Annotated in this window: 47 protein-coding genes and 2 pseudogenes; 25 read left to right on the top strand and 24 right to left on the bottom strand. The window is 73.6% G+C overall.

Annotation, left to right across the window (positions count from 1 at the left end; translation table 11 throughout):
* The 3 genes from IE98_RS51495 to IE98_RS50310 form a co-directional block, all read left to right on the top strand.
* A partial coding sequence (locus IE98_RS51495; protein WP_234443838.1) for a hypothetical protein occupies nt 1-234 on the top strand: 234 nt, incomplete at its 5' end.
* 4 nt (nt 235-238) lie between these two features.
* On the top strand, nt 239-13,021 hold the full coding sequence (locus IE98_RS43725; protein WP_043176056.1) for a toxin glutamine deamidase domain-containing protein: 12,783 nt from the start codon (nt 239-241) through the stop codon (nt 13,019-13,021).
* A 159-nt stretch (nt 13,022-13,180) separates the two neighbouring features.
* Nucleotides 13,181-13,348 carry a hypothetical protein gene (locus tag IE98_RS50310; RefSeq protein WP_199923039.1) on the top strand — a complete coding sequence of 56 codons (168 nt, stop codon included), beginning with the start codon at nt 13,181-13,183 and terminating at the stop codon, nt 13,346-13,348.
* Nucleotides 13,349-13,448: 100 nt separating this feature from the next.
* Here the strand turns inward: IE98_RS50310 and IE98_RS0137750 are convergent, their stop codons facing one another.
* Both IE98_RS0137750 and IE98_RS0137745 read right to left on the bottom strand, forming a co-directional pair.
* On the bottom strand, nt 13,449-14,912 hold the full coding sequence (locus IE98_RS0137750; protein WP_420706261.1) for an alpha-amylase: 1,464 nt from the start codon (nt 14,910-14,912) through the stop codon (nt 13,449-13,451).
* A gap of 266 nt (nt 14,913-15,178) precedes the next feature.
* Entirely contained in the window at nt 15,179-15,766 is a 588-nt protein-coding gene (locus IE98_RS0137745; protein WP_030276737.1) for a hypothetical protein, read from the bottom strand.
* 283 nt (nt 15,767-16,049) lie between these two features.
* Between IE98_RS0137745 and IE98_RS0137740 the strand changes: the two genes are divergently transcribed.
* The 3 genes from IE98_RS0137740 to IE98_RS43715 all read left to right on the top strand — a co-directional run bounded on the left by IE98_RS0137740 (nt 16,050) and on the right by IE98_RS43715 (nt 19,419).
* Nucleotides 16,050-16,700, top strand: a complete 651-nt coding sequence (locus IE98_RS0137740; RefSeq protein WP_030276735.1) for an HAD family acid phosphatase — start codon at nt 16,050-16,052, stop codon at nt 16,698-16,700.
* Between the two features lie 93 nt (nt 16,701-16,793).
* The gene (locus tag IE98_RS0137735; protein ID WP_030276733.1) at nt 16,794-17,165 is read left to right on the top strand and encodes a hypothetical protein; all 372 of its coding nucleotides are present in this window, start codon (nt 16,794-16,796) and stop codon (nt 17,163-17,165) included.
* Between the two features lie 1,186 nt (nt 17,166-18,351).
* On the top strand, nt 18,352-19,419 hold the full coding sequence (locus IE98_RS43715; protein ID WP_234443837.1) for an ATP-binding protein: 1,068 nt from the start codon (nt 18,352-18,354) through the stop codon (nt 19,417-19,419).
* Nucleotides 19,420-19,564: 145 nt separating this feature from the next.
* Here the strand turns inward: IE98_RS43715 and IE98_RS0137720 are convergent, their stop codons facing one another.
* Nucleotides 19,565-20,008, bottom strand: coding sequence for a MarR family winged helix-turn-helix transcriptional regulator (locus IE98_RS0137720; RefSeq protein WP_030276727.1), 444 nt, complete (start codon nt 20,006-20,008; stop codon nt 19,565-19,567).
* A 106-nt stretch (nt 20,009-20,114) separates the two neighbouring features.
* Here IE98_RS0137720 and IE98_RS0137715 point away from each other — a divergent pair, with 106 nt between their 5' ends.
* A complete protein-coding gene (locus IE98_RS0137715; RefSeq protein WP_030276724.1) occupies nt 20,115-20,507 on the top strand; it encodes a nuclear transport factor 2 family protein in 393 nt (130 codons plus the stop codon).
* Nucleotides 20,508-20,856: 349 nt separating this feature from the next.
* Complete coding sequence (locus IE98_RS0137710) at nt 20,857-22,038, top strand: S1 family peptidase (protein WP_030276723.1); 1,182 nt, start codon at nt 20,857-20,859, stop codon at nt 22,036-22,038.
* 190 nt (nt 22,039-22,228) lie between these two features.
* Here IE98_RS0137710 and IE98_RS45460 read toward each other — a convergent pair whose 3' ends face one another.
* Complete coding sequence (locus IE98_RS45460) at nt 22,229-23,401, bottom strand: copper resistance D family protein (RefSeq protein WP_052391486.1); 1,173 nt, start codon at nt 23,399-23,401, stop codon at nt 22,229-22,231.
* Nucleotides 23,402-23,496: 95 nt separating this feature from the next.
* Nucleotides 23,497-24,252: an adenosylcobinamide amidohydrolase gene (locus IE98_RS0137700; protein WP_234443836.1), complete on the bottom strand. Its 756-nt coding sequence runs from the start codon at nt 24,250-24,252 to the stop codon at nt 23,497-23,499.
* A 187-nt stretch (nt 24,253-24,439) separates the two neighbouring features.
* Between IE98_RS0137700 and IE98_RS0137695 the strand changes: the two genes are divergently transcribed.
* Together IE98_RS0137695 and IE98_RS0137690 are read left to right on the top strand one after the other, a co-directional pair.
* The gene (locus IE98_RS0137695; protein ID WP_030276716.1) at nt 24,440-25,330 is read left to right on the top strand and encodes an SDR family NAD(P)-dependent oxidoreductase; all 891 of its coding nucleotides are present in this window, start codon (nt 24,440-24,442) and stop codon (nt 25,328-25,330) included.
* A 142-nt stretch (nt 25,331-25,472) separates the two neighbouring features.
* Nucleotides 25,473-26,054 (top strand): TetR/AcrR family transcriptional regulator, encoded by a 582-nt coding sequence (locus IE98_RS0137690; RefSeq protein ID WP_030276714.1) that lies wholly within the window; start codon nt 25,473-25,475, stop codon nt 26,052-26,054.
* A 7-nt stretch (nt 26,055-26,061) separates the two neighbouring features.
* Here the strand turns inward: IE98_RS0137690 and IE98_RS0137685 are convergent, their stop codons facing one another.
* Together IE98_RS0137685 and IE98_RS0137680 are read right to left on the bottom strand one after the other, a co-directional pair.
* Nucleotides 26,062-26,460, bottom strand: a complete 399-nt coding sequence (locus IE98_RS0137685) for a nuclear transport factor 2 family protein (protein ID WP_030276712.1) — start codon at nt 26,458-26,460, stop codon at nt 26,062-26,064.
* Between the two features lie 83 nt (nt 26,461-26,543).
* Nucleotides 26,544-27,107 (bottom strand): PadR family transcriptional regulator, encoded by a 564-nt coding sequence (locus tag IE98_RS0137680; RefSeq protein WP_030276711.1) that lies wholly within the window; start codon nt 27,105-27,107, stop codon nt 26,544-26,546.
* A gap of 107 nt (nt 27,108-27,214) precedes the next feature.
* Here IE98_RS0137680 and IE98_RS0137675 point away from each other — a divergent pair.
* Nucleotides 27,215-27,496 (top strand): annotated as a pseudogene (locus tag IE98_RS0137675) (nuclear transport factor 2 family protein); the annotation flags it as partial.
* 91 nt (nt 27,497-27,587) lie between these two features.
* Here the strand turns inward: IE98_RS0137675 and IE98_RS0137670 are convergent.
* Together IE98_RS0137670 and IE98_RS0137665 are read right to left on the bottom strand one after the other, a co-directional pair.
* A complete protein-coding gene (locus IE98_RS0137670; protein WP_199923038.1) occupies nt 27,588-27,974 on the bottom strand; it encodes a VOC family protein in 387 nt (128 codons plus the stop codon).
* A 46-nt stretch (nt 27,975-28,020) separates the two neighbouring features.
* Entirely contained in the window at nt 28,021-28,623 is a 603-nt protein-coding gene (locus tag IE98_RS0137665) for a TetR/AcrR family transcriptional regulator (RefSeq protein ID WP_078661620.1), read from the bottom strand.
* A 111-nt stretch (nt 28,624-28,734) separates the two neighbouring features.
* Between IE98_RS0137665 and IE98_RS0137660 the strand changes: the two genes are divergently transcribed.
* Complete coding sequence (locus tag IE98_RS0137660) at nt 28,735-29,541, top strand: class I SAM-dependent methyltransferase (RefSeq protein WP_030276702.1); 807 nt, start codon at nt 28,735-28,737, stop codon at nt 29,539-29,541.
* Between the two features lie 41 nt (nt 29,542-29,582).
* Here the strand turns inward: IE98_RS0137660 and IE98_RS43710 are convergent, their stop codons facing one another.
* The 7 genes from IE98_RS43710 to IE98_RS0137620 all read right to left on the bottom strand — a co-directional run bounded on the left by IE98_RS43710 (nt 29,583) and on the right by IE98_RS0137620 (nt 37,825).
* Entirely contained in the window at nt 29,583-30,818 is a 1,236-nt protein-coding gene (locus IE98_RS43710; RefSeq protein WP_234443835.1) for a ferritin-like domain-containing protein, read from the bottom strand.
* A gap of 239 nt (nt 30,819-31,057) precedes the next feature.
* Nucleotides 31,058-31,510: a DUF5990 family protein gene (locus IE98_RS0137650; RefSeq protein ID WP_030276699.1), complete on the bottom strand. Its 453-nt coding sequence runs from the start codon at nt 31,508-31,510 to the stop codon at nt 31,058-31,060.
* 100 nt (nt 31,511-31,610) lie between these two features.
* Nucleotides 31,611-32,411, bottom strand: coding sequence for a VOC family protein (locus IE98_RS0137645; RefSeq protein ID WP_030276697.1), 801 nt, complete (start codon nt 32,409-32,411; stop codon nt 31,611-31,613).
* A gap of 514 nt (nt 32,412-32,925) precedes the next feature.
* Complete coding sequence (locus IE98_RS0137635; RefSeq protein WP_030276685.1) at nt 32,926-34,419, bottom strand: NCS1 family nucleobase:cation symporter-1; 1,494 nt, start codon at nt 34,417-34,419, stop codon at nt 32,926-32,928.
* Nucleotides 34,420-34,544: 125 nt separating this feature from the next.
* Complete coding sequence (locus IE98_RS0137630) at nt 34,545-35,561, bottom strand: TIGR03842 family LLM class F420-dependent oxidoreductase (RefSeq protein WP_030276684.1); 1,017 nt, start codon at nt 35,559-35,561, stop codon at nt 34,545-34,547.
* A gap of 7 nt (nt 35,562-35,568) precedes the next feature.
* Complete coding sequence (hydA, locus tag IE98_RS0137625) at nt 35,569-36,969, bottom strand: dihydropyrimidinase (RefSeq protein ID WP_030276682.1); 1,401 nt, start codon at nt 36,967-36,969, stop codon at nt 35,569-35,571.
* Nucleotides 36,970-36,982: 13 nt separating this feature from the next.
* Nucleotides 36,983-37,825, bottom strand: a complete 843-nt coding sequence (locus tag IE98_RS0137620; RefSeq protein ID WP_030276681.1) for a nitrilase-related carbon-nitrogen hydrolase — start codon at nt 37,823-37,825, stop codon at nt 36,983-36,985.
* A 364-nt stretch (nt 37,826-38,189) separates the two neighbouring features.
* On the opposite strand from IE98_RS0137620, the gene IE98_RS0137615 reads away from it, so the two are divergent.
* Complete coding sequence (locus IE98_RS0137615; protein WP_030276674.1) at nt 38,190-40,688, top strand: DUF3516 domain-containing protein; 2,499 nt, start codon at nt 38,190-38,192, stop codon at nt 40,686-40,688.
* A gap of 215 nt (nt 40,689-40,903) precedes the next feature.
* Here IE98_RS0137615 and IE98_RS0137610 read toward each other — a convergent pair whose 3' ends face one another.
* On the bottom strand, nt 40,904-41,755 hold the full coding sequence (locus tag IE98_RS0137610) for a hypothetical protein (RefSeq protein ID WP_030276672.1): 852 nt from the start codon (nt 41,753-41,755) through the stop codon (nt 40,904-40,906).
* A gap of 199 nt (nt 41,756-41,954) precedes the next feature.
* Between IE98_RS0137610 and bioB the strand changes: the two genes are divergently transcribed.
* The 3 genes from bioB to bioD are packed head-to-tail and all read left to right on the top strand — an operon-like array spanning nt 41,955 to nt 45,237.
* Nucleotides 41,955-43,205 carry a biotin synthase BioB gene (gene bioB / locus IE98_RS0137605; RefSeq protein ID WP_030276670.1) on the top strand — a complete coding sequence of 417 codons (1,251 nt, stop codon included), beginning with the start codon at nt 41,955-41,957 and terminating at the stop codon, nt 43,203-43,205.
* Entirely contained in the window at nt 43,205-44,500 is a 1,296-nt protein-coding gene (locus IE98_RS0137600; RefSeq protein WP_030276669.1) for an adenosylmethionine--8-amino-7-oxononanoate transaminase, read from the top strand. The genes bioB and IE98_RS0137600 overlap by 1 nt, the downstream gene beginning before the upstream one ends.
* Nucleotides 44,497-45,237 (top strand): dethiobiotin synthase, encoded by a 741-nt coding sequence (gene bioD, locus IE98_RS0137595; RefSeq protein ID WP_030276666.1) that lies wholly within the window; start codon nt 44,497-44,499, stop codon nt 45,235-45,237. The genes IE98_RS0137600 and bioD overlap by 4 nt, the downstream gene beginning before the upstream one ends.
* A 139-nt stretch (nt 45,238-45,376) precedes the next feature.
* Here the strand turns inward: bioD and IE98_RS51490 are convergent, their stop codons facing one another.
* The 4 genes from IE98_RS51490 to IE98_RS0137575 all read right to left on the bottom strand — a co-directional run bounded on the left by IE98_RS51490 (nt 45,377) and on the right by IE98_RS0137575 (nt 47,368).
* Entirely contained in the window at nt 45,377-45,898 is a 522-nt protein-coding gene (locus tag IE98_RS51490) for an SRPBCC family protein (protein ID WP_030276665.1), read from the bottom strand.
* Nucleotides 45,895-46,215: an ArsR/SmtB family transcription factor gene (locus IE98_RS51485; protein WP_030276664.1), complete on the bottom strand. Its 321-nt coding sequence runs from the start codon at nt 46,213-46,215 to the stop codon at nt 45,895-45,897. Before IE98_RS51485 ends, IE98_RS51490 begins: the two co-directional genes overlap by 4 nt.
* 68 nt (nt 46,216-46,283) lie before the next feature.
* Nucleotides 46,284-46,592, bottom strand: a complete 309-nt coding sequence (locus tag IE98_RS0137580; protein ID WP_030276663.1) for an AzlD domain-containing protein — start codon at nt 46,590-46,592, stop codon at nt 46,284-46,286.
* Complete coding sequence (locus IE98_RS0137575) at nt 46,592-47,368, bottom strand: AzlC family ABC transporter permease (protein WP_063749075.1); 777 nt, start codon at nt 47,366-47,368, stop codon at nt 46,592-46,594. Before IE98_RS0137575 ends, IE98_RS0137580 begins: the two co-directional genes overlap by 1 nt.
* A gap of 205 nt (nt 47,369-47,573) precedes the next feature.
* Between IE98_RS0137575 and IE98_RS0137570 the strand changes: the two genes are divergently transcribed.
* Nucleotides 47,574-48,056, top strand: a complete 483-nt coding sequence (locus tag IE98_RS0137570; protein WP_234443839.1) for an XRE family transcriptional regulator — start codon at nt 47,574-47,576, stop codon at nt 48,054-48,056.
* Nucleotides 48,057-48,144: 88 nt separating this feature from the next.
* On the opposite strand, the gene IE98_RS0137565 is transcribed toward IE98_RS0137570, so the two are convergent.
* Entirely contained in the window at nt 48,145-48,570 is a 426-nt protein-coding gene (locus IE98_RS0137565) for a GNAT family N-acetyltransferase (RefSeq protein ID WP_030276657.1), read from the bottom strand.
* Between the two features lie 134 nt (nt 48,571-48,704).
* Here IE98_RS0137565 and IE98_RS0137560 point away from each other — a divergent pair, with 134 nt between their 5' ends.
* Nucleotides 48,705-49,499 (top strand): class I SAM-dependent methyltransferase, encoded by a 795-nt coding sequence (locus tag IE98_RS0137560; protein WP_078661617.1) that lies wholly within the window; start codon nt 48,705-48,707, stop codon nt 49,497-49,499.
* 279 nt (nt 49,500-49,778) lie between these two features.
* On the top strand, nt 49,779-50,939 hold the full coding sequence (locus IE98_RS0137555; RefSeq protein ID WP_030276653.1) for an ROK family protein: 1,161 nt from the start codon (nt 49,779-49,781) through the stop codon (nt 50,937-50,939).
* Between the two features lie 129 nt (nt 50,940-51,068).
* On the opposite strand, the gene IE98_RS0137550 is transcribed toward IE98_RS0137555, so the two are convergent.
* Nucleotides 51,069-51,845, bottom strand: coding sequence for a GntR family transcriptional regulator (locus IE98_RS0137550; RefSeq protein WP_030276651.1), 777 nt, complete (start codon nt 51,843-51,845; stop codon nt 51,069-51,071).
* A 255-nt stretch (nt 51,846-52,100) separates the two neighbouring features.
* Here IE98_RS0137550 and IE98_RS0137545 point away from each other — a divergent pair, with 255 nt between their 5' ends.
* The 3 genes and pseudogenes from IE98_RS0137545 (at nt 52,101) to IE98_RS0137540 (ending at nt 54,733) form a co-directional block, all read left to right on the top strand.
* On the top strand, nt 52,101-52,904 hold the full coding sequence (locus tag IE98_RS0137545; RefSeq protein WP_030276649.1) for an exodeoxyribonuclease III: 804 nt from the start codon (nt 52,101-52,103) through the stop codon (nt 52,902-52,904).
* A 702-nt stretch (nt 52,905-53,606) separates the two neighbouring features.
* Nucleotides 53,607-54,063, top strand: a pseudogene (locus tag IE98_RS51480) (SpoIIE family protein phosphatase); the annotation flags it as partial.
* Nucleotides 54,064-54,310: 247 nt separating this feature from the next.
* Nucleotides 54,311-54,733 carry a DUF5994 family protein gene (locus IE98_RS0137540; RefSeq protein WP_234443834.1) on the top strand — a complete coding sequence of 141 codons (423 nt, stop codon included), beginning with the start codon at nt 54,311-54,313 and terminating at the stop codon, nt 54,731-54,733.
* Nucleotides 54,734-54,973: 240 nt separating this feature from the next.
* Here IE98_RS0137540 and IE98_RS0137535 read toward each other — a convergent pair whose 3' ends face one another.
* On the bottom strand, nt 54,974-55,225 hold the full coding sequence (locus IE98_RS0137535; RefSeq protein ID WP_030276645.1) for a hypothetical protein: 252 nt from the start codon (nt 55,223-55,225) through the stop codon (nt 54,974-54,976).
* 198 nt (nt 55,226-55,423) lie between these two features.
* Between IE98_RS0137535 and IE98_RS0137530 the strand changes: the two genes are divergently transcribed.
* The 3 genes from IE98_RS0137530 (at nt 55,424) to IE98_RS0137515 (ending at nt 56,677) form a co-directional block, all read left to right on the top strand.
* Nucleotides 55,424-55,780 carry a PRC-barrel domain-containing protein gene (locus IE98_RS0137530; protein WP_030276643.1) on the top strand — a complete coding sequence of 119 codons (357 nt, stop codon included), beginning with the start codon at nt 55,424-55,426 and terminating at the stop codon, nt 55,778-55,780.
* A gap of 28 nt (nt 55,781-55,808) precedes the next feature.
* The gene (locus tag IE98_RS50300) at nt 55,809-55,976 is read left to right on the top strand and encodes a hypothetical protein (RefSeq protein ID WP_199923035.1); all 168 of its coding nucleotides are present in this window, start codon (nt 55,809-55,811) and stop codon (nt 55,974-55,976) included.
* A gap of 452 nt (nt 55,977-56,428) precedes the next feature.
* Nucleotides 56,429-56,677 (top strand): hypothetical protein, encoded by a 249-nt coding sequence (locus IE98_RS0137515; protein WP_159401182.1) that lies wholly within the window; start codon nt 56,429-56,431, stop codon nt 56,675-56,677.
* The last annotated feature ends 457 nt before the right edge of the window (nt 56,678-57,134 follow it).

Raw genomic sequence — 57,134 nt, 5'->3', positions numbered from 1 at the left:
CGGCTCCAGCGACACCCGGCCCCCTCGATCGACGAACAGGCCGATCATGGCAGCCAGGACCATCCGCCATCACCGGTTTGCGGATTTCCCAACGGAGTCTTCCAGGGCGGCGGTTCCGAGGACGTGTCCGTCCCCCAGAGCGGGTCGTTCAGCGCACCCGTCAACGTCACTTCGCCGGGCGCCACTCTGCGGAACATCGCGCAGGCCCACCCGTCCACCACCCGAAGGGCCTGATCCGATGGCGGTCGAACTCCCCGAGCCCCTGCAGTGGGTGCTCCTCCTGCTGGCGGGCACCCGCTGGCCGGAGGCCGACGAGGACATGCTCCGCGACATGGCGGAGCGCTGGCGTGACGGCGCCAAGACCCTGGAGGACGCCGGACGCTCCGCCGACTCCGCGGTGAAGCGCGCCCTCGACGGCCAGCGCGGCTCCGCCGCCGACGCCCTGGCCAAGCACTGGTCGCAGTTCACCACCGGCAAGGGCACCGAGGAGGACCCGGGCTACTTCCCCGGCCTCGTCCAGGCCTGCAACGGCATGGGCGACATGCTGGAGGCGATGGCCAACTCCGCGGAGACCGCGAAGATCCAGATCGTGGCCCAACTCGGCATCCTGGCCTTCGAGATCGCGACCGCGGAGGCGGAGGCCCCGTTCACCGCGGGCGTCTCGCTGGCCGAGATCCCGGTGTTCGTCGGCATCAGCCGCACCGCCGTCCAGCAGATCCTGAAGCAACTGCTGAAGGAGACACTGGAGTTCGCCGCGAAGCAGGCCGCACAGATGGCCGCGATCAACCTGATGGCCCAGGGCATCGAGGTGATGGAGGGCCACCGCAAGAGCATCGACATGAAGGAGCTGGGCCAGAACGCCCTCGGCGGCGCCGTCGCCGGCGCCAGCGGCCACCTCATCGGCAAGGGCCTCAGTGCCGGCGGGTCGAAGCTCGGCCTCAGCAGCGTCATGGAGACCACCGCGGGCCGGATGGCCCACGGCGCAGCCGTCGGTGTCGGTGCGGACGTCTCCACCCAGCTCATCACGACCGGTCACGTCGAGGGCGGCAGCCTGCTCGGATCCGGCCTGAGCGGTGGTGCCTCGGTCGGCCTGCACCGGGGAGCGTCGGCCGTGAAGGGACACTTCAACGGCCCGCCGAAGATCCCCACCCCGCACGCCGGCCCCGAGGGCGCCGGTGGCGGCACCGCCGGAGCGGGCGGCACCCCGGTCTTCTCCAAGTCCGACTCCGGCTCGGCCGGCTACCGCGGTCCCTCCGGTGACGGCCCGTCCGGCGGCGCCCCGCACGAGGCACCCGCCTCGACCGGCTCGACCGGTTCCGCCGCCTCGGCCGGCTCGGCGGGCGGCTCCGTAGGCGGTCACTCCGCCACCGGCCTGGCAGGCGGCCCGAACGGATCCACCAGCACGGGCAGTTCGGCCGGCGCCGGCAGTTCGGCGGGGACGGTGCACGGCGGTGGCGAGGGCGGCGCGAGCCGTCCCGAGAGCGCTCCCGCACCGTCCTCGGGCACCCGGGGCCTGGTCCCGTTCGGCTCCGACCGGCCCGCACCTGCCGCCGAGCACACCCCTGCGGCCGAGACGCCGGTCCACACCTCCGAGCGCCCGGCCACCGAGCACCCGGCCACCGAGCACCTGGCCTCCGAGCGCCCCGCCCCGGCCGAGACCGCCGCGACCGGGCAGCCGACGCCCCACGCGGCCGACCGCCCGGCACCTGCCGCCGAGCACACCCCTGCGCCCGAGACGGCTGCCGCCCCGGCCGCCACCCGTGGCGACTCCGCCGAGCCGGCGCCGCGTCCCGCAGAGCCCGTGCACCAGGTCGCCGAGAGCGCGCCGCACGCCCCCGAGACCACGCCCCGGGGCACCGAGCAGGCACCGGCCGCGCACGAGCAGGCCCCCGGACAGGTCCACCAGCAGGCACAGCCGCAGGCCCATCAGGACGTCCAGCCGTCGCCGCACACGTCCACGGGCGAGAGGCCCGCGACCGCGGATCACGCCGGCGACCGGGTGCCTTCCGCCGACCGGCCGACGACCGTCCCGGTCCACGAGGCCCCGGCGCCGACCCGTGACACCTCCGTGCCCGCGCACGAGACGCCGACCCCCGTGCCGACCCGCGACACCGCTGTGCCCGTGCACGAGACGCCCGTGCACGAGACACCGGTGCGCGAGACGCCCGTGCACGAGACACCGGTGCGCGAGACGTCTGCGCAGGTGCCCCCCGCACACGAGGCACCGGTGCACGCGCAGCAGCCGACCGGGCCCGTCCACGACACGACAACGCCCGTCCACGAGACGCCCGCCCCCGCGCAGCAGGCCCCGTCCCACGCCCAGCCGGGCACCGGAGCCGTCCACCCCACGGCACCGCCCGTCCACGAAGCCCCCGCCCCCGTCCACGAGGGTGCCGCGGAGCGTCCGGCGGCGGCCGTGCCGCACGCGGCGGCTCCGGCCCCGGCCCCGGCACAGAGCCATGTCGCGGGGGGTGGCGGCGAGCACCGTGCCCCGGCCCCCGAGTCGGACGCCCCGGCACCGGCGTCCAGCCGGCTGGACGGCACCGGCCCGCTCGGCGGCGCCCCGCACCTGGCCGCGTCCGGTGGCGACACGCACCTCAACGGCGGTACCCGGGTCTCGGGCGGTCAGACCCAGAGCAGGCCTGCGCCGGAGACCGTGCCGGGGAACGTCGTTCCCGACAACGCGGCGTCCACCGTTCAGCAGCCGGCGGGGACGCCGCCCGTGGCGGGCGGGTTCGTGCCCGGTCCGGTGCCGGGTGGCGGCGCTGCCCACACGGCGGGCGGCGGCGCCCGCACGCCGTCGACGCACGGACCGACGGGTCCGGTGTCGCAGCGCCCCGTGGAGCCGACCCCGCAGCCCGCCGGCGGCACCGTCCGGCCGGGTGCCGGCCGTACCTCTGACACCCACGTGCCGCCCCCGCCCCCGCCGTCGCACCGGGCGGGCGGGACTCCGCGGACCCTCGGCGACCCGAACGGGTCCTCGTCGTCCGCGCCCCGCACCGGTCGGACCGGCGACGAGCACCTCCCGCCGCCGCCCCCGCCGCCGTCGGGGAACTCCGGGATCCGTCCGATCGACGAGGCACCGACCCCGGAGGAGCTGGCGCAGCTGCACCAGCACCCGGCCGGCCCGTCGCTGATCCACCCGCCCAAGGCGGATCCGGCGGCGCTGGCCCGGTACAAGAGCGACAACAAGTTCAACTTCAGGCTGACCGGCGAGTTGCAGACGGCGGCGAACGCCCTGCCGCACAGCTCGTGGGGGCGGCACGACTCCGGCGTCCAGACGCCGAACGGCAGGCCGGACGTCAAGGTCAGCCCGTACTCGCAGTCCTTCAAGTCGCACCTCGACCCGCTGACCCTCAAGGCCCTGCACCCGGTGGCGGCCAACGCGGTGACCCCGCACCTGCGCAACGAGCTGGGTCCGGAGGCCATGGCCTTCCAGGGCAACCAGGTGCTGGAGGCGGCGGGCAACCTGGACTTCCGTACGCAGGAGCACTTCCAGCAGCAGGAGATCCGCCGGAACGTGCTGGAGCGCCTGGCCCGCCAGGACTCGCAGCAGGACTGGCACCCGGTCGGCGAGCAGCGGGTGAACGACCACCTGGACGGCTCGGTGTCCGCGATGGACGGCGTGAACCGGCTGCTGGGCGGGCACAACGGCCACCCCGGCTTCGACGGGATCGTGCTGGGCGAGGCGCACAACCAGTCGCCGAGCTGGCGCTTCCTCAACGAGAACATGCACGGCCTGAAGGCCGCCGGCGTCGAGCGGATCTACGTCGAGTCGCTCCGCGACGACGCCTTCCAGCAGCACCTGGACGCCTACCAGCGCTCGGACGGCACGATGTCGCCGAACCTGGAGAAGATGCTCCGGACGTACGACCGCAGCCAGAACTCCCCGGCCGGCGCCGGCCTCTACGACACCGTCGTGCGTGCGAAGATCGAGGGGGTGACGGTCCACGCGGTGGACGGCTACCCGGCGCGGCGGCCGCACGACCTCGGACGCCAGGCGCTGGAGGAGCGCGCGCGGCTGCTCAACTCCTACATGAACCACGCCATCACGGACGCCGGCGGGACGGGCAAGTACGTACTGGTCACCGGCAAGGCGCACGTCCACGAGCACCCGACGGGCTCCGAGCACCGGATCCCCGGTGTGGCCGAGATGCTGGGCGCGCCGTCGGTGCGGCTGACCGACGGCGGCCGGCCGAACCCCGACGGAGCGCCGCACGACGCGACCGTCGCCACCGCCGCCGGGGACATGCGCCTCGGGTACCTCCCCCGGGAGTCGACCGGGCAGGACCCGGCGAACGCGGCCCAGCAGCACGGCAACGGCGCCCCGCCCGCACCGCCGGCCCCGCCCGTGCCGCACCAGGGCGGGGACGGCTCCTCGCAGTCGACCCACGGCCTCGGTACCGACAGCACGCCCGCGCCGCCGGCCCCGCCGGTGTCGCACCAGGGCGGGGGCAGCTCGTCCCCGTCGCCCCGGAGCCTCGGCGGCGACAACACCCCGCCGCCGCCCGCCCCGCCGACCCGGCAGCACACGGCCGGATCCGCGCAGTCCGGCCACCAGAACCCGCCCACGACGACGCCGAACACGACGCCGGCCCCCGGCCACAACGCCCCGGCGACCGGTGGCCACAACGCGCCGTCGACGACCGGCCACACCAACCCGCCCGCCGCCGGCCAGCACAACGCACCGTCGACCAGCGCCCACGACCAGTTCCTCGACCGGCAGAAGCAGGCGCGCGACGCGGAACTGCAGGCACTGTCCGGCAAGTCCCCGGTGCGCGACGCGGTGGACCAGCTGGGCCGCGAGCAGCGGCCGGTGGCGACGCCCCCGGTCGGCGCCGACCGGCTGCGGCAGGACCTGCCGACCATGTCGCCGCAGGAGCGGACCCGCGAGCTGGCCGGCCTGACACCGGAGAACCGGCGCTGGCTCGCACGCGACCCGCAGACGGTGGATGCGCTGAAGAACGGGCTGCCGCCGAAGGAGTTCGCGAAGACCGCGGCGGAGCTGATGGTGCACGTGGACCCGCGCGCGGAGCGCGCGCCCTCGGCACGGCAGGAGGCGCAGCAGCAGATCGCCCGGATGCTCCAGGACCCGGAGACCGCCGCGCGGCTGCTGAAGAACGGCGCCGACGTCGTGGTGGTCCCGAAGGACGTGCGGATGCCGGACGTCCCGGAGCTGAACGACCTGCGCGGGGTGCACAACAACTCCTCGGCGGGCGCCGGCCGCGGCTACGACGACATGCGCGGCTCCGGCGGGCGCCACTCGGCGATCACCGAGGAGAACCTGCTCGGCGAGCACACCCCGATCGGTCACGGCGGGCACTACGAGGACGGGTACTCCACCACCACCCACGAGTTCACCCACACCGTGCACCGCTACGGTCTGGACGCGCACGACCAGAAGCTGATCACCGACACCTTCAACCAGAAGCAGGGCGACCCGAACGCCGCCTGGCCGGACGGTCCGCGCCACGACGCCAGCGGGAAGCCGGTCGACAACTACTCCTCGCGCGACGAACAGGAGTACTTCGCGCAGGTCACCAACGCCTACCTGGGCAACAACCACGGCACCGACCCGTACACCGGCCAGCCGCGCAACAACGGCGCGGACTGGGTGCGGCAGAACGAGCCGGCCATGCTGCCGTTGCTGGAGAAGCTGTACGGCAAGGACCCGGGGGCGGTGCACAGCGGGCCGGCCAACCCGGTGCACGCCACCACGGCCGAGAACCAGATGTACGAGGGATTCCGGGACTTCATGGACCGGGTCGACGGCAACGGGAGCAACCCCCCGGGCCACCAGCCGCCGGCCACGCCGCCGCCGGTCCCGTCGGCGGGCAACCCCGGTCAGCACGGCGGGAGTTCCTCGCACCTGCCCCCGCCGCCGCCGAAGGCGCCGGGCTTCGGCAGCAAGCCCGCGGCGGACGACGGCTACTCACACAAGATCGACGGCGAGAAGGCCTTCGACGCGATCAAGGACTTCCTGCCGGACTCCGCGGAGTTCGACAAGGTCAAGGACAGCCTGAAGAAGTACGAGCGGTCCGCGCTGATCGACGGCGACACCGACGCGATCCTGCACGCGTACCAGCAGCAGAAGCAGCTGCACGTGGACGTGCTGCGCCGCAACGTGCCCGAGCAGCTCGACGCGGTGAACCACCGGCTCGACGAGATCGCCCGCCAGGGGCCGGACCGCCAGGCCGAACTGGCCGGCGAGAAGCACAACCTGGAGACCGCGAAGGCCCACCTGGAGGACCAGCGGGACCGGCTGGCCGTCTACGAGCACGAGCTGGCCCGGCTCAAGGGCGAACCCAAGTCCGGCACCGCGGAGTTCAAGGCGCTGCAGGACGCCCGCGCGCAGGCCGAGCCGTGGATCGCCAAGGACGCCATGGCGCGGATCGAGGAGCAGCGCAAGGCTGTGGGCGACCTCCGGCAGGAGGCCGTCCAGCGGCGCGACGACGCCGAGACCGCCTACCAGAACGAGAACAACAAGCGGACCGCCACCGGCTCCACCAAGGAGACCGCGGCGGAGGCGGCCGCGAAGACCACCCGGAACGTCTTCGCGAGCCGGGTCGAGGACCTCGGGGTCCGCGAGGAGGAGCTCGCGAAGGACCTCCAGGCGCGCAAGGACGCCCTCGCCGGGAACTACGGGGCGACGCCGCCCAAGCCGAAGAAGGGCGCCGAGCACGAGCTGACCGACGGTGCCTACCGCGCCGCGTTCGGCTACTCGGACCACGGGGTGATGGCGGGCGAGCCGCACGCCGAGAAGACCGTCCGCCGGATGGAGGACGGCAAGGTCAAGCTCGGCACCGCGGTCGTCAACCGCAACCACGTGGTCGCCGACTACATGGTGCACAAGTACGTGACGGCCGCCGTGTTCAAGGCCCGGTCGTTCGGCGACGAGCAGCACCGGGTGGAGGCGTCGCGGACCTTCTCCGACTTCGCCGACACCATGGCTCCCGACCAGCACCGCGTGCTCGACAAGGCCGGTAAGCAGGCCGTCAAGCGGCTCGGCGCCAACGGCCAGGAGCACGCCGCCCTCGCCTGGCGCGACCTCGGCTACACCGCCAAGGACGTGGACCTGGGCAAGGCCTACGGCAACGACCGGCTGGAGCCCGCCTTCGCCCCCGCGAAGCTGGACGACCCGGCGAGCGCCGTCGCGGCCCGGGACGAGGTGCGCGACCAGCTCGACCGCTCCGGGCTGGAGGGCCCGGCCAAGGCCGAGTTCGACCGGTACGCGGACACCGTGGAGCGGTTCTCCGGCGACCCGTCGCCGCAGCACCTGGCGGAGATGAAGGATGCCCTCGCGGACGTCCGCACCAAGGTCCGCGAGCAGGCCGTCGAGGACCTCGCTCTGGTCCACGGCGTCACCGGGCCGCGCCGCCTCGACGACACCGTCGCGGCGGCCCGGCAGGCCGCCGCCGAGCCGCCCGCCGGCCCCGGCAACTCCCCGGCGCACGAGCGGCTGGCCGACCGGCTCGACGACCTGGCGCGCTCGTACGACCGCCTCGGCCAGGACCGGCAGGACCTGAAGGGCCTGGCGGACGAGCTGCGCAACGACCCCAACGCGGTGCGGCCCGAGCGGCTGGAGGCCTTCGCCGACAAGCTGCCGAACGAGCGCGACCGGCTGCGGCAGGACGAGGTGGACCGGCGCCGCGAGGAGGCGGCGCAGACCCTCAAGCCCGGCGGCACCGCGGCCGACCAGCAGAAGGCCGCGCAGAAGCTGCTGCCCAAGGCCGACGCGGACATCGCCGCCGTCGCCCGGCAGTACGGCGGCGGCCTCCCGCGGGCCGGTGCGGGCGAGAAGCACCCCGCCGGCCTGTTCGACCAGGCCGTGCAGGCCAAGGTCGAGGACGTGCCGAAGCTGATCGAGGAGATCACCGCCGGCCTGTCCAACAGCGCCTCCAACCTGCGCTTCGGCGACGAGCTGACCAACAAGTGGATCCAGAACTTCCTGGACCCGCACGTGGTCCGCGACCAGGACGTGCTGACCGCCGTCGCCAAGGGCGACCTGCCGCCCGAGGCGCTGTACTCGCCGCACACCCTGGACCTGCTGCGCGGCCTGCGTACCCTGGAGGACACCGGCCTCGCCCCGGGCGAGCTGCGCGACCTGATGGCCCCCAAGACCGAGGCCGACATGGTCGACCTCCACCAGCCGGGCCAGAAGCCGAGCGCCAGCGCGGTCAACATCGCCGACGAGCACGGCATGCTGAACCACGCGGGCGGCAAGACCCCGGTCTCCTCGTCCGGCGACTTCACCCGCCAGCCGGGGCAGTCCGCGAACCCGGTGGTCGGCTCCGAGGCGCTGCACGACCCGGCCCGCGACGCCCGGCCTGGCGCGGAGGGCCACGAGATCGGCACCACCCCGCCGCCCGCGACGCCCCGGCCCCCGGCGGGCCAGGACACCGACGTGGTGATGGCCTCGGCGGACCACGGCACGCCCACCGGGACGCAGGACCACGACACGCCGATGCCGTCGCAGAGCCAGGACCACCCGGTGGCCCCGCAGCAGACCGCCCGGCCGGAGAAGCGTCGGGTCGACCCGGACGACGACGTGCTGATGGCCGACGCGCCGCCGTCCAAGCGCAGCGCGACGGACGCGGTGCCGACACCGCCGCCCCCGCCGCCGGTCGCGCACCCCGCCGCGGGCGACCACCGGAGCACCGGCACCCGGGGCTTCGGCACGCTGCCCTCCCCGCCCCCGCCGCCGCCGACCCAAAGCCACACCCCGGCCACCGGGACTCCGCACCAGCCGACGGCCGGACACGGTGGCGCGCCGGAGCACCAGGGCCAGCAGCACGAGGGGCCCCAGCACGACGGCCAGCACCACGAGGCCGACCCGCTTCAGCACCACGAGGACGCCGACCAGCAGCCGCACGACGACCAGCAGCTGCCGCCCGTGGAGCCGCTGCTCCCGCCGGTCGGCACCCCCGAGCACGGGATCATGCACGACCCGGGGAGCTTCCTGCGGGACACCCCGCTCGGGGTGGACTTCGGCTCCGGGCTGAGGCTCCGCACCGAGGGGCTGCAGCAGCACCAGGTCAACTCCTTCCTCGCCAGGTTCGAGGGCAGTGACCGGCACTGGTTCGCGCTCGTCCGCGACCCCGCCCGCAGCACGCCCGACCGGGACGCCTTCGTACTGACCCCGGCGTGGGAGAAGTACGCCCAGCACAGCGAGGAGTTCCGGCCCCCGGCCGGCGTCCACCTGCCCGACCCGATGCCCGACCACCACTACGTCACCGCGCTGTACGCCCCGTACAAGTCCGGGACGGCGGGCGGCGACCACACCATCGGGCACGTCCAGGTGCCGTTGCACCCGGACCCGGCGCGGCCGGGCGACGGGCTGGTGTTCACCGGCGGCATGAACGGCTGCGCGTTCGTCGCCACCGACGTGAACCCGCACACCGACACCTTCCAGCTGTGGCACTTCCAGTCGTACTCGGCGAAGAACAACCTGATCGGCGGCGCCGACTTCCGGGCCGGAAAGACCGTCACCGACTGGTTCGGGCCCGACGAGTACCGCTCGCCGCACCCGTTCACCTTCGAGGTCACCAACGTCCTGCACCACGGCCCCGACGGCTGGCACGTCACCAGCCAGGAGTCGGTACAGGAGCACGGCAACCCGCACGTCGGCAGGCAGACCACCCGCCCGTTCAGGCTCGACCCGCCCGGCGAGGCGGACCGGGTGCAGATGACGGTCGGCCCGTACCACATCAACGCCAGGGAGCAGGTGGAGCGGTTCGACGACCTGGCGAACAAGCTGCAGGGCAAGCTCCCGCCGGCCACCGACCCGAAGTTCCGCACGGTCCGCAACGAACTGCTCGGACAACTCGGCGACCTGCGCGGCCGGCTGGTCGCCCAGGCCGACGCCGTCGGCGCGCTCGCGCAGCCCGGCACCACCATGCAGCAGGTCCACGACAGCGCGACCGCACTGCGCCAGCAGGCCGCCGCCGACCGGCAGCACGCACAGGGCGAGTCGATGCTCTTCACCGCCCGGATGAGCGCGCTGGGCCACGCCAACCCGCGCTTCCACGAACTGGAGGCGCTGCAGCGGCAGCTGTTCGACGAGTTCCCACCGCAGGACGACCGTTCCTGGCTGTCCGTCATGTCCCGTGACAGCGCCGGCCAGTTGCAGCGGCTGGCCGAGGAACAGCAGCAGCACGACCCCGCACAGGGCTTCGGCTCACTGCCCTCGGCCCCGCCGCCGGTCACCACCCACGGCACCGGTGCGTCCGAGCACCAGCAGTCCCGTGCGATGGACGTCGACGAACCCGCCCCCGCCGTCCCGCACCGGCAGGACGCCGACGGCGACACCGTCATGCAGGACCGCCCCGAGTCGAACAGCCGCAAGCGCGGACGGGACGAGGACGACCATGCCGTCGTCGAACGGGAGGACAAGCGGCGCCGGACACCGTCGTACGAGAACACCGACGCGGTGATGCACGACCGCGGCTACCAGGCCGTGGGCGCCCGGCACCCGTTGACGCAGGACCTGGTGAGCTACCTCGGCGGCGAGCCGAAGGTGCATCCGCCGATGAGCTCCTCGCTGCTCGGGAAGGTGAACCCGCACGCCGCGCCGGTCCACCCCGGTGAGGGATTCCGGCCCGGCAACGACCTCAACGCCTGCCTGGAGAACGTGGAGGCCTACCGGGACACCCACTTCGGCCGCCCCAGGGTCTCCGGGCAGACCCTGCACGGGAACGTGGAGCCGATTCCGGGCAACACGCTGTGGAAGCGGCACGACGGCCCGGCACTGTTCGGCGAGGGCGACGCCGCCGTCCGGAAGCTGATGGAGACGGTGCAGGCCGGCGGGCCGGGCAGCTTCGCCACCGTGCTCGGCGCGGGCAAGGAGGGCGCGGGACACGCGGTCGCGCTGGTCCACGACCGCGACGGCCGGCTGCGATGGGCCGACCTGACGGACCGCAAGGTGACCCCCGCCACCGGGGGGATGCCGGAGAACTTCCGCTCCGACTGGACGGTCTGGGCATCGGTCGCCGACCCGCACGAGACCAACATCTCGGGCCCGCACGACCCGAACTTCATGGACACCTACTCGACCTTCACCCGGCCCCGGACCGAGCACGCCCCGGAGCCGATGGACGTGGACGACTTCGGCACCGTGCCGCCGTCCGATTCACCGATGGACGTCGACTCGACGCCGGCGCCGCCCCAGCGCCGGACCCTGGCCGTCGCCGTGCAGACCGCGGTGGTCGGACCCGACCCCGTCACCCCGCACGGCCGGGACATCTACCTCAGCGAGGTGCTGCCCTCCAACGACCGGCCGATGACCCGGTTCGGCACCGACCAGCGCTCGCACACCGTGCCCTGGGCGCTGACCCGCCGGGCGGCGAGCGGTCTCGCCGGACGCTCCGCCGAGTCGGTGTGGGCCGAACTCACCAACGACATCACGGAGTTCAAGAACTACCCGCCGGAGCCCAAGGGCGCCGCCGAGAAGGACTACCCGGCGGTCAAGGCCCGCTGGGACGACATCGTCGCACGGCTCGACAGGCTGCCCACGGACCCGTCGCGCCAGCAGTCGGTCGAGCAGTGGCACCGCGAACTCGGCGACCTGGTGTCCGGCTACATCGAGCTCTCCCAGATCACCTCCTTCGCCTCCTTCGCGGACGGCCGGGCGGTCGGCCACGGCGAGGCCGGGATGCTGGACCGCCTCGGCGCCTTCCAGCGGGGCACCGGCCCGGCACCGAGCACCGACGAGGTCGTCGGCACCCTGCTGGACATCAAGCAGACCGCCTCGCTCAGCGCGGACGACGTCCGGACGGCCAAGGAACACCTGATCCGCAGCCTCCACCGGGCGTACCCCGACTACATGACGCCGGCCAACCGCGCCGACATCGAGAACCAGCTCGGCCTGCAGCCGGTGACGGTCCAGCCGCCCGGCCAGCTGCCCCCCGGCACGGCCGCCTTCACCCGCTACCCGCTCAAGTCCGAACTGGTCGCGGACCTCGGCGCCCACGCGACCGACCCGTCGAGGACCGGCCGGATCGTGCTCAGCGAACAGTCCCGGCCGGACACCCAGTTCGGCAGCAACCAGTACTCGCACGCCGCCTCCTGGTCGCTGATGCGGGAGTCGCTGCTCTCCTTCGAGGGCAGGCCGCGCCAGGACCTGGAGACCTGGCTCGGCGACCGGTTCACCGAGATGCAGGGCCACCTCGACGGACCGATGTCCCGGGCCGTCGACCACGCCCACCAGGAACTCCGCACGCTGCACGGGTACCCGCCGCACGAGCAGCGGAGCAGGGTCGGCGACCTCGTCCGGATCTTCGTCAGCGCGCACCAGAGCCTGCCGCACACCACCTTCGTGGACCAGCTGCAGCTCGGCAGTGCCACCTCCAGCGGCGAGCTCGACTTCGGGCTGCGCGGCGGTCCCCGCCACGACGAGCTGGTGGCGAGCCACTTCGACGGCGCTGCACCGTTCAACAGCGGGGACGACAAGCTCCTCCGCTCCTACCGGAGCTGGCAGACCATGGCCGAGACGCTGGGCCCCGTCCGGCCGGAGACGGTCGACCTGGTGGCCGGGCGGACCTTCACGGACAAGAACATGGCCGCGCTGCTCCACTCCGGCGCGTCCAGGCCGCTGGACCACCGGATCGGGCAGCGCTACCTGGAGGGCGTCCTGGCGTGGGACCGCGCGGTCACCACGGCCTTCCCGGACGACGGCGACGGCGCGGTGACCTCGAACTGGCAGGCCCACCGCAACGAGTTCACCGTCGAGCGGTTCGGCCGCCCGACCGATCCCGCCGTCCGCCGGCAGGTGGAGGACTGGTTCGACCGGCTCACCACCTCCGGGCGGCCCGGCGACGCCGAGAGCGCGATCCACGGCCTGACGGAGTACTACCGGGCCCGGGCCGAGGGCGGCCGCCGCGGCACCGAGCGGGCGGCCCTGGCCTCGGCGATGGGCCTCGTGTCGCCGCCGGCCCGGGTCGCCGGCGGCAAGCGCGCGGGCGACGACATCGGTGACGACCTCGCCACCCGGTTCAGGAGGATGGATCCCGGCGACGACAGCTGACCCGCACGGCCGGGCGGCGGCACCCCGCCGCCCGGCCACGGGCACCGACACCGGCACCGGCCTGCGACAGAAGCGTCGAACCCATACCCCCCGGGGTACCCGGTACACTGCGAACAGGGCCCCTCGGGGCACGGGTACCAGAGACCGGGAGCGTCCACCATGTGCCGACGGACCGTGTGCCGCACGTGCGGCAAGGCCACCTACGCGGGCTGCGGCCAGCACGTCGACCAGGTCCTGGCCGGAGTGGCCCGGGCCGACCGCTGCGCCTGCGACCGGAACGCCGACCGGGGCCGCGGCCTCCTCGCACGGCTCTTCGGCCGCCGCTGAGCGGGGCTCCCGCCCGGCGGCGGGGCGCCCACCGGGCCGGAACGGCGGTACGGGCTCCGCAGGGGTCCGCGGAGCCCGTACCGGTACCGCCGGGCCGGTGTCAGTTGCCGGCGCCCGCGTACAGCGCGACGGCGTCGCCCGCGCCGACCGTGGCCGTGAAGGTGCCGTCGGCCGCGACCGTGTAGCGGGTGCCGCTGCAGCCTCCGCCGCTGCTCGGGTCGGCGTGCTGGACGTCGCAGTAGCTGCCGGCCGGAAGCGAGGTCTGGAAGGTCCGGGTGATCGGGCCGGTCTCGTGGTTGATGGCCACGTAGCCCTTGGTCCCGCGGCCGAAGGCGATCGCGTTGCCGCCGTTGGACCACCAGTTGGTGACCGCGGTGCCGTTCACGGCGTTGCGGAAGCCCACCATGTTGGCGATCTGGCGCCACTCGTGCTGGCACTTCCAGCCGTTCTGGTAGCAGGCGGTGACGGTGCCGCCGTTCGGCGGGCCGGCGTCGATGTCGCTGAACTCGTAGCCGGAGTAGACGTTCGGCGATCCGTACGGCCAGGCCAGCAGGTAGACGTTGGCGAGGGTGTAGGTGTTGCCGTACTTGTAGTTGAGGGTGGAGCCGTTCCGCTCGGTGTCCCAGTTGTCGGTGAACGTGCGGGAGTTGCCGCTGGGCAGGTAGCCGGCGCCCCAGGAGTCGTTCCAGTTGCTCAGGTAGGCGAGCTTCTCGCTGGTGAAGATCCGCTTGAGGTCGTAGGCGCCCATGAACGCGTCGACGTCGCCCGTCCCGGTGTACTCGCCGGGCTGGACGGCCTCGCCGGCGGCGTAGATGACCTCCTGGGCCCAGTAGATGCCCGGCTTGGTCAGCTTGGCCTTGATGGCGGACAGGTCGGCGGCCGCGATGTGCTTCGCGGCGTCGATCCGGAAGCCGTCCACGCCCTTGGCGATGAGGGTGTTGAGGTAGCCGGCGATGGTGGACCGCACGTAGTCGCTGCCGGTGTCGAGGTCGGCGAGGCCGGACAGCTCGCAGTTCTGCACGTTGGCGCGGTCGCCGTAGTTGCTGATGTTGCTGCGGCAGGAGTGGAAGTCCCAGTCCTGGTAGTACCCGGGGTAGGTGTACTTCGAGTACACCGTCCCGCCGGTGCCCGTGCCGCTGCCCGCGCTCATGTGGTTGACGACGGCGTCCACGACGACCTTCACGCCCGCCGTGTGGCAGGTGTTGACCATGTTCGTGAACGCGGTGGCGTCGCCGAGCCGACCGGCGATCTTGTAGCTGACGGGCTGGTAAGAGGTCCACCACTGGCCGCCCTGGATGTGCTCCTGCGGCGGCGAGACCTCCACGTACCCGTAGCCCTTGGGTCCCAGGAAGTTGGTGCACTCCTTGGCGACCGAGGCGTAGGACCACTCGAAGAGCGTGGCCGTGACGGTCTTGGTGCCGGGCGTGGCGGCCTGCGCGGCGGTCGGGCAGGCGACCAGGCCGGTGCCGGCGGTGAGGACGGCGAGCGCCGCGGCGGTGGCGGCGCGACGGGTGCGGCGGGGCCGGGGGCGACGGGGATCGTGGCCGAGCACGACGTTGTCCACGGAGTCTCCTGTGGGGGCGGAGCCGGGTGGGTGGGACGGCCGGAGGCCGGTGGAACGGCGCCCTGAGCAGGGCGCCGGTGGGGGCCGCACGCCTTGCTGCAAGACTGATGAAACTTGCTGGAAACTTTCTGCGCCGACCGTAAGGTGCTGATGAGTGCCCGTCAAGGCTTCGGCCCGTCACCCTTCGTGGTCCCCAGGCCTGCAGCACTCGTCCCGCACCCGCCCCCGCCCCTGCGGTCACCGCTGCAGCACGCCCCGCACCGGGGTCAGGTCCCGACTCCGAGCCGTCCGGCCGTCCGCTGGGCGACCGCGATGTGGCTGTAGCCGGGGATGCCCGAGCCGACGGCCTTCTCGTACCGCACGGCATCCGCGAGCCCGATCTTCCCGCCGGTGGGCAGGGACCGGTTCGCCGTCCACAGCAGCGTCCGCAGGTGCTCGTTCTCGACGGCGAGGAGCGGGCCGGCCTCGCCCAGCGGCTCGCCCGCGCCGACCCGCCAGTCGGCCACTGCCGTCCAGAAGCCGGTCAGGGTGTCCCAGCAGATCGCCGCGCGCGGCCCGAGCAGCCGACTCAGCTCCCCGGCCGGCCGGAACGCGTCGAGGCCGTGCGACGCCAGGTTCTGGAGGTTCTCCAGCAGTCCGACGACGAAGGCGTACTCGGCCTCGTCGTCCAGCAGTTCCTCGACGACCGCCAGGACCTCCGCGGTCGAGCCGTGGTCGCGCCGGGCCGCCCGCACGGCCACCTGCCGGCCGACCTCCAGGTCGTCGGTGTCGTCGACCGCACCGGGCCGGAGTCCTACGAGGTCGAGGAGTCGCCGTGACCGGCCGACCGGCCGTCGGCGCCAGGGGAGTCGCATCCGTCCTTCTTCCATGGGGAAATCCGGCGATCATGGTCGTCGGTGGCCGCCCAGCATGACAGGCGCCCCGTCCGGACGGATCACGGGGCGGGCCCCGAAGCCCGCACGCCGATGACGCCCACAGCGGGTCAGGCCCCCTCCACCGGCCGCCCACGGACGCCGGGGGTGAACTGCGGTGCCGCACAGGAGGATCGACCTTCGGAAATGATCTTCGCCCGATGTCTACCGACAGGTAACCTCCATGCGCCATCCTGCTCACACCCTCACTCAAAGGAGCATGAGCATGGCAGGACGTTTCGGTGTGCGGCATCTCGCGGTCGCGGCAGCGACCGGCGGTGTGCTGCTGGTCGGGGTGGCGCAACCGGCCTCCGCCGCCACGAGCGGCCCGGCTCCGGCCGCGGCCCCGGCGGCCGCCCCGGCGCAGAGCCTCGGCCGCCCGAGCGTGCCGTACGAGACCTGGCTGAAGGACGTCCAGGTGGTGGCGGACTCGGCGGGCGCCTACCTGCAGGAGAGGGTGCCGCAGGCACCGACGACGTACCGGCCCGCGATCGTCCTCGACATCGACAACACCTCGCTGGAGACCGACTACACGCCGTCCTACCCGACGCCGGCGATCGCGGCGGTGCTGAAGGTGGTGCGGGCGGCGCACGACCACGGGGTGAAGGTCTTCTTCGTCACCGCACGGCCCGACTTCATCGACGCCTTCACCCGGTACAACCTGACCAAGGTGGGCTACCCGGTGGACGGCCTGTACGGCCGGTCGCTGTGGGACCTCTTCCAGGAGACCGGGGCGTTCAAGACGGCGAAGCGCCAGGAGATCGAGCGCAACGGCTACACGATCGTCGCCAACATCGGCAACAACACGACGGACCTGGTCGGCGGCCACGCCGAGCGGACCTTCAAGCTGCCCGACTACGGCGGCACGCTCTCCTGACCACCCGCCCGCCCGCCGGCCCGCCCGGGCCGGCGGGCCCCGGCGCCGCAGTCCCGCAGGGCGGGGGCGGCGGCCCGCGCATACGGTGGGTGGGTGGACGGTGACTCGGAAACCCTGGACGAGCAAGCCCTGCGCACGGTCGGGGTCCGGTCGGCCGACGAGGTCCGCGAGGCGCTCGAATGGCTCGGGACGTGCTCGCGCATCGAAGAGATCGGCCCGGGCGGACGCGGCGCGGCGGCGGCCTACCGCTGGGCCCTCGACGCGGGCAGTCCGCGGCCCTCCGACGGTGTCAGCGGCACCGCGGACCGCGGCCCCGCCGCGGACCGGGCCAGGCTCGGTACGGAGGAGCGCGCCTCCCTCGCCGCCGCCCACGACACGGCCCGCAGCGACGAACAGCGCGACTTCGCCCACGGCGCGGCGCAGGCCCTGGGCTGGATCCTCGGCCACACCGGCGTCCGCTTCTGATCCACTCTCCGGTGGCGACGTCGCACTGCCCGGTCGACCCCGGTCCACACGAGCGTTCCGGCGGTTCCCGTCGGCGGTCGACGCACCCTCGTCCCCTCGAAGGTCACCGGCGGACCGCCCGGCGCTCCTTCCGGGGCTTCCGGAACCTCTTCGCCCGTGCGCTCCGGCACCCGGTGCCGGCTGGCGGAAACCGGGTGCGGCCGAACGCGGACGCCTGGCACCACGGCTCCCGTGATCAGCTCTCGGAAGGCCGATGCCGCGTAGACGGCCGCGCGCACTGCGCGCCGGACGACGGGCCCGAAGCGTCCGGGCGCCGGCGCCGCCCGTGCGGATGCACGGGCTCTCCACCAGGGCGAGCCTGGCCGTGCACCGGGTCGAGCACCTGGGCGGCAGCTTCTACCTCCACCCCGGTGCCACCGAGCGGGCCTTGCAGCGGTACCGCGAGTTCCTCCGTCCACCGGGCAGGCGTCCGCTCTACCCGCGGGAATCGTCCTGCGATTGCACCTGGTGCTCCTTCGACGACGTCAGGCACGCCCGCGACGTGCTGGAGGAAGTCCTGGAGCGACTGCCGGAACGGGCCCGTGGCGAGCTCGCCCGGCTCGTGAGGCGGCTGGACACGGAGTTCCTGCGCCGCACCCTGCAGGACCCGTTCGCCCACCGGCGCCGGTGGCGCATCCGGTTCTGGTGGTACCGCCGCCTGGCCGACAGGCCGGGGTGGGGGGACGCACCCGACGGACGATCACGACGGCGGCTCCGACCGAAGGTGATCCGTGCCGCTCCGAGCGCGGTCCGACCAGTCAGGCCCACTGGAACCGGCGTCGTTTGAGACCGTGTCGGACGGTTCGGGCGTCGTCCGCGACCACGCTGGCCCACGCATAATTTTCTTGGAATTCGCGGCCCGGCAGCCGCCCGGAACAGGCCCGCGCACGACCCCCGGGGGGTCGCGGCGGCAGCGCGGGGGCGGTGTCCGACTCCCCCGGCCCGGCGGTCCCGATCGCCCCTCAGAAGCCCGCCGGCGACTTCATCAAACCGGCCTTGACCTGGTGTTTTCCCGAAAATCTCCTAGGCTGGGGGGACTCTGTGGGACACCTTTGGAGGGGGCATCATGAGCGACGGGTCCACAAGGTACGACGCAAGCACGATCGTGGTTCTGGAGGGTCTGGATGCCGTTCGGAAGCGGCCCGGGATGTACATCGGATCGGTCGGTGAACGCGGCCTCCGCCACCTGGTGTTCGAGGTCGCCGAGCAGGCGCTGAACGAGGTCCTCGCCGGCACCGCCGGGCGCGTCGAGATCACTCTCACCGCCGACGGCGGCGTCCGCGTGGCCGACGACGGCGCGGGTCTCCCGGTCGCGGCCGCCGGTCATCGCGACGGCCGCACGCTGGAGACCCGGTTGGCCGTGGTCGGCTGCGGGGCACCGCCTCGCGACCGGCGCTCGCTGTCCGCCGACGGCTTCGGCGCGGGTCTGGCCGTCGTCAACGCGCTGTCGGGCCGGCTGACCGCCGAGGTACGGCGCGACGGCGCCCGCTGGGTGCTGGAGTACGAGCACGGTGAGGCCGTCGCGACGCCCGTCCACGCCGGACCGGCCGACGGCAGCGGTACCGCGATCACCTTCCGGCCCGATGCCGAGATCTTCGAGACGTTGGAGTTCTCCTTCGACGCACTGGCCGAACGCTTCGGGGAACTCGCTTTCCTCAACCGGGACTTCGACATCACGCTGACCGACGACCGCGATCCCGCGGCGCCCCGGTCCGTCCGCTTCCAGGTCCCGGGAGGGCCGGCCGAGCACCTCGCAGGGCAGCCCGGCGCCGTCCCCGCGGAGGTGATCGGATTCGAGCGCGAGTGCCCGGAGATGGAGGGAACCGTCGAGGTGGCGCTCCGCTGGTGCGACTCCCCCGGGGAGCGGGTCCTCAGCTACGCCAACAGCATGCCGACCACCGGCGGCGGCACGCACGAGGTCGGCTTCCGCGACGGCCTGGCGGCCGCGGTCGGCGCGTACGCGCGGGAGCAGGGGCTGCTCGCTCCGTCCGACCCCGACCCGGCCCCCGACCGGCTCGGCGAGGGCCTGACGGCGGTCGTGTCGGTGAAGCTCGACCGCCCCGAGCTCCTGGGGGCCGTCCGCGACGTACTGGGCAACGAAGCCGTCCGCCCCTGCGTCGCCGAGGCCGTCCGCGAGCACCTGACGGCCTGGCTCCGCGCCAACCCGGGGCCGGCGGCGGCCGTCCTCGCCCGGATGCCGATGACCGCCCGCTGACCGCCACAGACCGAGACACCCGAGACATCGAGGCCCGGGCCGGGGACCGTCCCCGGCCCGGGCCTTCTCCGGATCGCGGCCCGGACTGTCGGGCCGGGCCGACGAGGCACCGACCGCCGAGCGGGCGGCCCCGGCCCCGGCCCCGTCAGCCGAAGGGGCCTTCGAGCGCGAAGCGGCGCAGGTGACGGGCGAAGGCCTCGGCCTCGCCCGGGGGCCAGGTGGCGAGGCCGGCCGTGATGCGGTCCGCGAGCCTGGTCCGCAGCTCCGCCACGGCGTCCCGGCCGCGGTCGGTCAGGACGAGGAGCTGGGCGCGCCGGTCGTCGGGATCGGGTTCGCGGCGGACCAGGCCGGCTTCCTCCAGGCGGGACGCGCGGCGGGTGACGCCCGAACGGTCGATCCCCACCTCGGGAGCCAGATCGGCCGCACTGCGCGGCCCCGTCCGGGCGAGGGCGCTGAGCACCGGGTAGGTCGTCTCGTCCAGGGCCTCCCCCATGCCTTCGGTCAGCCGGCGGTGCAGCTGCGTGCGCGTGGTGCGCCGCAGCAGGACGCCGAGCGCTTCGCCGATCTCGTGACCCACCTCGTTCTCCATGCCCCCAGACTAGCGTGCGCTGCGCACGCTTCGCCTGCTACAGTTCGAGAGAAGCGTGCGCTGCGCACGCATCATCCCGAACTCCCCCTTCCCGAAAGGCACTCCCATGACCCGCACCGGCATCAAGGCCGCCCTCGACGACCTCCTGTTCAACCGCGAGCTCACCGTGGCCGAGGCGGCCGACCGCCACTTCACCCCCGAGTACCGGCAGCGCACCGACGGCGAGTGGGCCGACCGCGCCGAGTTCGTCGAGCACATCACCCACCTGCGCGACATCGTCGCCGGCGGCCACGTCGAGGTCCACGAGGAGCTCCACGTGGGCAGCACGTACGCCGACCGGCACACCGCCCACATCACCAAGAAGGACGGCTCCACCGTGCGGATGGAGGTGTACGTGTTCGCCGACCTCGGGCCCGACGGCCGCTTCAGTCGGATCGAGGAGACCACCCTGATGCTGGAGGGGGCCGACTCCGACCGCGCCATCGGCAGCGCACGCTGAGCCGCCCCGGCCCGCGCTCCTGAGAGCGCGATCACACGAGCAGTCACCGCACGCCACCGCTACCGACCAGGAATGACGCCCGGGCGGCCGCCCACAACGACGGCGGCGACCTCCCGACGCCCACCCGGATCCCGCACGACGCACGGGGTCGAGCCGCCGCCCACCGGCCGACGAAGGGTCGGCCCGCATCGTCACCGATCGACAACTCTGCATGCAGGAAGGATTGTTGAAGTTCTTGACGTGAACATACAACGCTGTAAAGCTCATCACACCGGTCTGGACCAGTACCTCTGAAAGCGCTCTCTCTCTGCAGGCACCCCACCTGCCCGAACCGAGGAGAACCCCCGCAATGAGGCACGTCAACGGCGTACGGGCGGTCCTGCCCGCCCTGCTCGCCCTCACCTCCCTGGGCTTCGGCCTCTCCCCCGCCGCGGCGGCCCCCGACACCGCGCCGGCGGCATCGGCCGCCCGGTCGGCCCCGGCCGCCGCCCCCGGTCTGGTCGACGCGCTCCGGCGCGACCTGGGACTGACCCCCGATCAGGCCCGCACCCGCCTCGACCAGGAGACGACCGCGGCACGACTGCTGCCCCGGGTCCGCGGCCTGGCCGGCTCCGCGTACGGCGGCGCCTGGTTCGACCCGGCACAGGGCCGCCTGGTGGTCGGGCTCACCGATCCCGCGCAGGCCGCGGCCGTGCGGGCCGCCGGCGCGGCCACCGCCCCGGTGGCCCGTACGGAGGCCGCGCTCGACCGGGCCAAGGCCGCCGTCGACACGGTGAGCAGGAACCGCCCGGCGCCCGCGGCGGTCACCGGCTGGCGGGTCGACCCCCGCCGCAACGCGGTCGTCGTCACCGTCGCCCCCGGCCGCCGCGCGGACGGCCCGGTGCAGGCGTTCCTCGCCGCCGCTGCGGCGGCCGGGCCGGTGGCCGTCGAGGAGAGCGCCGACCAGGCCCCGCGCACCCTCTCGGCGGGTGTGGTCGGCGGCGACCCGTACTACATCAACGGCAACACCCGCTGTTCCATAGGCTTCGCCGTCCAGGGCGGGTTCGTCAGCGCCGGGCACTGCGGCCGGGCCGGCAGCAGCGTCGTCGGCTGGGACGGTTCGGCGATGGGGTCGTTCGTCGACTCGTCCTTCCCGGGCAACGACTACTCGTACATCCGCATCGGGAACGGCTGGTGGACGGTACCGGTCGTGCTCGGCTGGGGCACCGTCAGCGACGTGCTCGTCCGCGGTTCCTGGCAGGCGCCCGTCGGTTCCTCGGTGTGCCGCTCCGGCTCCACCACGCACTGGCACTGCGGCACCGTCCTCGGCCTCGACGAGACGGTCAACTACAGCCAGGGCGCGGTCTACCAGCTGACCCGCACCAGCGTCTGCGCCGAGCCCGGCGACTCCGGCGGCTCGTTCGTCACCGGCGACCAGGCGCAGGGCGTCACCTCGGGCGGCTGGGGCAACTGCTCCTCCGGCGGCCAGACCTGGTTCCAGCCCGTCAACGAGATCCTCTCCCGCTACGGCCTGACCCTGGTCACCGCCTGACCCGGCGACCGCCCGGCCCCACCGGCCGCACCAGGCCGCACCGCCGACGTGACCACCTGACGCACCACCGGGCCCGCGTCGCCCACGGCTCCTGCACCGGCCGTGGGCGACGCGGGCCCGTCACCCGCTCCCCCGGCCGGCCGGACCGTGAACGGGTCGGACCACGGACGGTCGGACAGCGGACGACGGGTCAGACCGCGACCGCGGCGGGCGAGGGTCGGCGGGACAGCGCGTCGGAGGCCTTGGCGGTGGCGTACAGGGAGACGCCGAGCGCGAGGGCCAGGGCGGCTCCGGCCGCGAAGACGCTGCCGGAGCAGACGGCCTTGGCACTACCGGCCTCGCTGCGGGCGGACCCGGCCAGGAACGGCAGGACCACCAGAACGCCGACGCCGAGCACGACCTCGCCCCAGACGACCGCGGGGAAGTGCCGCAGCGTCAGGTGGAGCAGCGGGGCGGCGGCGTCGGCGCGGCGGGCGCGGGCGATGCGGGGCATGAGCCAGAACTGGTTCACGGCGCCCGCGGCGACCAGGCCGAGGACGAGGGCGGCCTTGACCAGCAGGGCGATGCCGTAGCCGGTGGTCCACAGCTGGGAGACGGTGCCGACGTGCTTCCAGGTGAGCCACAGTCCGGAGAGGGCGACGGCACCGACGCAGGTCATGGCGACGAGACTGAAGCGGCGCCAGATGTCGGCCCAGAGCAGGCCCGCCCCGTCGCCGAGGCGGCCTCGGGCGCCGGCGAGGGAGACGAGCAGCGCGAGGCCGCCGAGCCAGACGGTGCCGGAGACGATGTGGATCTGGTCGAGGACGAGGTCGAACCAGCGGTCGAGATCCGCCGGTGCGGTGGTCGGCACTGCGGCGGTCAGGGTGACGGCGAGGGAGAGCGGCAGCACGGCGAGGGCGATGCGATCGAGATGGCGGCGGACGGCAGGGGCGAACAGGGCGATCATCGCTGCGGCCGTGGCGGCCAGGACGACGTTCTGCACGAGGTGGACGGCGCCCTGGGCGATCCAGGCACCCTTGGCGGCGGGGGCGCCGAGGTAGTCACCGATCCGACCGGGGGCGAGCGCATCCCCGAAGGGCATGCCCTTGCCGGAGCGGGCGACCCGACCGGCGAGCTGGAAGTAGCCGGCGATCAACAGGACGACGCCCGCGCAGGCGATGTGGAGGGCCGATCTGGTGCGCAGGGCCGCGGCGTCCCCGTCGTCGGCGGCGCTCCGCAGGGCGGGGCGGACGGTGGTGGCGTAGGTGACGGCCGTGCCGATGGCACCGGCGAGGCCGATGAAGTAGCCGGTCTTGGTCAGGACCCGCCAGAGCGGGGGCGCGGCGTATCCGGCCGTGTTCGCGGCCAAGAGCAGACTGTTCACGAGGGAAGGCTATCCTTAGTTAGGTACGCCTATCTTTATTTTCTCCCCTGCAGTCGTTCAACCGTCATCAACCCGTGACTCCGCCGGCCCGCCGCCTACCGCAGGACGTCGGCGCGGGTGCACTCCGGCCGGGGCCGCGGGTGCGGGGCGGTCGGGCCGGCGGCCCGGCGGGCGCGGTCGAGTTCGGCGCCCTCGCGGACGGCCCGGTGGACGGCACGGGCGAGCCGGGCGCCCCAGACGGACCGCGGGCCGCCGAAGGGGTCGGCCGGCTTCCCGCCGACGGGGGTGCGGACGGCCACACAGACGGCGTCGGAGGGCGTCCCCGTGCACGCGTACCCGGCGTCCAGCAGGGCCTGCACCTTCGCCTCGGTGGCCGTGGCCAGCAGGTTGACCAGCCCCGCGTCGGCGACCGGCGCCGGCACCACGGCCAGGACGTTGATGGTGCCGGGGGCGTGCGGACCGGGCCCGGGCCCGCCGGGTGCCGCCGCCCAGGTGGGCATGCCGATCCCGGTGGTCACCACGGCGGTCACCCCGCCGTCCTCGGCCCGGGTGCAGTCGTCGACCTCGGCCGCCGTCATCAGGCCGACGCCCGGCCCGCGCAGGCCCTGACCCGCGGCCAGCTCCGCGAGGTGGCGGTCCGGGTCGAGCCGCCCGTACCCGGGCCGCACCTGGGCGTTGAGCACCCAGCCGCGCTCGCCGATCCCGCCGCCCAGCACCGCGCTGCTGACCATCCGCCAGCCCGGACCGGCCCGCCACACCAGCAGGTGCCGGCACGCGCCGTCCTCCTGTCGCGCCGCCCGGGCGACCTCGGGCCGCAGGGTCGCCCGCAGGGTCTCGCTCGCCGTGGTCACCCGGTCCTCGCGTCTCGCTCCGTCGGGTCGGCGGTGTCCGCGACCCGGCCGCACGGGCGCGGCCGCCGTCATCGAACCACACCGCCCCGCGCGCGGCGGGCACGCCTCCAGTAAACGGATAGTTCATCCACATGTGCTAGCGTCGCCGACTAAGCGGATTACCTATCCGAATTTATGGGAGGAACGCATGCGGAAGACAGCGGTGGTCACGGCCGGCACCGGCGGCATCGGCCTGGAGACGGCCGTGGGACTGGCGGCCGCCGGGTACGCGGTGACCGTGGTCGGCCGCGACCCCGGGCGGGGCGCCCGCGCGGTCGCACGGATCGATGCGGCGGGGCCGGCGCGGCGCAGCCGGTTCCTCCCCGCCGACCTCGGCTCGCTCGACGGGGTGCGGGCCCTCGCCGGGCGGCTGGCCGACGACCACGCGGCCTCCGGCGATCCGCTGACCGTGCTGGTCAACAACGTCGGGGCGATGTTCCCCGCCCGGACGGACCTGGACGGCGTCGAGGCGTCCTTCGTCGTCAACCACCTCTCGCCCTACCTGCTGACGGAGCTGCTGCTGCCGACGCTGGCCGCCGCCGCACCGAGCCGGATCGTCAACGTCACCTCGGGCGCGGTCGCCCTCGCCAGGCGCGGGTTCGAGACCGTCGAGCCGGCCGGCGGCTACTACGGCTTCCACTGGTACGGCCGCGCCAAGCTCGCCAACCTCGCCTACACGCTCGACCTGGCCGCCCGGCTGGACGGCACCGGGGTGTCGGTCTTCGCCGCCGATCCCGGAGGAGCCGCGACGGACATGACCGACGGCACGATGACCGACCCGCGGATCGTCTCGCCGGCACTGCGACTGCTCTGGCCGCTGGTGCGCCGCAGGTTCGAGCGCTCGACCTCGGGGCCGGCCGCCACGGCAGCCCGGCCGTCGATCACCGCGGCGACCGACGAGGCCCTGGCGGGTCGGACCGGACTCCTGATCGGCGCCGACACCCGGCCCGCGGCACCCGCCCGCGCGGCGGCAGACCCCCGCACCGCCGAGGCCGTACGGCGGCTCAGCGAACGGCATGCACCCCTGAGCACCTCCTGAGTCCGCCCGGTCGCGGCCCGCAGGACGCCTGACTGGCCGTACGGCACCGCCGGGGCACCGGCCACCACACCCGGCACCCGGCACCGCCCGGGGCGGCCCCGGCGGCGGACATCCGGATGGGCCATCCGATTAGCATGTCCCCATGTCGACGACGCCCCTGCGCAAGGATGCGGCCCGCAACTGGGACCGGATCGTCACCGTCGCCCGCGAGCTGGTCGACCGGGGCGAACCGCTGCAGCTCAACGATGTCGCCCGCCGCGCCGGGCTCGGGGTCGGCACGGTGTACCGGCACTTCCCGACGCCCGAGGCGCTGCTGGAGACGGTCGCCACCCCGTGCCTGGAGGCCCTGGCCGCGCACGGCGAGCGGGCGCTGGCCGACCCCGACCCGTGGCGCGCCTTCGAGGACTTCCTGCTCCGCACCGTCGAGGCGCAGGTCTCCGACGCCTCGCTGGCCCCGGTCAACGCCGCGGGCGAGGACACGCTGCCGCGCACCACGGAACTGAAGCGCTCGCTCCGGGCGTCCGGCACGGCGCTCCTCGACCGGGCCCGCGAGGCCGGAGCCGTGCGCCCCGATCTGGCCGCGGCCGACCTCGTCCCGCTCATGTGCGGGATCGCCCATGCCGTCGACGTCCACGGCGGCGCGCCGGCCGACCGTGCCGACACCGCCCGGCGCTACCTCGCCGGACTCCTCGGCGGCCTGCGGGCGGCCCGCGCGGCCGGCTGACGCCCCGTCATCCGGTCGCGGTGTCCCCGCGCCGGTGCACCACCCGCCATGCGCCGTCCTCGCGTCGGTGGACCTGGGTGACGCGGAGCACGTACGTCCGCGGCAGCCCGTCGACGGACGCCGACACGTGTTCGAGGCCCGCGGTGCAGGCGAGGTCGCCCACCGCGTCGGCGGTGAGCAGCTCGAAGCGGTGGTCGGTGCAGTCGGAGAAGCCCGCCGCCGGGGCTGCGAAGAGCTCGTCGACCTCGCGGAGGCCGTTGGCGTTGCGCCGGGCGCCGAGGACGCTCACCGGTTCCCGCCGGGACCACAGCGCCCTGCGCGAGCCGGCGTCGCCGTCGTGCAGCGCGTGCTCCGCCGCGTACAGCGCGGTCCCGACCCACTGCAGGAAGTCGTCGCGGTCGGCCACCCCGCCGTGCTGCACCGTCGGTTCGGGGCCGGGCTCGACGACAGGCCGCCCGGGCCGGGGAGCGGTCGGCGACGGCCCGGCCGTCACTGCACGGCGGCCGCGCGCCGGTCGAGCACGGCCAGGGCGCGGCGGCCCCAGCGGATGTTCTCCTCCTCGAAGGCGAGGCCGCGCAGCAGGGTGAGGTAGGGGCCGATCCGGTCGGCGCCGGCGAGGAACTCGTCCTCGGTGCGGCCGGCGAGGAGCCTCGTCCGCAGCCGCTCCCAGCGGGCGATCTTCGCCTCGGCCCAGCCGATCCGTTCGGCGATCGCCGCCCGCACGGCGGCGGCGTCGCCCGCGTCGACCGCCCGGACCTTGACCATCAGCTCGTCGCGGATCGCTCCGGGGCGCAGCGGCTCGGCGGTGAACTCGTGCAGCTGCCGGCGGCCGGCCTCGGTGAGCGAGAAGAGCCGCTTGTTGGGGCGTCGCTCCTGTTCGACGACGCGGGCCCGGACGAGCCCCTCGGCCTCCATCCGGTCGAGCTCCCGGTAGAGCTGCTGCGGGGTGGCCATCCAGAAGTTCGCGACGGAGGCGTCGAACTCCTTGGCCAGGTCGTACCCGGACGCCTCGCCCTCCAGCAGTGCGGCCATCACCGCGTTGCGCAACGCCATCCCGACAGGGTAGCGCCGTCCGTCCGGGCGCCTCTGGACAGCGGCCCGGGCGGCGGCCTACTCTCCTCCACACCTATTCAAAAAGTTGATTACCTGGAGGTGGCCGGATGCACCCGTTCCGCGAGGCGGTGGAGCGCCGCGACCCGGCGGCGATCGAGGCCCTGCTCGCCGAGGGCGTCGTCTTCACCAGCCCGGTCGCCTTCAAGCCGTACCCGGGCAAGGCGATCACCGCGGCGATCCTGCGCGCCGTGATGCAGGTCTTCGAGGACTTCCGCTACGTCCGGGAGTTCGCGAGCGAGGACGGCCGCGGGCACGCGCTCGCCTTCACGGCGACCGTCGACGGCAAGCGCGTGGACGGCTGCGACTTCCTGCACCTGGACGAGGACGGCCTGAGCGGGCGCGCGGGGGGGCGCGGGGGGGGGGGGGGGGGGGGGGGCCCCCCCCCCCCCCCGCCCCGGCCGTCCGGCGGCCCGTCGGGCGTCAGCCCTCGGTCCGCTCGGTCACGCAGAGGACGTTCCCTTCGCTGTCCTTGAACCACGCGGCCCGCATCCCCTCGGCCTCCGCGACGCCGTCGACCGTCTTCAGGCCGGGCAGGTCGTAGTCCTCGAAGGTGACGCCGCGGTCGCGCAGCTCCTTCATCTCGGCGTCGAGACTGGCGACCTTCCAGCTGGCCAGGGTGTGCCCGGCCTGGCCGCCGTAGGGCGTCTCGTACATCCCGAACCGGGTACCGCCGCACTCGAAGGTGACCTCGTGCTCCGCCTCCTCGGCGAGCGTGAGCCCCAGGGTGTCGCGGTAGAACGCCTTCGCCCGTTCCAGGTCGGCGGCCGGAACGACGGCGAACAGTGGCGCATCAGCAAGCATGTCCATCGCCTCCTCCTCCCAGGCTAGGCCCACTCCCCGGGATCGCGCCGGGTCAGCGGGCCAGGCCGTGCAGCAGCAGCTCGGCGAGGTGCGCGTAGGCGTCCGCGTCGGCGAGCCCGGTGGCGGCGGCCACCTGCCGCTGCTGGATCCGCACCATCACGGAGGTGATCACGTCGGCGGCGAACGCCACGTGGACCTCGCGGAAGGCGCCATCGGCCACCCCCTCGTCGATGAGCTCCTGCACCCGCCGGGCGGCGACCCGGGTGTTGCGCTCGTACACCTCGGCGGCGGGTTCGAAGGCCGCCACGTCGTCGAAGAAGCGGGCGGACACCGGGGAGAGCTCCGCGGCCACCGCCCGCAGGTAGGCGGCGAGCCGGCGGGCCGGGTCGGTCTCGGCGGCGAGCGCCGCCTCCACCCGCACCGTCGCGCGCCGGAAGAAGTGCACCACGGCCGCCCGGACGAGCTGCTCCTTGCTGCCGGCCAGGCCGTACAGGGTGCGCTTGGAACAGCGCAGCCGGGCGGCCAGGTCGTCCAGGGTCAGCTGGGCGAACCCCTCGGCGATCAGCAGGGCCGTCAGCTCCTCGAAGAGCTCGGTGCGGCGGGCCGCGCCGCGTCCGGTGAGCCTCGGGCCGTCCAGGCGTGGGGTTTCGATCACCCGCCCAGTATTCCAGGGGTGATCGCCCCGCCCTCAGCCGCACCCGCGGGCGGGACCTGCCGCACGGGACCTACGCTCGGAAGGTCGGGCACCGCAGGACGGGAGGCCGCCATGGGCGTCGATCCGGCGAGGACGGAACGGGGCGGGTACGGCGAGACGCTGTTCGAGCCGTGGCGGCCCGGCGAGGGCGAGCGGATCGACCTGGGCTCGCTGGCGTACGACGGCGCCACCCGGCGCCGGCTGCTCGCCGTCGGGGCGGGGCCCGGCACCCGCTGTCTGGAGATCGGTGCGGGCACCGGCACGATCGCCCGCTGGCTGGCCGAGGAGGTGGGCGTCGCCGAGGTGCTCGCGGTCGACCGGGACGTCCGCTTCCTGGAGCCGCACACCGGCGGGCCGCTGCGCACCCTCGCCGCCGACGTCACCGCCCCGGACTTCGAGCCGGGCCGGTTCGACCTGGTGCACGCACGGTTCGTGCTGATGCACGTCCCCGAGCACCGGCGGCTGGCGGCCCGGCTGTGCGGGTTCCTGGCGCCCGGCGGGCACCTCGTGCTCGGCGACGCGGTGGACCTCACCTCGTCCGCGCCGCCGGACACCCCGTACCGGCAGGCGATGCGGGCCATGTGGCGGGCGCTGCGGGAGACCATCGGCACCGACGTCACCTGGACCCCGCAGTACCCGCGGCTGCTGGCGGAGCTCGGCCTGACGGACGTCGGTGCGGAGATCACGGTGCCCCCGCTGACGGCCGACGGCCCGATCACGGCGTTCTGGCTGGACACCTGGCGGCGCTCCCGCTCCGCCGTGCTGGCCACCGGCCTGGTCACCCCCGACCGGCTGGTCCTCGCCGAGCGTGCCCTCGCCGACGGCACGGCCGCCGACCTCTCCCCCGGCCTGATCACCGCCTGGGGCCGCCGCACCTGACCCGGCCGGCCCGGCGCCGTCGGCCGGGCGGTACCGGCCGGTCAGGACAGGTCGTCCGGGCGGCGGGTGAGGACGTGGAACTGCGGGCCGTAGACGCCGCTGCCGTCGGGCAGCGGAACGTCCATCAGGGCGAGGGCGGGCTCCTCCAGGGAGCGCATCGAGCGGACGGCGCCGTCCAGCGCGTGCGCGTCGCCGATCGCCCAGGCGCCCTCCAGGGCGTGCACCACCCGGCTGAACAGCAGGTCGAACCGGCCGAGCAGCTGCCCGGCCGCGGCGGGCGGGTCCGGCCATCCGCCGGCCGGCACCACGCCCATCGGCCGGGCCTCGGGGAACGGCACCGGGTCGCCGTCGTAGCCCCAGCGGTCCGTCGAGGACACCACCCGGCGCTCGTGGAAGATCTCCCCGAAGGCGTAGTAGTGGGCGGGCGCACCGTGGCCCGCCGGGACGTCCGGGCTGGCGGAGGTGCCCTCGCCCTGCTCCTTGATCACCTCCAGTGCCTCGTCCACGTCGGCCAGGGTGGCCGCCGGCCGCAGCACGTCGGGGCCGATCCGGACGGACAGCTGCCCGGAGGTGTCGAGCGCCGGCCGGACCTCGTGGAAGGCGTCCTGCAGCGCGGTGTAGAAGGTGCCGATGGTCGGCCCGGACTCCCGGACCAGCGGCTGCTCCGGGGCCTCGATCGCCATCAGCACGTTCCGCACGTAAGCCTTGGTCAGCCCGGAGAGGTACACGGTGAGGTCGGGCCGGACACCGCCGGGCAGCGGGCCCGGGTAGCCGAGGACGGAGGAGGCGATCCGCGGCCGTCCGCCGACCGCGGTGAGCAGGTTGCAGGTCAGGCCCATGTGGAACATCTCGTCGGCGACGATGCCCTGGATCAGCCGGGCAGGCTCGCTCGTCCGGTCCTTGATCGACCACCAGGCGCAGAGGTACGGCGGGATGGTCGCGAGTTCGAGGGCGACGGCGACCTGCAGGGCGCGCCGGAGCCAGCGGACGTCGCGCGGACCGGGCGCGCCGAGCAGCCGGGCCACCGCGTCACCGTCGACCGCCGGTACCGGCAGGTCCGACGGATCCGGCACGGCCGCCGGCAGGTCCCACGGCGGGACGGACGGCACCGACGGCACGGGCTGCGCTGCGGGCTGCGGTGCGGGCTGCGCTGCGGCGGCTTCGGCGGCGGGCAGCAGGGCGGGGACGGCGGCGAGGCCGGCCGACTTGAGGAAGCCCCGGCGCCCGATGGGCGTGCCCGGCGGCCGGGCGGTCCCGTCCTCGGCTGCATCCACCACGTGCGGCTCCCTCCCCGGCTGCGTCGCGCGGCTGCTGCCGCGCCGGTGCACCCCGACGGGCCGGCCCCCCGCTCGCGGGGCGGTCGGTCCTCGTGCATCGGCTGGAACCGCCGACGCTACCCAGCGGGCCGGGGACGGGGCACGCACCGCCGCCGTGTCCGGCCGAGCCGTCACCCGGGGAGAGCACCGGGACCGGTCCGGGCGGCCGAACCGGACGGGACGGACGGGGGCCCGAGCGGTCAGCCGGCGGACCAGGTGACGGCCGGCGGGCGGACGGCGGCGCACAGGGGGTTCCCCCGGCCGTCGGTGAGGCCCAGTCGCGCCACCAGCAGGCCGGACGCCACGGCCGCCTCGACGGTCCGCGGGTCGACGGCGTCCAGCATCAGCTTGGCGCGCCGGAACACGGCGAAGCGGCCGGCCGCGTCGACGGTGCCCCAGGCGAGGTGGACGAAGCGGGCGTGCGGGCCGCCCTGGAGGTGGGGGCCGCGCAGGTCGATGCCCTGCGGGGTGCGGACGGGCGTGCAGGCGAGCGTCCAGGTCGCGGAGGGCGCGTCACCGGGCTGCAGGCCCAGCAGTTCGTCCGGCCGGCCGCGGCGCTGCACCGTCACGTGGATGCCGGTCGCGCCGGGGAAGGCCGGGCCGGGGGCACAGCTGCGGCCGGGCAGGTCGGTGGCGTCGATCCGGAGTTCCATGCGGCCATCGTCCCGCGGCGGGCCGCCCGCCGGAACGCCGACGGGCCGGTCCGGCACGGGTGTGCCGGACCGGCCCGCGGTGGCGGCTGTGGCGGCCGGGTCAGGCCGCGGGCGAGGGCTTGAGGACGACGAAGTCCGCGCCGTTCGGGTCCACGCAGACGGCGAGGCGGCCGACGCCGGGGGCGTCCTCGGGCTCCATCTGGAGGCTGCCGCCGTTGGCCCTGACCGCGGCGGCCGCGGCGTCGGTGTCCTCGACGGCGAAGACGGGGTGCCAGTACGGCGTGCCGCCGGTGAGCACCAGGTGCTCGGGGGGCAGCTGCATCAGGCCGCCCTGCATCCGGTCGTCGGGCAGGCCGGCGGGGGTGATCAGCCAGTAGGTGCCCTCGACGCCGCCGGGCAGCGGCATGGCCGAGGTCTGCCAGCCGAAGAGGGTGCCGTAGAACTCGCGGGCGGCCGCGGCGTCGGTGGTGTACAGCTCGGTCCAGTTGAGGCTGACCGGGTCGTCGACCATCTGCAGGCCGGGGTCGCCGATCGGCTGCCAGACGGCGAACTGGCCGCCGAGCGGGTCGGAGAACTGGGCCATCCGGCCTTCCTCGCCCGCGTCCGTCGGGGGGACCCGGACGGTGCCGCCGAGCCGCTGCACGGCCTCGGCGGTGGCGTCCACGTCGGTGGTCTTGAAGTAGAGCATCCAGGCCGAACGGGCGCCTTCCTCGGTGAGCGGCCCGATGCCGCCCACGATCCTGCCGCTGTGTTTGAAGGCGCGGAAGTCGCCTCCCGCCTCGTTGAAGGACTCGGTCTCCCAGCCGAGGACGGCGTTGTAGAAGGCGGCCGTCGCGGCGACGTCCGGGGCGCCGAGGTCGAGCCAGCAGGGGGAACCGGGTACGAAGTCGGTAGTGATCACGTCTTCTCCCATCGAGAGTGCCACCGCGGCCCAGCCTCCCAGCGCCCGGCGGCCCCCGCCCGTCGGCCCGCCGTCCACCCGTCCGTTCGGGCGGGTCACCGGACCAGGGGATGATGATCTTCCCGTCACTCGTGCCGCTGCTCGACGGTCTGGCACGCCTGGAGGGCCGGCACCGGGGGTTCTTATCGTTCGTGGCGGTGGATTCCTCGTTCCGGGTCGACTTCCGGGTGATGGACCGAGCCGTCGAACTCTCCCGCGGAGGCAGGACGCTGGGCCGACCGCCACTGACGGACCTTGTCCATGCCGTGATGGTGGCGGCCGACGAGTTCGCCGCACGCGAGGTGCCCGGGCTCCCGACGACGGACGCGGGCCGACAGGACCTGGAGGCATCGCTGGCGGAGTTCCGGCGGCTCCTCTCCTCGCACCGGCGAGACGACGGCCGTACCGAGGGGGAACGAAGACCGGTCCGAGGCAGGGGGGGCGGAACCGTCTGTCCGGCGGTCCCGCCCCGCCGTCAGCGTGCCGTTCGGCGAGTGCCCGCGCTCAGTGCGGTGTACAGGAGCATCGCGGAGGCGAAGCCGACCGCCCAGCCGTAGTCGGCGAGCGGCTTGAGGAAGGGGATGAGGCCGTCGGCGGGGAAGGGGCCGCCGTAGGAGCCGCCGACGGCGAGCAGGGCGCCGACGACCAGGGCGGTGACGGCGCGCCAGTTCCAGCCTCCGGCGTACCAGTAGGCGCCGTGCGGGCGGTAGAGGTCGGCGAGGTCGAGCGCGGTGCGGCGGACGATCCAGTAGTCGGCGATCAGGATGCCGGCGACCGTGCCGAGCATGCCGCCGACCACGCCGAGCCAGGTGAAGATGTAGATCTGCGGGTCGGAGATCAGCTTCCACGGGAAGATCACGATGCCGACCACACCGGTGATCATCGCGCCGGTCCGGAAGTTCACCAGCTTCGGCAGCAGGTTGGACAGGTCGTAGGCCGGGGACACCACGTTGGCCGCGATGTTGACGGACAGGGTGGCGATCAGCACGGTCAGCAGGGCGAACAGGATCCCGACGGTGGAGTCCATCTTCGCGGCGAGCGCGATCGGGTCCCAGATCGGCTCGCCGTAGACCGCCTGCGAGCCGGAGGTCACCAGGACGGACAGCAGTGCGAAGAGCGTCATGGTGGTGGGCAGGCCGAGTGCCTGGCCGCGGATCTGGGCCTTCTGCGAGCCGCCGAAGCGGGTGAAGTCGGGGATGTTCAGGGACAGCGTGGACCAGAAGCCGATCATGCCCATCAGGGCGGGGAAGAAGACCTTCCAGAAGTCGCCGTCCCAGCCGAGCCTGGAGGGCTGGTCGAGCAGCGGCCCGAAGCCACCGGCCTCCACCGAGATCCAGACCAGCAGGGCGAGGGCGCCGACGATGACGAAGGGCGCCGCCCAGTTCTCGAACCGCCGCAGGGTGTCCATGCCGCGGGCGATGATCGCCATCTCGATCACCCAGAAGATCAGGAACGACAGCCACTGCGTCCACGGGTAGCCGCCGATGTGCGAGGCGTTCTGCCAGCCCGAGCCGAGGAGCTTGCCGGCGAGCAGGAAGATGCCCTCGCCGCCGATCCAGGTCTGGATGCCGAACCAGGCGCAGGCCACCGCCGCCCGGATCATGGCCGGCAGGTTGGCGCCGCGCAGCCCGAACGAGGCCCGGGCGAACACCGGGAAGGGGATCCCGTACTTGGTGCCGGCGTGCCCGGTGAGCAGCATCGGGACGAGCACGATCAGGTTGGCCAGCGCGATGGTGAGGACGGCCTGCTTCCAGTCCATGCCGAGCGCGACCAGGCCGGAGGCGAGCGTCCAGGACGGGATGTTGTGGGCCATGCCGACCCAGAGGGCGAGGAAGTTGTAGGTGGTCCAGCGGCGTTTCGCGACGGGGACGGGTCTCAGGTCGTCGTTGGCGAAGCGGGGGTCGGAGAGGTCGGTGCCGGGGGCGAGTTCGATCCGGCCGTCGGGCTGCACGGACTGGGTTGCGGACACGGGCTACCACCTTGTGCGGGGGGACGGCCCGGCGGCCGCCGTGGGGGGCGGCCGCCGGGGAAGGTGATGGTGCGTCGGTGCGGGCGGGTGGACGGGTGGGTGCGCGGGAGGAGAGCGCGGGCGGTTCAGGAGAGTGCGGGGATCACGCTCTTCCCGTACGCGTCGATGGTGGACTCGATCGCGTCGTGCATCGCGTACACGGCGAACTGGTCGACGCCCAGCGCGCGGAGCTCCGCCAGCTTGGCGAGCTGCCGCTCGGGGGTGCCGATCAGGCAGAACCGGTCGACGATCTCGTCGGGGACGAAGGCGGTGTCCGGGTTCCCGGCCCGGCCGTGGTGGCTGTAGTCGTAGCCGTGCCGGTCCTTGATGTACGCGGTGAGCTCCTCCGGGACCATCGCGGAGTGCTCGCCGTACCGGGAGACCAGGTCGGCGACGTGGTTGCCGACCATGCCGCCGAACCAGCGGCACTGCTCGCGGGCGTGCGCCAGTGCCTCCGGCGAGTCGTCGGCGGTGACGTAGGCGGGGGCGGCGACGCAGATGGTGACGGACGCCGGGTCGCGGCCCGCCTCGGCGGCGGAGTCGCGGACGGCCTTGACCATCCACTCGGTGAGGTAGGGGTCGGCGAGCTGCAGGATGAAGCCGTCGGCGACCTGCCCGGTGAGGTGCAGCGCCTTGGGCCCGTACGCGCCCATCCAGACCGGCAGCCTGGCGCCCTCCTTGACCCACGGGAGGTGGATCTCGGTGCCGTCGACCTCGACGGTGCGGCCCTCGGCGAGGTCGCGGATCGCGTGGATCGCCTCGCCGAGCATGCCGAGCCCGGCCGGGCGGCGGCCGGCCACCCGCTGCGCCGAGTCGCCGCGGCCGATCCCGCACACCGTGCGGTTGCCGTACATGTCGTTGAGGGTGGCGAAGAGCGAGGCGGTGACCTCCCAGGTGCGGGTGGCGGGGTTGGTCACCATCGGGCCGACCATCATCCGCTCGGTCTCGGCGAGGATGCGGCTGTAGATGACGAAGGGCTCCTGCCAGAGCACGACGGAGTCGAAGGTCCACCCGTGGGTGAAGCCGGCCGCCTCGGCGCGCTTCATCCGGTCGATGAGCAGGCGGGCGGGCGGGTCGGTCTGCAGGACGAGTCCGATGTCCACGGGGCTCCTAGCGGTCGAGGTACTGGCAGGTGGCGCGCGGCTGGTAGCGGCCGTGGCCGGCGCGTCCGAGGTAGTTGTCCCCGTCGATGACGACGGTGCCGCGGGAGAGCACGGTGCGGACCTTGCCGGTGATCCGCCTGCCCTCGTACGCCGAGTAGTCGACGTTCATGTGGTGGGTCTCGGCGGAGATCGTCTGCACCGCGTTCGGGTCGTAGACCACGATGTCGGCGTCGGCGCCGGGAGCGACGGTGCCCTTCTTCGGGTAGAGGCCGAACATCCGGGCGGGGGTGGCGCAGGCGATCTCGATCCAGCGTCGGCGGGTGAGGTGCCCGTCGACGACGGCCTGGTGCAGCAGGTCCATCCGGTTCTCGACGCCGGGCAGGCCGTTGGGGATCTTGGAGAAGTCGCCGCGGCCGAGCTCCTTCTGCCCGACGAAGCAGAACGGGCAGTGGTCGGTGGAGACCACCTGCAGGTCGTTGGTGCGCAGGCCCTTCCACAGCTCGGCCTGGTGCTCCCTGGGCCGCAGCGGGGTCGAGCAGACGTACTTGGCTCCCTCGAACCCCGGCTCGGCGAGGTTGTCGGTGGAGAGGAAGAGGTACTGCGGGCAGGTCTCGCCGAAGACCGGCAGGCCGGCGTCGCGGGCCCCGGCGATCTCGGCGACCGCGGAGGCGGCGGAGACGTGCACCACGTACAGCGGCGAGCCCGCGACCTGGGCGAGCTTGATCGCCCGGTGGGTGGCCTCGGCCTCCAGCAGCTCGCGGCGGACCTCGCCGTGGTAGCGCGGGTCGGTCCTGCCGGCGGCCAGGGCCTGCTCGACCAGGACGTCGATCGCGATGCCGTTCTCCGCGTGCATCATGATCAGGCCGCCGTTGTCGGCGCCGCGCTGCATGGCCCGCAGGATCCTGCCGTCGTCGCTGTAGAAGACGCCCGGGTAGGCCATGAACAGCTTGAAGGAGGTGACGCCCTCCCCCACCAGCAGGTCCATCTCCTTGAGGCTGGCGTCGTTGACGTCGGCGAGGATCATGTGGAAGCCGTAGTCGATCGCGCAGTTGCCCTCGGCCTTGGCGTGCCAGGCGTCCAGGCCCTCGCGGAGCGAGGCGCCGACCGACTGGACGGCGAAGTCGACGATCGTCGTGGTGCCGCCCCAGGCCGCGGCCCGGGTGCCGGTCTCGAAGGTGTCGGAGGCGAAGGTGCCGCCGAACGGCAGCTCCATGTGGGTGTGGGCGTCGACGCCGCCCGGGATCACGTACATCCCGGTGGCGTCGATCACCCGGTCGGCCGTCCACTCGGCGGCGCTGCTGCCGGCCGCGGCGAGGGCGACGATCCGCTCGTCCTCGATCAGCACGTCGGCGTTCAGTTCCTCGGCGGCGGTGACCACCAGGCCGCCGCGGATCACGGTACGGGTCACGGGCGCGCTCCTCTCAGGCCTGGGTGAGCGGGCCGTAGGCGTCCGGGCGGCGGTCCCGGTAGAAGGCCCACTGCTGGCGGACCTCCTCGATGGCGCCGAGGTCGAGGTCGCGGACGACCAGCTCCTCGTCCTTGTCGGAGGCCACGTCGCCGACGAAGCGGCCGCGCGGGTCGACGAAGTAGCTGGTGCCGTAGAAGTCGTTGTCGCCGTACTCCTCGACGCCGACCCGGTTGATCGCGGCGATGTAGTACTCGTTGGCGACGGCCGCGGCGGGCTGCTCCAGCTGCCACAGGTACTGGGAGAGGCTGCGGCTGGTGGCCGACGGGTTGTAGACGATCTCGGCGCCGGCCAGGCCCAGCGCGCGCCAGCCCTCCGGGAAGTGCCGGTCGTAGCAGATGTACACGCCGACCTTGCCGACCGCGGTGTCGAACACCGGCCAGCCGAGGTTTCCCGGCTTGAAGTAGTACTTCTCCCAGAATCCCTTCACCTGCGGGATGTGGTGCTTGCGGTACTTGCCGAGGTAGCTGCCGTCGGCGTCGATGACGGCGGCGGTGTTGTAGTAGAAGCCCTGCTGCTCGACCTCGTAGACCGGCACGACGATCACCATCCGCAGGTCCCGGGCCAGGTCCTGCATGCGCCGGACGGTCGGCCCGTCCGGGACGGGCTCCGCCCAGGCGTAGTGCTCCGGCTCCTGCACCTGGCAGAAGTACGGGGCGTTGAAGACCTCCTGGAATCCGATGATCTGGGCGCCCTGCGCCGCCGCCTCGCGCGCCGCCTTTTCGTGGGCGGCGACCATCGTTTCCTTGTCCCCCGTCCAGGCGGTCTGGAACAGTGCGGCCCTGACGACTCGGCTCATCTCAACTCCTCGCAGAAGTCGGTGTAGACCGTTGACATTAGGAGTTTCACACCCCGAGGTGCAGTACCACGCTGTAACGCTCTCCCGTGTTGTGCGTTCCGCGGCGAAACCATGATCGGATGTAAATCCGACCCGGATGACGAATGGCGCCCGACGGGGTTACACCGGCGTTTCCGGTGGGGATGATGGATGAATTCGCCCGCGTCCGGCCCCGCCCCGCGGGTCGGCCGGACGGCGGCGGGACGGAGGCCGGACGGCGGCAGGGCAGGGGGCGAACGGCGGCCGGAGGGCGGCCGGCCCGGGAAGGGCTTTGCCCGGGATGATCCGGAGCAGGCAAGATAGGCCGGTGACCCTCCTGGACCTGATGCCGAAGCCCGCCACCCCCGACGCCCTGTTCGAGACCTTCGCCGAGTGGGCGTCCGACCGCGGCATCACCCTGTACCCCGCCCAGGAGGAGGCGCTGATCGAGCTGGTCTCCGGGAACAACGTGATCCTGGCGACCCCGACCGGCTCCGGCAAGAGCCTGGTCGCCGCCGGCGCGCACTTCGCCGCGCTCGCCGAGGGCAAGCGGACCTTCTACACCGCGCCCATCAAGGCCCTGGTCTCGGAGAAGTTCTTCGACCTCTGCAAGATCTTCGGCACCGAACAGGTCGGCATGATGACCGGCGACGCGAGCGTCAATCCGACCGCGCCGATCATCTGCTGCACCGCCGAGGTGCTCGCCCAGATCGCCCTGCACGACGGCGAGCGGGCCGACATCGGCCAGGTCGTCATGGACGAGTTCCACTTCTACGCCGAGCCGGACCGCGGCTGGGCCTGGCAGATCCCGCTGCTGGAGCTGCCGCAGGTGCAGTTCCTGCTGATGTCCGCCACCCTCGGCGACGTCCGCCGCTTCGAGGACGACCTCACCCGGCGCACCGGCCGCCCGACCGTCGCCGTCCGCTCGGCGACCCGCCCGGTGCCGCTCTTCTACGAGTACCGGCGCACCACCCTGCACGACACCCTGGAGGAGCTGCTCACCACCGGCCAGGCGCCGGTGTACGTCGTGCACTTCACCCAGAAGGAGGCGGTGGAGCGGGCGCAGTCGCTGATGAGCATCAACATGTGCACCAAGGCGGAGAAGGACGCCATCGCCGCCCTGATCGGCAACTTCCGCTTCACCACCAAGTTCGGCCGCAACCTCTCGCGCTACGTCCGGCACGGCATCGGCGTGCACCACGCCGGCATGCTGCCGAAGTACCGCCGGCTGGTCGAGCGGCTCGCCCAGGCCGGCCTGCTCAAGGTCATCTGCGGCACCGACACCCTCGGCGTCGGCGTCAACGTGCCGATCCGCACCGTGCTCTTCACCGCGCTCTCCAAGTACGACGGGCAGCGGGTGCGGGTGCTGCGGGCCCGCGAGTTCCACCAGATCGCCGGCCGGGCCGGCCGGGCCGGCTTCGACACCGTCGGCCAGGTGGTCGCCCAGGCCCCCGAGCACGTGGTGGAGAACGACAAGGCGCTCGCCAAGGCCGGCGACGACCCGAAGAAGCGCCGCAAGGTCGTCCGCAAGAAGGCCCCCGAGGGCTTCGTCGGCTGGACGGAGGAGACCTTCGAACGCCTGATCGCCGCCGACCCTGAGCCGCTGGTCAGCCGCTTCAAGGTCAGCCACGCCATGCTGCTCTCCGTGATCGGCCGGCCCGGCGACGCCTTCTCCGCCATGCGCAAGCTGCTCACCGACAACCACGAGGACCGCTCGGCGCAGCGCCGGCACATCCGCTCGACGATCGCGATCTACCGCTCGCTGCTGGAGGGCGGCGTCGTCGAGCAGCTCGACGAGCCGGACGCCGAGGGCCGCCGGGTCCGCCTCACCCTTGACCTCCAGGAGAACTTCGCGCTCAACCAGCCGCTGTCCACCTTCGCGCTGGCCGCCTTCGAGCTGCTCGACCAGGAGTCGCCCTCGTACGCGCTGGACGTGATCTCGGTGGTCGAGGCGACCCTGGACGACCCTCGGCAGATCCTCGCCTCGCAGGAGAACAAGGCGCGCGGCGAGGCCGTCGGCGAGATGAAGCGCGACGGCATCGAGTACGAGGAGCGGATGGCGCGGCTCCAGGAGATCAGCTACCCGAAGCCGCTGGAGGAGCTGCTCGGCCACGCGTACGAGGTGTACCGGCGGGCGCACCCGTGGATCGGCGACCACCCGCTGGCGCCCAAGTCCGTCGTCCGCGACCTGTACGAGCGGGCGATGACCTTCACCGACTACGTGGGCTTCTACGAGCTCGCGCGGACGGAGGGCATCGTCCTGCGGTACCTGGCGAGCGCCTACAAGGCGCTGGAGCAGACCGTTCCGGACGACATCAAGACGGACGACCTGAAGGACGTCATCGCCTGGCTGGGCGAGCTCGTCCGGCAGGTCGACTCCTCGCTGCTCGACGAGTGGGAGCAGCTCGCCAACCCGACCGAGCCGGAGGCCGCCGAGGTCCGGCTGGACGAGAAGCCGGCGCCGGTCACGGCGAACGCGCGGGCGTTCCGGGTGCTGGTGCGCAACGAGATGTTCCGCCGGGTGGAGCTGGCGGCGCTGGAGCACTACGACGAGCTGGGCGGGCTGGACGGCGAGTACGGCTGGGACGGCGACCGCTGGGCCGACGCGATGGACGGGTACTGGGACGAGTACGACGACCTCGGGACGGGACCGGACGCGCGCGGGCCGAAGATGCTGATGATCGAGCAGGTCGAGGACGAGGGCCTGTGGCGGGTCCGGCAGATCTTCGACGACCCGGCGGGCGACCACGACTGGGGCATCAGCGCCGAGGTCGACCTGTACGGCTCCGACGAGGAGGGCCGCGCCGTCCTCCGCGTCACCGCCGTCGACCGCCTCGGCGGCTGACCCCGCGGGGAGGCCGACCAGGGGCGCGGGGAACTGCGCATCCCCGGATCGGCCGACCTCGCGAGTGCGGGCAAGCAAGTCAGGGGCGCGGGGAACTGCGCAATTCGGACGGGGTGCACTTCACGGACCGGGGGCAAGCCCGAAGCCGTACGGTGCACCGCCCCCGGATCGCGCAGTTCCCCGCGCCCCTGGTGGTTGCTCCGGTGGGCGGCTTGCTACATCCAGAGGAAGGGGGCGCGGGCGGTGTAGGAGAGGGCGCGGGTGGCCTTGTCCAGGGTCAGGTCGCCGGGGGTGAGGGTGGTGCGCTGGTCGGTGTAGCGGGAGACGGTGACGGTCAGGTAGTGGCCGACCGGATCGACCCGGGAGACGCCGGCGGGCTTCGGCGGGGGTGTGGTCGCGGTCGGCGACGAGGGCACCGTCCCGGCCGGTGCGCTCGCGGCGCCGGACACGGTGGCCGCCGGGCTGCCCGTCGCGGTCGGCGAGGGCGTCGGGGACGGTGTCGGCGCCGCGGACTCGGCGGTGAGGAAGGCGAGCGCGGAGGGGTCGGCGAGCGCCTGCCGGGCCTTCAGTGCGCTCTTCTCGTCGGCGAAGCGGAGGATCGTCACGCTGCTGACGACCTGCTGGTCGGCGTTGGTGAAGGCGACGGAGAGGTACGCCTGGCAGCCGGTGTCCTTGAGCGGGTCCTTGTCGCGGTCGAGCAGGATCTCGGCGCAGTCGGTGCCCTCGCGGGCGGCGGTGCGGTGGGCCTGCAGGCCGCCCTGTTCGACGGTGCGCTGGCCGGGGAAGTAGTGGTCGGCGGTGAAGGCCTGGGCCTCCGTCAGCGGCTGCTCGGAGGCGAGGCCGGGGGCCGGCTGGGACTTCTTGGTCTGGCCGCTGGTGCTGCCGAGGCCCGGTATGAGGTCGCCGGGGTTGGGGCGGCTGACCACCCAGCCGATGCCGGCCGCGGCGACGACGAGGGCGCACCACAGGGCGGTGCGGCGCCGGCCGGGGCCGAGCCGGTGCGGCGCGGCGGGCGTCCCGCCCTCGTGGCCGGCCTCGGTCTGGTCGGGCTCCCCCTGCGTGGTCATGCGGGAGATTGTAAGCAGATGATCAGCCGGGCCCCGAGGGCGGGCCCTGCCGCAGGGGCGCTGCGCGCACGAAGGGGGCGTACGTGACCTGCGCCACTACCGTCTGCGGCGGCACTGTGACAACTCGCACACCGCCGAGCGGATCTTCTGGCGGGTTCCCTCTGGCGGAAGGCGACGCGGCACGGGCAGGATCGAGCGCATGGATCTGCTCGACACCCTCACCGCCAAGGGCCTGCGCCGGGAACTGCCCACCCGGGAGGAGGCGCTGGCCGTCCTCGCCACCACGGACGACGAACTCCTGGACGTCGTCGCGGCCGCCGGCAAGGTCCGCCGCCAGTGGTTCGGCCGGCGGGTCAAGCTCAACTACCTGGTGAACCTGAAGAGCGGTCTCTGCCCGGAGGACTGCTCGTACTGTTCGCAGCGGCTCGGTTCGAAGGCCGAGATCCTCAAGTACACCTGGCTGAAGCCGGAGCAGGCGGCCGAGGCGGCCGCCGCCGGTCTGGCGGGCGGCGCGAAGCGGGTCTGCCTGGTCGCCAGCGGCCGCGGCCCGACGGACCGTGACATCGACCGGGTCGCCGACACCATCGCCGCCATCAAGGACGCCGACGCGCAGGTCGAGGTGTGCGCCTGCCTGGGCCTGCTCTCCGACAACCAGGCGGAGCGGCTGAAGGCGGCCGGTGCCGACGCGTACAACCACAACCTCAACACCTCCGAGGCGACGTACGGGGGCATCACCACCACCCACACCTACGCGGACCGGGTGGACACCGTGCAGAAGGCGCACGGCGCGGGCCTGTCGGCCTGCTCGGGCCTGATCGCGGGCATGGGCGAGAGCGACGAGGACCTGGTCGACGTGGTGTTCGCGCTGCGCGACCTCGGCTCGGACTCGGTGCCGGTCAACTTCCTGATCCCGTTCGAGGGCACGCCGCTGGCGCAGGAGTGGAACCTCAGCCCGCAGCGCTGCCTGCGCATCCTGGCGATGGTCCGCTTCGTCTGCCCGGACATCGAGGTGCGGATCGCCGGCGGCCGCGAGGTGCACCTGCGCTCGCTGCAGCCGCTGGGCCTGGAGATCGCCAACTCGATCTTCCTGGGCGACTACCTGACCAGTGAGGGCCAGGCCGGCCAGACCGACCTCGACATGATCAAGGACGCGGGCTTCACCGTCGAGGGCGCGGACGAGCGCACCCTGCCGCGGCACCGCGCGGACGCGGTCGCGGGCGGCTGCGGCGGCGGCACGGCCTCCGCCTGCGGCACCGAGGAGCACGCCTGCGGCAGCGGCGGCTGCGGCCCGTGCGGCGGGCACGCCGAGCCGGCCGCGACCGGAGCCGCGGCGGAGGTCGAGGCGGAGGCGAAGGCCCTGATCGAGGCGGAGTCCTCGGACGAGGCCCGGACCGACCTGGTGCGGGTGCGCCGGCGCGGCGCGGGCACCGAGCTGGCCCCGAACGCCTGATGACCGACGTCCAGCACCTGCTCGGCCTCGACCGGGCGCACGTCTGGCACCCGTACGGGCCCATGCCCGGCACCGTCACCCCGTACGTGGTGGAGTCCACGTCCGGGGTGCGGCTGCGGCTCGCCGAGCCGGCGGGCGGCCACCGGGAACTGATCGACGGCATGTCCTCCTGGTGGGCGGCGATCCACGGCTACCGGCACCCGGTGCTGGACGAGGCGGTGCGCGAGCAGCTCGGCCGGATGAGCCACGTGATGTTCGGCGGGCTCACCCACGAGCCCGCCGTCCGGCTGGCGGCGACGCTGGTCGACATCACCCCGGAGCCGCTCCGGCACGTCTTCCTCGCCGACTCCGGGTCGGTCGCGGTCGAGGTGGCGCTGAAGATGTGCCTGCAGTACTGGCAGTCGGTCGGCCGCCCGGCCAAGCGCCGGGTGCTGACCTGGCGCGGCGGCTACCACGGCGACACCTTCCACCCGATGTCGGTCTGCGACCCGGACGGCGGGATGCACCACCTGTGGGGCGGCGTGCTGCCCCGTCAGCTGTTCGTCCCGGAGCCGCCGGCCGGCTTCGACGCGCCGCTCGACGAGGCGTACGCGGGCCTGCTCGCCGACGCGGTGGCGCAGCACGCGGACGAGCTGGCCGCGATCGTCGTGGAGCCGGTGGTGCAGGGTGCGGGCGGGATGCGCTTCCACTCCCCCGCCCACCTGCGGCTGCTGCGCGAGCTGTGCGACGAGCACGGCGTGCTGCTGGTCTTCGACGAGATCGCCACCGGCTTCGGCCGCAGCGGCGCACTGTTCGCGGCCGACCACGCCGGGGTGTCGCCGGACGTGATGTGCCTGGGCAAGGCGCTCACCGGCGGCTACCTGACGATGGCCGCGACGCTGTGCACGGCGGAGGTCGCCGACGGCATCAGCCGTGGCGAGATGCCGGTGCTGGCGCACGGTCCGACGTTCATGGGCAACCCGCTGGCCGCGGCCGTCGCCAACGCCTCGATCGGGCTGCTGCTCGGCCAGGACTGGCAGCTGGAGGTCAAGCGGATCGAGGCCGGCCTCTCCGCCGGACTCGCGCAGGTCGCGGACGCCCCGGGCGTGCTCGACGTGCGGGTGCAGGGTGCGATCGGCGTCGTCCAGCTGGACCACCCCGTGGACATGGCGGCGGCGACCGAGGCCGCCGCGCGCGAGGGCGTCTGGCTGCGGCCCTTCCGCGACCTCGTCTACACGATGCCGCCCTACGTGACGGACGATCAGGACCTGGCGCGGATCACCGCCGGTGTCGCTGCCGCGGCGGTGGCCGGATGAGCGTGCTCTTCGTGACCGGCACCGGGACGGAGGTCGGCAAGACCGTCGTCACGGCGGCGGTGGCCGCCCTCGCCGAGGGGCCGGTGGCCGTGCTGAAGCCCGGTCAGACCGGGGTCGCCCCGGCCGAGGCCGGGGACGTCGCCGAGGTGGTCCGGCTCACCGGGCGCAGCCTCACCGTCCGTGAGCTGGCCCGCTACCCCGAGCCGCTCGCCCCGGACACCGCGGCCCGGCGGGCCGGCATGCCCACCGTCCACCCGCGGCAGGTCGCCGACGCCGTCGCCGAACTGGCCGAGGACCACGCGCTGGTACTGGTGGAGGGTGCGGGCGGGCTGCTCGTCCGCTACGACGAGGACGGGAACACCCTCGCCGACATGGCGCTCGCCGCGGCCGGGCTCGGCCTGGAGCCGTCCGTGCTGGTGGTGGCGACCGCCGGGCTGGGCACCCTCAACACCACGGCGCTGACCGCGGAGGCCCTGGCCGCGCGCGGTCTGCGGCTGCACGGTGTGGTGATCGGCGCCTGGCCGGACGAGCCGGACCTGGCGATGCGCTGCAACCTGGCTGACCTCCCGGTGGCCTCGGGCGCTCCGCTGCTCGGGGCCCTGCCCGCCGGGTGCGCCGAGGTGGGCGGCGGGCCGTTCGTGTCGGCGGCCCGCGCCTCGCTGGCCCCGGTGCTCGGCGGCAGCTGGGACGCGGACGCCTTCACCGCCGCGCACGCGGTGCCCGCACCGCGCGGGTAGCTCCTCGTACCGGTGCGGCCCGGCTCCCAAGGGAGTCGGGCCGCACTGGGCTGACGGGCGCCGGGCCGCGGTCACTGCGACGCGGTCACGGCGACGCCGTCGCGGACGCGGTCACGCAACGGCGCTGCCGGGGAGGCGGTCACTGGGCGAGCGTCTTGCCCGTCTCCAGCAGCGACTTGAGGTCGCTGAGCACCCAGCTCCAGCCGCCGCCACCGCCCATCTGCTCGTCGTCGTGGGCGCCGCTGACCAGCGCGGCGAGCTGCGGGGCGCCGGCCAGCTCGTGGGTCACGGTGAGCCGGGTGGAGCCGTTCTTCTCCGCCAGCTCGTAGGTGAGCCGGGTGAAGCCCTCGGCGGCCAGCCGCGGGTCCATGGCCATCCGCCAGGTCAGCACGAGCCTGCGCGGCGGGTCGGCCTCGACGACCTCGCCGTCGACGACGGTCTCCGGGACGGGGAAGCCCATCTCCTTGGATCCCTCGACCATCGCCGGCCCGGGCAGGGTGCGGTAGGCGGCGCCCGGGGTGAAGTCGTAGTCGGTGAGACCGCCGTAGCCGTAGCGGTCGGTCCACTCGGGCTTGGTGATGGCGTCCCACACCTGCTCGGGGGAGGCCTTGATGTAGACGCGGTAGACCTGGGTGGTCGCCGCGCTGTCGGTCCCGCTCATGAGTCCTTCTCCAACTCTGCCTTGAGCTCGGTCAAAGCGGTCACGTGGCGCTCGGTGTACTTGTCGATCCAGCGGTCGTGGATCAGCCGGATCGGCACGGGATTGAGGAAGTGGAGCTTCTCGCGACCCGACTTCCGGGACACCACGAGGCCGGCGTCCTCCAGGACGCGCAGGTGTTTCATGACGCCGAACCGCGACATCTCCAGCTCGGACTCCAGCTCGGTGAGCGTCCGCCCGTCGCGGGCGAACAGCAGGTCGAGCAGGAACCGGCGGGTCGGATCGGCGAGGGCCTTGAACACCAGGTCGTCGTCGGACACAGCTTCAGGATAGGTGACCATTTGGTCACATGTCTACTGGAACGCGCGGCCCCGGTCGACCCGGCGCGTCAGGCCACGCCGCAGAGCCGGAGCACCGCCGTCGTCCCGGCCGCCGCGACGACGACCAGCGGGAAGGGCGCGCGGCGCAGCACCAGGAGGCCGGCGACCAGCACCCCGGCCGGCCGGGCCCACCCGGCGAAGCCCTGGGCCTGGGTGAGCGCCGCGGTCGCCACCAGGGCGATCAGCAGCACGGCGGCGGCAGTGGAGAGCAGCCGTTCCAGCGCCTCGGAGAGGTGCAGCCGGTCACGGAGGACCGGGCCGGCCAGACGGAAGCCGTAGGTGCCGGCGGCGAGCAGCAGGATGGCGAGGAACGGCATCAGCGGACCTCCGCCATGGATGCGGGCCGGCCTGCGGACTGGCACTCGGGGTCGACTGCGGGCCGGTCGCCGGCTTCGGGGTCCGCTTCGGATTCGGGCGTCTGCGGCGGGGTGCGGCGCAGTGCGGCCCGGGCGGCCGGGACGAGCGCGAGCAGCGCCACCAGGACGGGCAGGCCGGCCGGCAGGAAGGGCGTGGCGGCGACCGCGGCCACCGCGCCGACCAGCGCCGGGTTGCGGACCGACCGGTCGGCGAGCGAGGGCAGCACCAGGGCCAGCAGGACGGCCGGGAAGGCCGCGTCCAGCCCGAGCGCGTCGGTGTCGCCGATGGCACCGCCGGCCAGCGCGCCGAGCAGGACGGCGACGTTCCACACCGCGAACAGCGCGACGCCGCAGATCCAGAAGGCGGCGCGGCGCGCCTTCGGGTCGCGCTGCAGCAGGGTGAACGCGGCGGACTCGTCGGTGAGCATCTGGGCGCCGAGCAGCTTCGTCCGCCAGCCGCCGCCGAGCACGTCGGCGACGGCGAAGCCGAAGGGCAGCAGCCGCGCGTTGAGGACGAGGCCGGTGACCACCGCGGCGATCGGGCCGCCGCCGGCGAGCACGACGCCGACCGCGGCGAACTGCGAGCCGCCGGCGAAGACCAGCAGCGACATGACCACCGGCACCCAGGCCGGCAGCCCGCCGGAGACGGCGATCGCGCCGAAGGAGGCGCCGACGAGGGCGTCGGCGAGACAGACCAGGGCGATGTCGCGGAACGTGCCGCGATCGAGTGTTCGCATTGCCGAACGCATGTCCATTAGAATGAACAGCAACCTCGGCGTTCGTCAAGCCGAACGGACAGTAGTCTGGAGCGAACACGTGGATCCTGTGGACAGCGTCCCTGCGGACGGCGCGGCGGCACCGGGCGGCCACCGGTCCTCGCTCGACCTGATCGCCCTCATCTCCGCCTCGATCCGCCGGGAGCGGGAGCGGGCCGGGCTCTCCATGACGGAGCTCGCCCGCCGCGCGGGGATCGCCAAGTCGACGCTCTCGCAACTGGAGGCGGGCGCCGGGAACCCGAGCGTGGAGACCCTGTGGGCCCTCGGGGCGGCCCTGGACGTGCCGTTCAGCCGCCTGGTCGACCCGCCGCGGCCGCAGGTGCGCATCGTCCGGGCCGGCGAGGGGCCGGTCACCTGGTCGGAGCGGGCGGACTACGCGGCCACCCTGCTCGCCTCCTGCCCGCCGAACGCCCGGCGGGACATCTACCGGATCGACGCCCAGCCCGGCGGCGTCCGGCGCTCCGACCCGCACCTGCCCGGCTCGGTGGAACACGTGGTGATCGGGACCGGCCGGGCCCTGGTCGGCCCGGCGGCGGCCCCGGTCGAACTCGGCCCGGGCGACTACATCGCCTACCCCGGCGACGCGCCGCACGTCTTCGAGGCGCTGGAGCCGGACACCACGGCGACGCTCACCATGGAGCACGTCTGAGCCCTCCGGCACGCCCTTGCGGCCCGCCGCCCCGGCCTCGCGGCCCGCCGCTCCGGCCTGCCGGGCGCCCGCGCGGCCGTTCCGGGTGTCAGCCGGCCAGCGGGTGGACCCAGCGGCGCCACTGCTCCTCGCGCCGGTAGCCGGCGCCCGCCCAGGCGCCCTGGCCGAGTTCGTTGTGCTCCAGCACCATGGCGTCGGCCCGGCGTCCGCCCAGCTCGGCGAACCTCGCCTCGGCCGCCGCGATCAGGGCGCCGCCGACCCCGCGGCGGCGCAGCTGCGGGTCCACCGCCAGCCGGTAGAGGTGGCAGCGCCAGCCGTCGTAGCCGGCGATGACCGTGCCCGCGAGCACCCCGTCGAGCTCCGCGAGCAGCAGGGCCTGCGGGTCCCGTTCGATCAACCGGGCGACGCCTGCCTCGTCGTCGGTGATGCTGGTGCCCTCGGCGGCCCGCTCCCAGAAGGCGAGCAGGGCGGGGATCTCGTCGGGGCGCGCGGTACGGATCGCGATCTCGGTCATGCGCCCTGTCTAACAGCCGCGCTCCGGCGCGACACGACATTCCACGGGCTGAGACGGGTGCGGGCTGACCTCGTGTCACCCGTCCCGTAGGCTCGGGCCGTCCCCCGCCTGTGCGACACCCCGCGAGGAGCACCGTGCCGACCGCACCCACCGCAGCCCCCGCCACCGGCTCCGCCCCGGCCGGTTCCGCGCCGACCGGCCCCGGATCGGACGGCCCTGGCCCGGCCGGCCCCGGATCGGACGGCCCTGGCCCGGCCGGCCCCGGATCGGACCGCGCCGTCGCCGTCGCCGCGGAGGAGTTCGTCCGGGCACAGACCGCGATCGGCGCGGTCCCCTTCGTCCCCGAGGTCCGACTGCACCTGGCCGAGGAGGCGATCGGGCTGTGGGAGCGCACCGAGTCGGCGAAGGGCGAGATCGGGCTGCCGCCGCCGTTCTGGGGGTTCGCCTGGGCCGGCGGCCAGGCCGTCGCCCGGTACGTGCTGGACCACCCGGAGGCCGTCGCGGACCGGACGGTCCTCGACCTCGCCGCCGGCTCCGGGCTGGTCGGCATCGCCTGCGCCCTGCGCGGGGCCGCCTCCGTCACCGCCGCGGAGATCGACGCGTACGCGGTCGCCGCGATCGGCCTCAACGCCGCGGCGAACGGCGTGGCGGTCGAGGCGCGCTGCGCCGACCTGCTGCCCGGCGACGGCTCCCCCGCCGAGGTGGTGCTGGCCGGCGACGTCTTCTACGAACGGGCCATGGCCGACCGGGTGCTGCCGTTCCTTCGGCGGGCCCGCGCCCGCGGCGCCCTGGTGCTGGTCGGCGACCCCGGCCGGGCGTACCTGCCGCGCGAGCACTTCACCGAGGTCGCCTCCTACCGGGTGCCGGTGGTGGCCGATCTGGAGGACGCCCCGGAGAAGACCTCGGTGGTGTGGCGCCTCGACGGCTGAGCCCCGCCCGGCGCCGGCCGGGGGTGTCCGGCCGCACGTCCGCGGGCGGCCGCACCGGAGCGTCACCGCGTTCGTACCGTTTCCATACCGAATACGTGATGAGCTGCGGAAACGCTCGCGGCCCGAGGGGTGCCCGAGTACCATCCCGGCTGATGCCCCGGGGTGCGCACGCCGTTGTGCCGTGCTGCCCCGCGGCGGACTCTCGCGGGGCAACGGAGGTCACCGCGCACTCGGCACCGCGCGCCAGAGCTGTCGCGCGAACGCGGGAAGGGCAGCGACTTGGCGGATCGGCTCACCGGAGGGGACTCCTCGCTGCTGCGTCGGATCAACGCGGCGGTCACCCTGCGGGCGCTGCGCGACGGACAGACCGTCACCCTGACGCAGCTCGTCGGCGACACCGGGCTCTCCCGGCCGACCGTCGAGGGCGTCATCGAGGGCCTGATGGAGTCCGGGCTGGTCGCCGAGGTCGAGCACGGCCAGGACGGCGGCGGGCGGCGCGGCCGCCCGGCCCGCTGGTTCCGGTTCCGCGCCGAGGCCGGGCACGCGCTCGGCATCGAGATCGGCGTGCACGACGTCCGGGTGGTCCTCGCCGACCTCAGCGGCGAGATCCTTGCCGGGCACGCCAAGCCGGTGGACGAGGCCCTGGACGCCGAGGAGCGGCTCGGCGTCATGCGGACGACCGTCGCCGAGGTGCTGCGCAAGGCCGGCGTCTCCCGGGACAACCTCTGGGCGGTCGCCGTCGGCACCCCCGGCATCGTCGACGGCGAGGGCACCGTCCGGCTCAGCACCGCCATGCCCGGCTGGACCGGACTCGACCTCGGCGCCCGGCTGCGCCGCTCGTTCCGCTGCCCGGTCGTCATCGAGAACGACGCCAACCTCGCCGCGATCGCCGAGCACTGGAAGGGCGCCGCGGTCGGCAAGGGCGACGTCGTCTTCGTCATGGCCGGCCTCAGCCCCGGCGCCGGGTCACTGATCAACGGCCGGCTGCACCGCGGGTACGGCGGCGCCGCCGGCGAGATCGGCGCCCTGCACCTGCTCGGCCAGGAGGCCACCCCGGAGCGGCTGCTCTCCACCACCGGCAAGCCGCTCGACCCGCTGGACGAGGCCGCGGTCGCCCGGGTGCTGAGGCTCGCCCGGGAGGGCGACGAGGTCGCCCAGGACGCCATGGGCCGCTTCCTCGGCCGGCTGGTGCACGACGTGGCGGCGCTCGTCCTCGCCCTGGACCCGCAGTTGGTGGTCGTCGGCGGCTGGGCCGCCGGACTGGACGGCGTCCTGGAGCCGCTGCGCGAGCAGCTCGGGCGGTTCACCCTGCGGGCACCGGAGGTCGCACTGGCCGCGCTCGGCACCGAGGTCGTGGCGACCGGAGCGCTGCGGGTGGCGCTGGACCACGTGGAGGAGCAGCTGTTCGCGGTCGACCCGCCGGGGGCCGGCCCGCGCTGAACCCGGACGGGGCCGAACTACGCCGGCCCAGGCCGGCCCCGGTCGCGCCGACCCGGCGCACCGTCCGGAAACGGAAGCGCGGGCCCGGTCCGGTGTCGGACGGGCCCGCGGATCGCGTTCCGGCGGGTGTCAGGCGGAGCGGACCGCCTCGACCGGGGTGACCTCGACGGCGCCGGTCTCGCCGAAGGTGAGCTTGCAGGTGTCGGCGCGGTAGGTGCAGACGGCGCGGGCGATGTGGCGGCCGGCGGACGCGTACACGGTGGTGACCACCAGCACCGGGGTGCCCGGCGGGCGCTCCAGCAGGGCGGCCTGCTCGGCCTCGGCGACACCCAGTTCGACCGTGCGGGACTCGCCGTCCACGCCGCAGCGCTCCAGCTGGCGGAGCACCGAACGGGCGCGCTCGCCCTCGGCCGTCGAGCCGACCAGCTGCGGCAGTGCGGGCAGGTGCGGCACCGCGGAGTCGGGGACGTGCAGCGACTCGGTCGCCATCACCCGGCCCTGGACGAGGCGCACCCGGCGCACGGTGTGCACCGTCTCGCCGGGCAGCACGCCCAGGTCGGCGGCCAGCCGGGCCGTGGCGGGGGCGCTGGTGCAGTCGACGATCCGCCAGGACTGGTTGCGCGAGGCGCTGGGCCAGCCCTCCTCGCTGCTGCTCACCGGGACGCCGACCCGCGGGGCGGCGATCACGGTGCCGATGCCGCGGCGGCGGACCAGCCGGCCCTCCAGCTCCAGCTGGTCGAGGGCCTGGCGCAGCGTCGCCCGGGCCACGCCGAAGCGGGCGGCGAGCTCGCGCTCGTTGGGCAGCACCTGACCGGCCGAGAACTCCGAGTCGATGGTGCGCACCAGGACGGTGCGCAGGTGCCAGTACTTCGGCTCGGGAGCCGCCGCGAGCTGTCCTTGCGCCACCGTGTCCTCCGCCCTGAAGGTGTGGGGCCGCCCGGCCCCTCCCCGGTTTCGGCAGGTGGGGAGGGTGGGCTTTATCCGTCCTTCTTTATTAAAGGTCTTTGCAGTAAGCAGACCCTAGGGGGTGGCGGAGGAGATGGTCAAGACCAATGACCGACCTTGACCGGAGCTTGGACACCTGCCGACCGTTCGTGACCTGCGCCACAGCGGAGCCTGACCGCTTCGGCGAACCGCCGGGCCGGCGGGTACCCTCCCGGGGTGATCGTGGTTTCAACAGTCAACGTCAACGGCATCCGGGCGGCCGCCAAGAAGGGCCTCACCGAGTGGCTCGCCGGCACCAAGGCCGACGTCGTCTGTCTGCAGGAGGTCCGCGCCGAGGCCGACCAGCTGCCGGCCGGGTTCAAGGACCTGGACGGCTGGCACGCGGTGTGGGCGCCGGCCGCCGCGAAGGGCCGGGCCGGAGTGGCGGTGCTCTCCCGCCGGGCGCCGGAGCGGACCGCGATCGGCTTCGGCTCCACCGAGTTCGACAGCTCCGGCCGGTACGCCGAGATCGACCTGCCGGGCCTCACGGTCGCCAGCCTCTACCTGCCGTCCGGCGAGGTCGGCACCGAGCGCCAGGACGAGAAGGAACGCTTCATGGCGGAGTTCCTCGTCCACCTCGACAGCCTGAGGCGGCGGGCCGCCGAGGAGGGGCGCGAGGTCCTGGTCTGCGGCGACTGGAACATCGCCCACCGCCCCGAGGACCTCAAGAACTGGCGGGCCAACCAGAAGAACGCCGGCTTCCTCCCCGAGGAGCGCGCCTGGATGACCCGTCTCTTCGACGACGTTGGCTACGTGGACGTCGTCCGCGCCCTCCACCCCGACCAGGCCGGGCCCTACACCTGGTGGTCCTACCGCGGCCGCGCCTTCGACAACGACTCGGGCTGGAGGATCGATTATCTGATCGCCAGTCAGGGACTTGCGGCCAGGTGCACCGAGGCCTACGTGGAGCGGGCGGCCTCCCACGCCGAGCGCTGGTCCGACCATGCTCCCGTCACGGCGGTCTTCGACCACAAGTTCTGACTCAGTGAGCCGGCATCGCCGGGCGCCGGGAACCGGTGGACGAACCCCGCGCGGGGTCGCCACAGCGGATCAAGCCGACCGCCAACCCTTCGTGTCGCTTCCCAGGTCGGGGGGCACGGCTGGTCCCCTGGCGCCTACGCCTGGCCGGAGACGCGGGGCACGGGAGTGGACGTACGCGGTGGATCTCACGAGGGAGGACGGTCGGCTTGGGAACCGCCGCCCGGGCGGGTTCGCCATCCCTGCCGAGGCTGTCAGGAGAAGTACGTGGTCCTCGACGGTGAGCTGCACGGCGTCTGCGAGAAACCTCCGTACCACCGTCGCCGGCTTCCTGCGCGATCGACTCGCCACCAGGAAGCCGATACTCTCGCCAACCACGTACGCCGGATACAAGGCGTGCGTCGAGCTCGACCTCATGCCGGCCTTTGGCCGCTACTGGATCCTCGATCTGCGTCCGAGGCACACCGACGACTGGACCACCGCCCACGCTCAACGCCGCGGTGCGATCGTGGCGGCTGCGTCACAACCCTGCGAAGCACTCCGCCCGTCCGAGGCCCCGCACCGAGGAACGCATCTACCGGACCCCCGCCACAGCGCGTCGACACTTCCACGACCTGCGCGAGCAGGCCGGACTGCCGCAGGTGGCCATTCACGACCGGCGCCAGTTCGCCGCCACCATCGCCCTGGAGGGCAACCTCCCCATGGCGGCCGCTTCGCCGCCTCGCCGCACTGGTCGCCGACCTGCCCACCACCAAGAACGGCTACACGGACCAGTTCTTCCAAGCACGGCGCCGCGAGCCGATGGGCGCGGCAGCCGAAATACAGCGGTCGCTGCTTCCCCTCTGGGCGATGAACACCCCGCAGGTCGCGCTCGCCGGAATCCTGGAACCTGACTACAACATCGCCGGCGACAGCCTGGACTACGCCCTCAAGAACGGCGTCCTGCACCTGGTCCGGCGCGGCGACCGGGCGCTGTTCTACACAGACGGCCTCGTCGAGGAACACAAGAGAGGTGGCGGGCAGTTCGGCGAGGAACGCCTGATCGCCGCCATCGAGCGGGGCGGGCCCGCCAGCCGCGGGGCCCACGACCGACGACGCGAGCCTCTTCCTGGTCGAGTGGCGCGGCGGCACCTCCGATCACCTCGCCGCACCGGAACGGTAGGCACACCGATAGGCCTTCACGGCGACGAAGCTCGGCGCGCAGCAGCCCACCGCCCCGCCCCCTGCTCACCCGGGGGCCGGGTCCGGCCGGAGTACGGTGGAAGAACGCACCGTCAACGACCGGCGGGATTCCTGCAGTGCCAGGCGCCGACACCAGGCCGTCCACACCAACGAGCCCAGGGCGGGTGTTCGATATGACCGCGACCTCTGATACCACCGCTGCCCAGCCACCTGGGCCAGAACCGCCGGTGCGCATCTCGCTGACACCCGAGGGCGCCACCGCAGGGCGGCTGGACGGGGCCTGGTGGCCCCGCTCGCACGACCTCCTGCGCGAACTCCCCCCGCTGGCAGCAGCACTGGACCCCACATGGGGGAAGATCACCCGCGTCACCGTGAATCCGACGCACTGGCCGGTCATCCCCCGGCGGGTCCCGGTCGAAGGCCACGTCATCCACGTCGGATGGTTCGAACAGGAACAGGATGCGGACGAGGTGATGGTGTGCTCCTTCATCCCGCTGCGTATCGAGCTCCTGGTGATTCCCCCCGAGACCGAGGCTTCCACCGCCGAGTGGCTGATGACGGCGGCGTCCGACCCGGCCAACACCCACACCGGCACCGACCTCCTGACAGCTGCGGGTGCGCCGACCGCGGACCCGCGGGCCGGCGGATGACGACGATCGCGGCAGACGACATCCTGCCGTTCGCCGCCAGCCGCGCCGACTGCACCCCGGATCCAGCGGGCAGGTGCGCGGACCTGGCCCGGACGTGCGCCGCTGCAGGGGCCGGGGAACCCTGCAACCACGGCGGCGTCGCAGTCGATGACCGGGGCCGTCCCGCGCTGATTCACCTTCGATGCAGGCATCGGTGATGCGGCGAACCGCGGCCCGTCCTCCTGGTCGCGCCTGGTCCGGCTACTCGCGCGACCACTCGGTCTCGGCCTGGGGTTCACCGACCGGGTGGTGCCCCTCCCAGACCCGGACCGTGATCGCCCGGGGACCTGGAGCGGGGCTGGAGAGCGTGCGGACGAACACGTCCCGCAGGTGGTTCGCCGCCTGCTGGGGCGGCCCGTCGTACTCCAGGGGGTTCGGCATGGGAGCGCCGTCCTGCTGGAACCAGCGGCCGTCGTCGTCCTCCGTCCGGAGAATCCACCGGTAGTACCCCATCCTGGCCTCCCGCGACGACGGGCCGTGTCAGAACACGACCGTAGGCGCCCGACAGGCCACCGGCGACCGGACGGCTTCCACCAGCGCCGAAAGCGCGGCCGGTGGTCGTACCGAGTCCCTTCCCGCGCACCGGGCAGGTGACGGCGGCACGCGCCGAAGGAAGAATGGGAGATGCCCACAGACAGTCGGAGGCTGCTGATGTTCGAAGCGGGTGACATCCGGGAATGGCGCGGCCACGACGTGGTGGACGCCGACCGCCACAAGATCGGCACGCTGGAGTCCGTCTACGTCGACACCGCAACGGACCAGCCCTCGTTCGCCACCGTCACGGTCGGGCTGCCCACGCGCCGCCGCCTGGTCTTCGTCCCCCTCGCCCACTCACGGGTCGGCCCAGGCCATCTGCAGGTCGCCTGGCCCAAGAGCCGGGTCAAGAAGGCGCCGGCCATCGGCACCGACGGCATACTGCCGGCCGAGGACGAGGCGGCGATCTTCGCCCACTACGAACTGGACTACGCCCCGGGCGCGGGCGGTGAACGCCGCCTGGCACGCCGATAGGACCGGCGGACACCGAAGGAGACCGAAGATGGCACTGGTGCTGTTCCTGATCATCCTGGCGATCGTGCTCGGCATCGTCGGCGTCGTCACCCACGGCCTGCTCTACCTGCTTTTCATCGGCATCGCTGTACTGATCATCGCCGTGATCGTCTCCGCCGTCCGGTTCCGGCACGGCGGCCGCTCCCCCAACCGCTGAAATCCGCCGCGGCACCGACAGCCCGGTCCACGGATCAGTGGGGGGATCCGCTTCGCACATGGGTGCCCGCGACCTGGAGCCACGCCACGGGGCTGAAGTGCGCCCGACCATATGCGGAGTGTCCTCGAAGACGCGCAGGATCCGCAGTGCTCCGCTCGGATGCCGGCGGGCGCCGACGTCGGCCCCGGCGTTGCGCCGGGCGAGTCGGTCAAGGCATTGTTCGCATCGATGAACGCGGATGACTGCACGTCCCTCAGGAGGACGGATCTCGGGTGTCGTTCCCGCCTCATGCCCTAGAACGCGTCAACCAGGCCGAGACGCTTTCCACACCCGAGGCGCCGAGCCTCGCCGTGGGCATGGGCATGGGCATGGGCTCACGATTCCGGGCCACTCGTCGAGCAAAGGACGAACACCGGCCGTACGGTCAGGAGGGCAGTTAATCGGAGGGCGAGATGGCGAAATACCGATCGCGTGTGCGTGTGCTCTCGGAAGAAGACGTGGAGATCACCACGCGCCATGGTGAGCACGCCGAGGGCAACTTCGATGGAACTGCGCAGGAGTACGCCGAGTTCCTGGTCGACACGGCCGTGAGGCAGGGCGGGGACGATCAGGGTCCGATGCGACCGGCACGCGTTGTCGCCGACGTCTGGGAAGCGGGCGGATCGGAGAGCTCCGCCGCCGGGCACGCGGAGTGGCCGTAGAAAAGCCCGCGGCGAGCGGGCCTCGCGCAGTGCCGGGCGGTGCGGGGGGTCGACGGGTCCTGTGCTCCGCCGACGGCTTGGTCGAGGAGTGCGAGCCCGGCGGGGAGCAGTTCGGGGAGGAGCAGCCCATCGGCTGGGTCGACGTGTCGAGCGTTCGCAGGCCGGGGTGGGCGCCGTCGTGCGCGCGCTCTCGCATGTCCTGAAGGAGAAGCGGGGCGGTCGCCCGAGCGACGACGCCACCCTCTTACTGATCGAGTGGCGCGGAGAGAGCCAGCCCCCGCGCCAGCTCTCCCGACCGGCCGGATCGGCGCGGTGCGGGCGGAGTAGCGTGGGGGTATCGGGGCGGCCCGGCCGCCGGTCCCCGACGGTCGGCCCTCGTTCGGTGGGGCCGGTGTGTGTGTCCACGGACAGGTGGCGAGCCATGTCGGATGAAACCGGTGCTGCGCTCCCGGGACTT

Origin of the sequence: Streptomyces sp. NRRL B-24484, from assembly GCF_000717715.1 — a bacterium.
In the GTDB taxonomy this organism is placed as follows: Bacteria; Actinomycetota; Actinomycetes; order Streptomycetales; family Streptomycetaceae; genus Kitasatospora.
The sequence above is the reverse complement of the archived record's forward strand: the minus strand, read 5'-3'. Positions and strand labels throughout refer to the sequence as shown.

Coding starts and splice junctions, on each gene's coding strand:
- bioB (WP_030276670.1), top strand. CDS start 41,955: ATGGATCTGCTCGACACCCTCACCGCCAAGGGCCTGCGCCGGGAACTG.
- IE98_RS0137695 (WP_030276716.1), top strand. CDS start 24,440: ATGCGGAAGACAGCGGTGGTCACGGCCGGCACCGGCGGCATCGGCCTG.
- IE98_RS0137740 (WP_030276735.1), top strand. CDS start 16,050: ATGGCAGGACGTTTCGGTGTGCGGCATCTCGCGGTCGCGGCAGCGACC.
- IE98_RS0137565 (WP_030276657.1), bottom strand. CDS start 48,570: ATGACCGAGATCGCGATCCGTACCGCGCGCCCCGACGAGATCCCCGCC.
- IE98_RS0137720 (WP_030276727.1), bottom strand. CDS start 20,008: ATGGAGAACGAGGTGGGTCACGAGATCGGCGAAGCGCTCGGCGTCCTG.
- IE98_RS0137680 (WP_030276711.1), bottom strand. CDS start 27,107: ATGGCGTTGCGCAACGCGGTGATGGCCGCACTGCTGGAGGGCGAGGCG.
- IE98_RS0137650 (WP_030276699.1), bottom strand. CDS start 31,510: ATGGAACTCCGGATCGACGCCACCGACCTGCCCGGCCGCAGCTGTGCC.
- IE98_RS0137610 (WP_030276672.1), bottom strand. CDS start 41,755: ATGACCACGCAGGGGGAGCCCGACCAGACCGAGGCCGGCCACGAGGGC.
- IE98_RS50300 (WP_199923035.1), top strand. CDS start 55,809: ATGGCACTGGTGCTGTTCCTGATCATCCTGGCGATCGTGCTCGGCATC.
- IE98_RS0137575 (WP_063749075.1), bottom strand. CDS start 47,368: ATGCGAACACTCGATCGCGGCACGTTCCGCGACATCGCCCTGGTCTGT.
- IE98_RS0137660 (WP_030276702.1), top strand. CDS start 28,735: ATGGGCGTCGATCCGGCGAGGACGGAACGGGGCGGGTACGGCGAGACG.
- IE98_RS0137570 (WP_234443839.1), top strand. CDS start 47,574: ATGACGGAGCTCGCCCGCCGCGCGGGGATCGCCAAGTCGACGCTCTCG.
- IE98_RS0137615 (WP_030276674.1), top strand. CDS start 38,190: ATGCCGAAGCCCGCCACCCCCGACGCCCTGTTCGAGACCTTCGCCGAG.
- IE98_RS0137690 (WP_030276714.1), top strand. CDS start 25,473: ATGTCGACGACGCCCCTGCGCAAGGATGCGGCCCGCAACTGGGACCGG.
- IE98_RS0137600 (WP_030276669.1), top strand. CDS start 43,205: ATGACCGACGTCCAGCACCTGCTCGGCCTCGACCGGGCGCACGTCTGG.
- IE98_RS0137580 (WP_030276663.1), bottom strand. CDS start 46,592: ATGCCGTTCCTCGCCATCCTGCTGCTCGCCGCCGGCACCTACGGCTTC.
- IE98_RS51490 (WP_030276665.1), bottom strand. CDS start 45,898: ATGAGCGGGACCGACAGCGCGGCGACCACCCAGGTCTACCGCGTCTAC.
- IE98_RS0137710 (WP_030276723.1), top strand. CDS start 20,857: ATGAGGCACGTCAACGGCGTACGGGCGGTCCTGCCCGCCCTGCTCGCC.
- IE98_RS0137745 (WP_030276737.1), bottom strand. CDS start 15,766: ATGCGACTCCCCTGGCGCCGACGGCCGGTCGGCCGGTCACGGCGACTC.
- IE98_RS0137530 (WP_030276643.1), top strand. CDS start 55,424: ATGTTCGAAGCGGGTGACATCCGGGAATGGCGCGGCCACGACGTGGTG.
- bioD (WP_030276666.1), top strand. CDS start 44,497: ATGAGCGTGCTCTTCGTGACCGGCACCGGGACGGAGGTCGGCAAGACC.
- IE98_RS50310 (WP_199923039.1), top strand. CDS start 13,181: ATGTGCCGACGGACCGTGTGCCGCACGTGCGGCAAGGCCACCTACGCG.
- IE98_RS0137535 (WP_030276645.1), bottom strand. CDS start 55,225: ATGGGGTACTACCGGTGGATTCTCCGGACGGAGGACGACGACGGCCGC.
- IE98_RS43725 (WP_043176056.1), top strand. CDS start 239: ATGGCGGTCGAACTCCCCGAGCCCCTGCAGTGGGTGCTCCTCCTGCTG.
- IE98_RS43715 (WP_234443837.1), top strand. CDS start 18,352: ATGTACATCGGATCGGTCGGTGAACGCGGCCTCCGCCACCTGGTGTTC.
- IE98_RS0137715 (WP_030276724.1), top strand. CDS start 20,115: ATGACCCGCACCGGCATCAAGGCCGCCCTCGACGACCTCCTGTTCAAC.
- IE98_RS0137515 (WP_159401182.1), top strand. CDS start 56,429: ATGGCGAAATACCGATCGCGTGTGCGTGTGCTCTCGGAAGAAGACGTG.
- IE98_RS0137620 (WP_030276681.1), bottom strand. CDS start 37,825: ATGAGCCGAGTCGTCAGGGCCGCACTGTTCCAGACCGCCTGGACGGGG.
- IE98_RS0137670 (WP_199923038.1), bottom strand. CDS start 27,974: ATGGACATGCTTGCTGATGCGCCACTGTTCGCCGTCGTTCCGGCCGCC.